Origin of the sequence: Rhizobium lusitanum (genome assembly GCF_014189535.1) — a bacterium.
In the GTDB taxonomy this organism is placed as follows: Bacteria; Pseudomonadota; Alphaproteobacteria; order Rhizobiales; family Rhizobiaceae; genus Rhizobium; species Rhizobium lusitanum_C.
In genome coordinates this window covers 2884081-2939522 of sequence record NZ_CP050308.1, presented here as the reverse complement: position 1 = coordinate 2939522, position 55442 = coordinate 2884081, and the positions used below count along the sequence as shown (strand labels likewise).

General features: G+C 61.8%; 56 protein-coding genes and 4 pseudogenes (1 of these 60 running past the window's edge). 34 read left to right on the top strand and 26 right to left on the bottom strand.

The window, feature by feature from the left end; all coding sequences use genetic code 11:
* The 4 genes in view from rph to hemW are tightly spaced (at most 19 nt apart) and all read left to right on the top strand, a layout consistent with a single transcriptional unit that may run on beyond the window.
* On the top strand, positions 1–100 hold the 3' portion of the coding sequence (gene rph / locus HB780_RS27885; RefSeq protein WP_183691020.1) for a ribonuclease PH. It extends 617 nt beyond the left edge of the window; only the last 100 of its 717 coding nucleotides appear in the window; its start codon lies beyond the left edge, outside the window; its stop codon occupies positions 98–100.
* A gap of 19 nt (positions 101–119) precedes the next feature.
* On the top strand, positions 120–533 hold the full coding sequence (locus tag HB780_RS27880; protein ID WP_183691018.1) for a VOC family protein: 414 nt from the start codon (positions 120–122) through the stop codon (positions 531–533).
* Positions 534–544: 11 nt separating this feature from the next.
* On the top strand, positions 545–1189 hold the full coding sequence (gene rdgB, locus HB780_RS27875) for an RdgB/HAM1 family non-canonical purine NTP pyrophosphatase (RefSeq protein WP_183691016.1): 645 nt from the start codon (positions 545–547) through the stop codon (positions 1187–1189).
* A 19-nt stretch (positions 1190–1208) separates the two neighbouring features.
* A complete protein-coding gene (gene hemW, locus HB780_RS27870; RefSeq protein ID WP_286203080.1) occupies positions 1209–2402 on the top strand; it encodes a radical SAM family heme chaperone HemW in 1194 nt (397 codons plus the stop codon).
* A 73-nt stretch (positions 2403–2475) separates the two neighbouring features.
* On the opposite strand, the gene HB780_RS27865 is transcribed toward hemW, so the two are convergent.
* Complete coding sequence (locus HB780_RS27865) at positions 2476–3432, bottom strand: DMT family transporter (RefSeq protein ID WP_183691015.1); 957 nt, start codon at positions 3430–3432, stop codon at positions 2476–2478.
* Between the two features lie 155 nt (positions 3433–3587).
* On the opposite strand from HB780_RS27865, the gene gcvA reads away from it, so the two are divergent.
* Positions 3588–4484 (top strand): transcriptional regulator GcvA, encoded by an 897-nt coding sequence (gcvA, locus tag HB780_RS27860; protein WP_183691013.1) that lies wholly within the window; start codon positions 3588–3590, stop codon positions 4482–4484.
* A gap of 5 nt (positions 4485–4489) precedes the next feature.
* Here gcvA and HB780_RS27855 read toward each other — a convergent pair.
* The 5 genes and pseudogenes from HB780_RS27855 to mutM form a co-directional block, all read right to left on the bottom strand.
* Positions 4490–5571: pseudogene (locus tag HB780_RS27855) on the bottom strand (saccharopine dehydrogenase C-terminal domain-containing protein).
* A gap of 141 nt (positions 5572–5712) precedes the next feature.
* Positions 5713–7263, bottom strand: coding sequence for a chromosomal replication initiator protein DnaA (gene dnaA, locus HB780_RS27850; protein WP_183691011.1), 1551 nt, complete (start codon positions 7261–7263; stop codon positions 5713–5715).
* An 873-nt stretch (positions 7264–8136) separates the two neighbouring features.
* Positions 8137–8412: a 30S ribosomal protein S20 gene (gene rpsT / locus HB780_RS27845; RefSeq protein WP_183691009.1), complete on the bottom strand. Its 276-nt coding sequence runs from the start codon at positions 8410–8412 to the stop codon at positions 8137–8139.
* Between the two features lie 192 nt (positions 8413–8604).
* On the bottom strand, positions 8605–9378 hold the full coding sequence (locus HB780_RS27840) for an enoyl-CoA hydratase (RefSeq protein ID WP_183691007.1): 774 nt from the start codon (positions 9376–9378) through the stop codon (positions 8605–8607).
* Between the two features lie 33 nt (positions 9379–9411).
* A pseudogene (gene mutM / locus HB780_RS27835) lies at positions 9412–10303 on the bottom strand (bifunctional DNA-formamidopyrimidine glycosylase/DNA-(apurinic or apyrimidinic site) lyase).
* Positions 10304–10550: 247 nt separating this feature from the next.
* Between mutM and ubiE the strand changes: the two are divergent.
* Entirely contained in the window at positions 10551–11327 is a 777-nt protein-coding gene (gene ubiE / locus HB780_RS27830) for a bifunctional demethylmenaquinone methyltransferase/2-methoxy-6-polyprenyl-1,4-benzoquinol methylase UbiE (RefSeq protein ID WP_183691005.1), read from the top strand.
* A 62-nt stretch (positions 11328–11389) separates the two neighbouring features.
* Positions 11390–12964: a 2-polyprenylphenol 6-hydroxylase gene (gene ubiB, locus HB780_RS27825; RefSeq protein ID WP_183691004.1), complete on the top strand. Its 1575-nt coding sequence runs from the start codon at positions 11390–11392 to the stop codon at positions 12962–12964.
* Positions 12965–13029: 65 nt separating this feature from the next.
* On the opposite strand, the gene HB780_RS27820 is transcribed toward ubiB, so the two are convergent.
* Positions 13030–13362: a DHCW motif cupin fold protein gene (locus HB780_RS27820; RefSeq protein WP_183691002.1), complete on the bottom strand. Its 333-nt coding sequence runs from the start codon at positions 13360–13362 to the stop codon at positions 13030–13032.
* A 223-nt stretch (positions 13363–13585) separates the two neighbouring features.
* On the opposite strand from HB780_RS27820, the gene HB780_RS27815 reads away from it, so the two are divergent.
* The 9 genes and pseudogenes from HB780_RS27815 (at position 13586) to HB780_RS27775 (ending at position 22443) form a co-directional block, all read left to right on the top strand.
* Positions 13586–15169: an aromatic amino acid lyase gene (locus HB780_RS27815; RefSeq protein ID WP_183691000.1), complete on the top strand. Its 1584-nt coding sequence runs from the start codon at positions 13586–13588 to the stop codon at positions 15167–15169.
* A 15-nt stretch (positions 15170–15184) separates the two neighbouring features.
* Positions 15185–16582, top strand: a complete 1398-nt coding sequence (locus HB780_RS27810) for a dihydroorotase (protein ID WP_183690998.1) — start codon at positions 15185–15187, stop codon at positions 16580–16582.
* Positions 16582–17856, top strand: a complete 1275-nt coding sequence (locus HB780_RS27805) for a Zn-dependent hydrolase (RefSeq protein WP_183690996.1) — start codon at positions 16582–16584, stop codon at positions 17854–17856. Before HB780_RS27810 ends, HB780_RS27805 begins: the two co-directional genes overlap by 1 nt.
* 4 nt (positions 17857–17860) lie before the next feature.
* The gene (locus HB780_RS27800) at positions 17861–18961 is read left to right on the top strand and encodes a thiohydantoin desulfurase (protein ID WP_183690994.1); all 1101 of its coding nucleotides are present in this window, start codon (positions 17861–17863) and stop codon (positions 18959–18961) included.
* Positions 18962–18976: 15 nt separating this feature from the next.
* Positions 18977–19306 carry a TfoX/Sxy family protein gene (locus tag HB780_RS27795; protein ID WP_183690992.1) on the top strand — a complete coding sequence of 110 codons (330 nt, stop codon included), beginning with the start codon at positions 18977–18979 and terminating at the stop codon, positions 19304–19306.
* Positions 19307–19329: 23 nt separating this feature from the next.
* Positions 19330–20991 (top strand): thiourocanate hydratase, encoded by a 1662-nt coding sequence (locus HB780_RS27790; protein WP_183690990.1) that lies wholly within the window; start codon positions 19330–19332, stop codon positions 20989–20991.
* Between the two features lie 70 nt (positions 20992–21061).
* Positions 21062–21740: pseudogene (locus HB780_RS27785) on the top strand (spermidine synthase).
* A 68-nt stretch (positions 21741–21808) separates the two neighbouring features.
* Positions 21809–22051 carry an antitoxin gene (locus HB780_RS27780; RefSeq protein ID WP_183690989.1) on the top strand — a complete coding sequence of 81 codons (243 nt, stop codon included), beginning with the start codon at positions 21809–21811 and terminating at the stop codon, positions 22049–22051.
* Complete coding sequence (locus tag HB780_RS27775; protein ID WP_183690987.1) at positions 22048–22443, top strand: type II toxin-antitoxin system VapC family toxin; 396 nt, start codon at positions 22048–22050, stop codon at positions 22441–22443. The genes HB780_RS27780 and HB780_RS27775 overlap by 4 nt, the downstream gene beginning before the upstream one ends.
* Here HB780_RS27775 and HB780_RS27770 read toward each other — a convergent pair.
* Both HB780_RS27770 and HB780_RS27765 read right to left on the bottom strand, forming a co-directional pair.
* Positions 22440–22841, bottom strand: coding sequence for a VOC family protein (locus tag HB780_RS27770; protein ID WP_183690985.1), 402 nt, complete (start codon positions 22839–22841; stop codon positions 22440–22442). The genes HB780_RS27775 and HB780_RS27770 overlap by 4 nt on opposite strands.
* A 23-nt stretch (positions 22842–22864) precedes the next feature.
* Positions 22865–24148, bottom strand: coding sequence for an MFS transporter (locus tag HB780_RS27765; RefSeq protein ID WP_183690983.1), 1284 nt, complete (start codon positions 24146–24148; stop codon positions 22865–22867).
* 95 nt (positions 24149–24243) lie between these two features.
* Between HB780_RS27765 and HB780_RS27760 the strand changes: the two genes are divergently transcribed.
* Positions 24244–25119, top strand: a complete 876-nt coding sequence (locus HB780_RS27760) for a LysR family transcriptional regulator (protein WP_183690981.1) — start codon at positions 24244–24246, stop codon at positions 25117–25119.
* On the opposite strand, the gene HB780_RS27755 is transcribed toward HB780_RS27760, so the two are convergent.
* Positions 25120–26025: a LysR family transcriptional regulator gene (locus HB780_RS27755; RefSeq protein WP_183690978.1), complete on the bottom strand. Its 906-nt coding sequence runs from the start codon at positions 26023–26025 to the stop codon at positions 25120–25122. It abuts the gene before it with no gap.
* Between the two features lie 119 nt (positions 26026–26144).
* On the opposite strand from HB780_RS27755, the gene HB780_RS27750 reads away from it, so the two are divergent.
* Complete coding sequence (locus HB780_RS27750; RefSeq protein WP_183690977.1) at positions 26145–26909, top strand: SDR family oxidoreductase; 765 nt, start codon at positions 26145–26147, stop codon at positions 26907–26909.
* Positions 26910–26990: 81 nt separating this feature from the next.
* Here HB780_RS27750 and HB780_RS27745 read toward each other — a convergent pair whose 3' ends face one another.
* Entirely contained in the window at positions 26991–27437 is a 447-nt protein-coding gene (locus HB780_RS27745) for a nuclear transport factor 2 family protein (protein ID WP_183697537.1), read from the bottom strand.
* 169 nt (positions 27438–27606) lie between these two features.
* On the opposite strand from HB780_RS27745, the gene coaBC reads away from it, so the two are divergent.
* Positions 27607–28818, top strand: coding sequence for a bifunctional phosphopantothenoylcysteine decarboxylase/phosphopantothenate--cysteine ligase CoaBC (gene coaBC, locus HB780_RS27740; protein WP_183690975.1), 1212 nt, complete (start codon positions 27607–27609; stop codon positions 28816–28818).
* Here the strand turns inward: coaBC and HB780_RS27735 are convergent.
* On the bottom strand, positions 28805–29620 hold the full coding sequence (locus HB780_RS27735) for a class II glutamine amidotransferase (RefSeq protein WP_183690972.1): 816 nt from the start codon (positions 29618–29620) through the stop codon (positions 28805–28807). The genes coaBC and HB780_RS27735 overlap by 14 nt on opposite strands.
* Positions 29621–30241: 621 nt before the next feature.
* Here HB780_RS27735 and otsB point away from each other — a divergent pair.
* Positions 30242–31036 carry a trehalose-phosphatase gene (gene otsB, locus HB780_RS27730; protein ID WP_183690970.1) on the top strand — a complete coding sequence of 265 codons (795 nt, stop codon included), beginning with the start codon at positions 30242–30244 and terminating at the stop codon, positions 31034–31036.
* A 46-nt stretch (positions 31037–31082) separates the two neighbouring features.
* The gene (gene otsA / locus HB780_RS27725) at positions 31083–32498 is read left to right on the top strand and encodes an alpha,alpha-trehalose-phosphate synthase (UDP-forming) (protein ID WP_183690968.1); all 1416 of its coding nucleotides are present in this window, start codon (positions 31083–31085) and stop codon (positions 32496–32498) included.
* Here the strand turns inward: otsA and HB780_RS27720 are convergent.
* Entirely contained in the window at positions 32467–33378 is a 912-nt protein-coding gene (locus tag HB780_RS27720) for a choline sulfate utilization transcriptional regulator (protein ID WP_183690966.1), read from the bottom strand. The two genes, otsA and HB780_RS27720, sit on opposite strands and share 32 nt — an antisense overlap.
* A 134-nt stretch (positions 33379–33512) precedes the next feature.
* Between HB780_RS27720 and betC the strand changes: the two genes are divergently transcribed.
* Positions 33513–35027, top strand: a complete 1515-nt coding sequence (gene betC / locus HB780_RS27715) for a choline-sulfatase (RefSeq protein WP_183690964.1) — start codon at positions 33513–33515, stop codon at positions 35025–35027.
* Positions 35028–35092: 65 nt separating this feature from the next.
* A complete protein-coding gene (locus tag HB780_RS27710) occupies positions 35093–35302 on the top strand; it encodes a TOBE domain-containing protein (RefSeq protein ID WP_183690962.1) in 210 nt (69 codons plus the stop codon).
* Here HB780_RS27710 and tsaA read toward each other — a convergent pair.
* The gene (gene tsaA, locus HB780_RS27705; protein ID WP_183690960.1) at positions 35299–35829 is read right to left on the bottom strand and encodes a tRNA (N6-threonylcarbamoyladenosine(37)-N6)-methyltransferase TrmO; all 531 of its coding nucleotides are present in this window, start codon (positions 35827–35829) and stop codon (positions 35299–35301) included. The genes HB780_RS27710 and tsaA overlap by 4 nt on opposite strands.
* Entirely contained in the window at positions 35813–36763 is a 951-nt protein-coding gene (locus HB780_RS27700; RefSeq protein ID WP_183690958.1) for a LysR family transcriptional regulator, read from the bottom strand. Before HB780_RS27700 ends, tsaA begins: the two co-directional genes overlap by 17 nt.
* A gap of 96 nt (positions 36764–36859) precedes the next feature.
* Here HB780_RS27700 and HB780_RS27695 point away from each other — a divergent pair, with 96 nt between their 5' ends.
* Positions 36860–37738, top strand: a complete 879-nt coding sequence (locus HB780_RS27695; RefSeq protein WP_183690956.1) for an aldo/keto reductase family oxidoreductase — start codon at positions 36860–36862, stop codon at positions 37736–37738.
* A gap of 33 nt (positions 37739–37771) precedes the next feature.
* Here HB780_RS27695 and HB780_RS27690 read toward each other — a convergent pair whose 3' ends face one another.
* Positions 37772–39355 carry a peptide chain release factor 3 gene (locus HB780_RS27690; protein ID WP_183690954.1) on the bottom strand — a complete coding sequence of 528 codons (1584 nt, stop codon included), beginning with the start codon at positions 39353–39355 and terminating at the stop codon, positions 37772–37774.
* 90 nt (positions 39356–39445) lie between these two features.
* On the opposite strand from HB780_RS27690, the gene dut reads away from it, so the two are divergent.
* Both dut and HB780_RS27680 read left to right on the top strand, forming a co-directional pair.
* Entirely contained in the window at positions 39446–39916 is a 471-nt protein-coding gene (dut, locus tag HB780_RS27685) for a dUTP diphosphatase (protein WP_183690952.1), read from the top strand.
* A pseudogene (locus HB780_RS27680) lies at positions 39916–40808 on the top strand (GNAT family N-acetyltransferase). Before dut ends, HB780_RS27680 begins: the two are co-directional and overlap by 1 nt.
* On the opposite strand, the gene HB780_RS27675 reads toward HB780_RS27680, so the two are convergent.
* A complete protein-coding gene (locus HB780_RS27675; protein WP_183690950.1) occupies positions 40805–41269 on the bottom strand; it encodes an Lrp/AsnC family transcriptional regulator in 465 nt (154 codons plus the stop codon). The pseudogene HB780_RS27680 and the gene HB780_RS27675 overlap by 4 nt on opposite strands.
* Before the next feature lie 108 nt (positions 41270–41377).
* On the opposite strand from HB780_RS27675, the gene HB780_RS27670 reads away from it, so the two are divergent.
* Both HB780_RS27670 and HB780_RS27665 read left to right on the top strand, forming a co-directional pair.
* Positions 41378–42292, top strand: a complete 915-nt coding sequence (locus HB780_RS27670; protein WP_183690948.1) for a DMT family transporter — start codon at positions 41378–41380, stop codon at positions 42290–42292.
* Positions 42289–42591 (top strand): NIPSNAP family protein, encoded by a 303-nt coding sequence (locus HB780_RS27665; protein WP_183690946.1) that lies wholly within the window; start codon positions 42289–42291, stop codon positions 42589–42591. Before HB780_RS27670 ends, HB780_RS27665 begins: the two co-directional genes overlap by 4 nt.
* Positions 42592–42593: 2 nt before the next feature.
* Here HB780_RS27665 and HB780_RS27660 read toward each other — a convergent pair whose 3' ends face one another.
* Genes HB780_RS27660 through HB780_RS27650 form a run of 3 tightly spaced genes read right to left on the bottom strand, consistent with a single transcriptional unit; the run spans position 42594 to position 44443 of the window.
* Entirely contained in the window at positions 42594–43229 is a 636-nt protein-coding gene (locus tag HB780_RS27660) for a hypothetical protein (RefSeq protein WP_183690944.1), read from the bottom strand.
* Positions 43229–43861, bottom strand: a complete 633-nt coding sequence (locus tag HB780_RS27655; protein WP_183690942.1) for a LysE family translocator — start codon at positions 43859–43861, stop codon at positions 43229–43231. Before HB780_RS27655 ends, HB780_RS27660 begins: the two co-directional genes overlap by 1 nt.
* A gap of 24 nt (positions 43862–43885) precedes the next feature.
* Positions 43886–44443 (bottom strand): cysteine hydrolase family protein, encoded by a 558-nt coding sequence (locus tag HB780_RS27650; protein WP_183690940.1) that lies wholly within the window; start codon positions 44441–44443, stop codon positions 43886–43888.
* A 363-nt stretch (positions 44444–44806) separates the two neighbouring features.
* Between HB780_RS27650 and cysK the strand changes: the two genes are divergently transcribed.
* On the top strand, positions 44807–45775 hold the full coding sequence (cysK, locus tag HB780_RS27645; RefSeq protein ID WP_183690938.1) for a cysteine synthase A: 969 nt from the start codon (positions 44807–44809) through the stop codon (positions 45773–45775).
* Positions 45776–45845: 70 nt separating this feature from the next.
* Here cysK and HB780_RS27640 read toward each other — a convergent pair whose 3' ends face one another.
* The 6 genes from HB780_RS27640 to rsmI all read right to left on the bottom strand — a co-directional run bounded on the left by HB780_RS27640 (position 45846) and on the right by rsmI (position 51569).
* Positions 45846–47378: a YifB family Mg chelatase-like AAA ATPase gene (locus HB780_RS27640; RefSeq protein WP_183690936.1), complete on the bottom strand. Its 1533-nt coding sequence runs from the start codon at positions 47376–47378 to the stop codon at positions 45846–45848.
* Between the two features lie 184 nt (positions 47379–47562).
* Positions 47563–48510 (bottom strand): glutathione synthase, encoded by a 948-nt coding sequence (gshB, locus tag HB780_RS27635; protein WP_183690934.1) that lies wholly within the window; start codon positions 48508–48510, stop codon positions 47563–47565.
* A 72-nt stretch (positions 48511–48582) separates the two neighbouring features.
* On the bottom strand, positions 48583–49086 hold the full coding sequence (locus HB780_RS27630; RefSeq protein ID WP_183690932.1) for a cupin domain-containing protein: 504 nt from the start codon (positions 49084–49086) through the stop codon (positions 48583–48585).
* A gap of 96 nt (positions 49087–49182) precedes the next feature.
* The gene (locus tag HB780_RS27625) at positions 49183–50178 is read right to left on the bottom strand and encodes an exonuclease/endonuclease/phosphatase family protein (RefSeq protein WP_183690930.1); all 996 of its coding nucleotides are present in this window, start codon (positions 50176–50178) and stop codon (positions 49183–49185) included.
* 104 nt (positions 50179–50282) lie between these two features.
* Positions 50283–50654: a YraN family protein gene (locus HB780_RS27620; RefSeq protein WP_183690928.1), complete on the bottom strand. Its 372-nt coding sequence runs from the start codon at positions 50652–50654 to the stop codon at positions 50283–50285.
* 6 nt (positions 50655–50660) lie between these two features.
* Positions 50661–51569: a 16S rRNA (cytidine(1402)-2'-O)-methyltransferase gene (gene rsmI, locus HB780_RS27615; RefSeq protein ID WP_183690926.1), complete on the bottom strand. Its 909-nt coding sequence runs from the start codon at positions 51567–51569 to the stop codon at positions 50661–50663.
* A gap of 262 nt (positions 51570–51831) precedes the next feature.
* On the opposite strand from rsmI, the gene dnaN reads away from it, so the two are divergent.
* The 5 genes from dnaN (at position 51832) to HB780_RS27590 (ending at position 55391) form a co-directional block, all read left to right on the top strand.
* Positions 51832–52950 carry a DNA polymerase III subunit beta gene (dnaN, locus tag HB780_RS27610; protein ID WP_183690924.1) on the top strand — a complete coding sequence of 373 codons (1119 nt, stop codon included), beginning with the start codon at positions 51832–51834 and terminating at the stop codon, positions 52948–52950.
* Between the two features lie 163 nt (positions 52951–53113).
* Entirely contained in the window at positions 53114–53707 is a 594-nt protein-coding gene (pmtA, locus tag HB780_RS27605) for a phospholipid N-methyltransferase PmtA (RefSeq protein ID WP_183690922.1), read from the top strand.
* Positions 53708–53798: 91 nt separating this feature from the next.
* Entirely contained in the window at positions 53799–54386 is a 588-nt protein-coding gene (locus HB780_RS27600; protein ID WP_183690920.1) for a histidine phosphatase family protein, read from the top strand.
* 1 nt (position 54387) lies between these two features.
* Complete coding sequence (pyrF, locus tag HB780_RS27595) at positions 54388–55080, top strand: orotidine-5'-phosphate decarboxylase (protein ID WP_183690918.1); 693 nt, start codon at positions 54388–54390, stop codon at positions 55078–55080.
* A 23-nt stretch (positions 55081–55103) separates the two neighbouring features.
* A complete protein-coding gene (locus tag HB780_RS27590; protein WP_183690916.1) occupies positions 55104–55391 on the top strand; it encodes a DUF1330 domain-containing protein in 288 nt (95 codons plus the stop codon).
* The last annotated feature ends 51 nt before the right edge of the window (positions 55392–55442 follow it).

The window sequence follows — 55442 nt, the reverse complement described above, 5'->3', positions numbered from 1 at the left end:
AGGCACGCCCTTCAGCGAAGAGGAATTCACCACGCTGATGCATCTCGCCAAGAACGGTATCGCCGAGCTGGTGGAACTGCAGAAGCAGACGATTGCCTGACGAAAGAGGCGGTCAACCGATGAACCCATCGCCGGAAGGCATTCTCGAAACCGCACTCTATGCCGATGATCTCGATGCCGCCGAAGCCTTTTATGGCGGCATACTCGGGCTTGAGAAGATCTCGCGCGGGGGCAATCGCCATGTGTTCTATCGTTGCGGGCCGGGTGTACTGTTGATCTTCAACCCGGTCGAGACGGTGACGCCGCCGGAACCGGACGCTCTGCCCGTGCCACCGCACGGCACAAAGGGCCATGGTCACGTCTGCTTTCGGCTCAGCGGTGACAATATCGAGACGATGGCGGAGAGACTGAAGGCCGCCGGCGTCACTATTGAATCCGATTTCCACTGGCCGAACGGCGGCCGCTCGATTTACTTCCGCGATCCGGCCGGCAACAGCCTGGAATGCGCCGAACCCCGGATCTGGGGCATCTGACAGGACAGGATATGCGCAAGCTCGATACCAAGACCATCGTCGTCGCCAGCCATAATGCCGGCAAGATCCGTGAAATCCAGGATCTGATCGGCCCGTTCGGCTTCACCGCCACATCGGCCGCCGATCTCAATTTCATCGAGCCGGACGAGACCGGCACGACATTCGAGGAAAATGCGACGATCAAGGCGCTGGCCTCGGCCAATGCCTCCGGCCTGCCGGCATTGTCAGACGATTCCGGCCTGGTGATCGACGCGCTTGGCGGCGATCCCGGCGTCTATACGGCAAACTGGGCGGAGACAGCTGACGGCACCCGCGATTTCGTGATGGCGATGCAGAAGGTCGAGACCGCGCTGGAAAAAGCTGGAGCCACCTCGCCGGAAAGCCGCACCGCGCACTTCGTCAGCGTGCTTTGCCTTGCCTGGCCGGACGGACATACCGAGCTTTTCCGCGGCGAGGTCGAGGGCATTGTTGCCTGGCCGCCGCGCGGCTCACAGGGCTTCGGCTACGATCCGATCTTCCAGCCCAAGGGTTACGAGACGACCTTCGGCGAGATGAGCGCCGAAGAGAAGCATGGCTGGAAGCCCGGCGAAGCGCAGGCGCTCTCGCACCGTGCCCGGGCCTTCAAGCTTTTTGTCGAAACCTGTCTGGAGGCGTAAGCTTAAGCCTGTGGACATCATGGAACCGCAAGACATGACGCGTGAGGCGCAATTGCTGCCCGATACCGGTGAACCCGGCTTCGGCGTCTATGTGCATTGGCCCTTCTGCGCGGCCAAATGCCCCTATTGCGATTTCAACAGCCATGTCCGTCATCAGCCGGTCGATCAGGAACGTTTCGTCGCCGCCTTCCTAAAAGAGATGGCATCGATGCGGACGATCGGCGGCCCGAAGACGGTGACCAGCATTTTTCTCGGCGGCGGCACGCCATCGCTGATGAAGCCCGAGACGGTCGCTGCCGTTCTCGATGGTATCGCCAAGCATTGGCATGTGCCGGATGGTATCGAGATCACCATGGAGGCCAATCCCTCCAGTGTCGAGGCCGAGCGTTTCCGCGGCTATCGCGCCGCCGGCGTCAACCGCGTGTCCATGGGCGTGCAGGCGCTGAACGACCGCGATCTGAAATTCTTAGGCCGTCTGCACGATGTCGCCGACGCGCTGAAGGCAATCAAGCTGGCGCGCGACATCTTCCCGCGTATGTCCTTCGACCTCATCTACGCCCGGCCGAACCAGACCGTCGAGGAATGGGAGCGCGAGCTGAAGGAGGCGATCTCCTATGCCGTCGATCATCTCTCGCTCTATCAGCTCACCATCGAGGAAGGCACGCCCTTCTTCGGCCTGCACAAGGCAGGCAAGCTAATCGTGCCGGATGGCGACCAGTCGGCGCTGCTCTACGAGGCGACACAGGAGATCACCGAGCGCGAGGGCATGCCGGCCTACGAAGTCTCCAACCACGCCCGCCCAGGCGCGGAGAGCCGCCACAACCTCACCTATTGGCGCTATGGCGACTATGCCGGCATCGGTCCGGGCGCCCATGGCCGCCTGACCCTCGGCCCGAAGAAACTCGCGACCGCCACCGAGAGCAAGCCGGAGGCCTGGCTGGAACTGGTCGAGCGCGATGGCCACGGCATAGCCGATCAGGAAATGCTCGGCGACGACGAACAGGCCGACGAATTGCTGCTGATGGGCCTGCGCCTGAAAGAGGGTATCGATCTCGTCCGCTGGCAGCAGCTTTCCGGCCGGGAGCCCGATCAGGCGCGCGAGCAGTTCCTGCTGGAACACGGCTTCATCGAGCGCCTTGGCAATTCCCGTCTGCGCTGCACACCGGCGGGGATGCTCATCCTCGATTCGGTGGTTGCTGATCTCGCGCGTTAATCACCTCCCCCTTGAGGGGGAGGTCGCCGCAAGGTGGCGGGTGGGGGTGATCCCTGGGGACAAGATTGATGCCTCAGCGCTTGCCGCATTCACCCCACCCCGGCACTACGTGCCGACCCTCCCCCCTCAAGGCGAGGGTAAGTAACCGCCCATCGATCGCCGCTAGGCCGACGGCGATCATCGCCATGCCGATAAAATGCTTCAGCTGCAATTGCTCGCCAAGAAACAGCGCGCCGAGCAGAATGGCGCTGACGGGGATGAGGAAGGTAACCAGCATCAGGTTGGTGGCCCCTGCCGTCGCCAGGATGCGGAAGAACAGGACATAGGCGATCGCGGTCGAGAGGATCGCCAGGCCGGTGAGCGCCATCCAGGCCTCGCTTGAAGGTATCCCCAGCGTCCACGGATGATCGACGAAGAGAGCGACCGGCAGCAGCAGGACGGTCGAAGCCGTCACCTGCCCGGCCGCGGGGATGATCGGCGCCAGACCCATGCGGCGGAAGCGACGGCCGAAAATGCCGGCCAGCGAATAGGAGAAGGCGGCGCCCAGCACGGCAAGCTGCGCCAGCACGTTCGAGCCGAGGCTGCTCAGCACGGACGGGCCGATCATCAGTGCCACGCCGGCAAAACCGACGATGACGCCGATCAGGCGATTGCCGGTCATTTTCTCATCCGCCGTCAGGAAATGCGCCACCACGACCGCAAAGAGCGGCGTCGTGGCGTTGAGGATCGAGGCGAGACCGCTGGCGATATGCGTCTGTCCCCAGACGATCAGCAGGAAGGGAATGACATTGTTGAGGAACCCCATGCCGAAGAAGGCGGCCCAGGCCTGACGGTCGCGCGGCATGGCCTGCCCGGTCATCCGGACAATGACATGCAGGGCGATCGCCGCCAATGCGACGCGGGCGGTGACGATGGTGAAGGGCGGCAGTTCACGCACCAGAATTCCGTTGAACAGAAACGAGCCGCCCCAGAGGACCGACAATCCCAGCAGCATGCCCCACTCGGCCGCGCCCATCGATTTCTGTACCATGACATTTCTCCCGTCATAAGGCTATTGAGTTATTCTCGATTGTGGCTTGCGTGTCTTTTCTTGCCAACTCTCGAAATTCATGGAACTATCTCGCGATCAGAGCGCTCTTGCAAGCGAGTCTTTCTCACTCAATAGTTTAGCTGAACTCAACCGTCATGGATCAACTGCCCTCCCTTTCGGCGCTACGCGCCTTCGAAGCTTCGGCCCGACATCTGAGCATGACGCTCGCCGCCAGGGAGCTGCATGTTACACCCGGCGCCGTCAGCCTGCAGGTGCGCGATCTCGAGACCGCGCTCGGGGTCCGGCTTTTCGAGCGCCGCGCGCGCAGCCTGGCATTGACGGCCGAGGGCGCCGATTATTTCGCGACGCTGCGCACGGCCTTCCGTCTGGTGCGCGAGGCCACGGCGGCGCTGACCATGCGGGCACGCGACACGGTGCTGACGGTCACCTGCACCGCCGGTTTCGCTACGTATTGGCTGGTGCCGCGGCTCCTGCGGTTTGAACAGGCGCATCCCGACATCGATCTGCGCATCAGCGCCTCGCACCGGATGATGGACTTCCAGCGCGACGGCATCGATATTGCCATTCGCCACGGCCTCGGCGGCTACGAGGGACTGGCGAGTGAGCGGCTGCTCGACGACCAATATGTGCCGGTGTGTACGCCCGAGATCGCCGCCACCCTTGGCCCGTCACCCGCGGCCAATGCTTTGGCCGGCCTGACCTTGATCCACGACGTCTATCGGCGTGACTGGCAGCTCTGGCTGGAGGCGGCGGGTGCGACCAGGGTCGATGCCACGCGGGGGCCTATCTTCACTGACGGCATAGGCGCGTACCACGCGATGAGGGCCGGACTTGGCATCGCATTGATGCGGCGCTCCTTCATCGAGCAGGAACTGGCCGGCGGCACGCTTGTCGCGCCCTTCCCGACCGGGCTTGCCAGCACGCTTGCCTATCATCTGGTCTATCCGCCAATGGCATTGGAGCGGCCGGCGATCGCCGCTTTCCGCGCCTGGCTGTTTTCCGAGGTTTCGCACACGACGACGCCCGTATAGGCGCATCACCCGTGATGGGTGGCGCCGCCCTTGAACAGACTGCCGGTTCGCGTTTCCAGAAAAGTGTCGAGCGGAATATGCTCCTGATGCAGGAAGCCGGTCGAGGGCAGCCGGCCAGCGCGCACCAATTCGATGACCGCGACGACGGAGGCCGAGGTGGTCCAGGAAATGGCGGTGCGGCTCTCGCCGGCAATCTCGATCGGATAATAGGCGCGAACGAACTCCTTGCGGCGCAGATTGCCATTGATCGTGCCTTCCGCCGAGACATGGACATAGACGACATCGTCCTCAACGGGCGGCTTCGCTTCGGTCAGGATCTCGCCGGCAAGCTTGCGGCGATCGCGCATCAGCAGCTCGTGGAAGAAGAAATTCATCAACTCCATGTGGCCGGGATAGCGCATGGTCTTGTAATCGAGATTTTCCACGCGGCCGAGCATGGTGGCGCACATGGTTCCAAGACCGCCCGAGGTGGTGAAGGCTTCGAGCTTGACGCCGTTGACATAAAGCGTCTCGTGCCACTCCATCGGCGAGACCAGCTTGCGCACGCCGCCTTCGATGACCTCGCAATCGTTCAGATATTCGTTGACCACGCCCTCCGGCGACCAGTTGAAGGCATAGCCCAACAATCCCGTCGGATTCTGGGGAAGCGCGCCGACGCGCATCCGGATCGAGCGGCAGCGATCAAAGCCATCGGCGAGACTCGCGCCGACTATACCGACGAAACCAGGTGCCAGGCCGCATTGCGGTGCCATCAGGCGCGGGCGCTCTTGGCGAGTTCGATAATGCCGTTTGTGGTCGGCACATCCTCTGTCAGGTCGAAATAATGGATGCCGGCGCCATGGGCCAGCTGCGCCAGCGCGGCGTTCAGATGAAACGGCAGACAAGAGAGCACCGCATCGACACGGGAAAAGAGATTGCCGATCAATGTCGGATCGGACACATCACCCGTTTCGCAGGTAAAGGGCAGAGTTTCCGCAGGCAGACGCGCATCGACGCCGGTAACGGCGAAGCCACTTTCCTGCAGCAACGTAGCGGCAAGCCGGCCGACCTTACCGAGACCGAGAACGGCAATTCTGTCAAAGCCCATCGATACCCTCCCGTCGGCGCCGTCGGCCGCCGGAAGCCGGGCGTCCGACTCAGTATTTCAGATATTTATAGAATAAAGGCCGCGCAAATGAAAACGGCCGGCGATGAAGCCGGCCGTTGATAAAATACAGAGTGCCGTGGCCTATTCGTTGATCAGGCGCTTCAGCAGCTCGATCTCATGCGACAGCTTGGTATCGCCCGAAATCAGCTCCTCGATCTTGCGCACCGCATGCAGAACCGTCGTGTGGTCACGACCGCCGAAACGACGGCCGATCTCCGGGAAGGAGCGCGGCGTCAGGGTCTTTGCCAGATACATGGCGATCTGGCGCGGCTTGACGATGACGCGGGTACGGCGATTGGAGACCAGCTCCTGGCGCGAGACGTTGTAGTGACGCGCGACGATGCGCTGGATGTCCTCGATGCGGACGCGACGCGGCTCGCCGGAGCCGACCAGATGGGCCAGCAGCTCGTCGACACGCTCGACCGTCAGGTTCGGCTCGAAAGAGCGGCGGAAGATCAGCTGGTTGAACGCGCCTTCCAGCTCACGACCGCTTGCCGTGACGTTGCGGGCGACATGCGAGAGGAGTTCGGCTGGGATTTCCAATGACGGATCTTCCAGGCGAGCAGCCTCCAGCCGGCGCTTGAGGATTTCAAGACGCATCTCGTAGTCCGGCGCCTCGACTTCGATGGCGACACCGCCCTGAAGACGCGAGCGAACGCGCGGATCGAGCGATTCCAGCTCCCAAGGCGCACGGTCGGCGGCAACGACGACCTGCTTGGCGCTGTCGAGCAGCATGTTGAGCAGATGGCAGAACTCGTGCTGGATCATCTTGCCCTGCAGGAACTGCATGTCATCGATGATCAGAAGGTCGATGTTGCGCAGCGAATCCTTCAGCGTCAGCGCATCATTGTCGCGAATGGCGGTGGCGAAGCGCCACATGAAATATTCCGCGGTCAGATAGACAACACGCAGATTGCGCGGGTTCTGCACGGCGGCATTGGCGATCGCCTGCAGGAGATGCGTCTTGCCGAGACCGACCGTCGAGTGAACGAAGAGCGGATTGAACCGCACAGCGCCGGAGCCGGCTTCAGCGATGGTCTTGGCGGCGGCAAGGCTTACCCGGTTCGAGCTGCCTTCGACATAGGTATCGAAAGTAAAACGGGAATCCAGCGGCGAACCGAACAGCGGCGAGCCCATCGTCGCCGGCCGGGCAGCGGCAGCCGCGCTCACGGCTTGGGCCATGATATGACCGGCAGGCTGGGCCGTCGTGCGACGGATCGGCGCCACGGCGGTCGAGTCGGGAACGACGACCTGCACATCCGCGCTAGGCTTTGCAGCGTGGCGGGTCGCGGTACGAACCAGAATTTCAACCTTCAGGACTTCGGCATCTTCCACCTGGAATAGGCTGGTGATGAGGTCAAGATAACGATTGTTGATCCAGGACTTCAGAAATGTTGTCGGAACAGTCAGCCTAACGACGCTCTTCGATACCGAATGCAGCTTAAGCCGTGCAAACCAACTGGCATAAACATCCGGACCGACCTGAGCCTTCAAGCGTGCACTGACACGCTCGAACAATACGTTATGCTGCATCTCCCCTTTTTCTCCCGCTTCAAGGCAAACCGCACTGAACGCCTGCGGTGCATTGTCCCCATTCACCAACGCACCCGTCGTCCTCGTATTTATTTGCATAATGCCGCCTTCCACAGTTTCTTTTTATGGGGCGGAAATTCCGCCCGCCCTTGGTCTACGCCATGGCATAGCGGTTACGCTCGTTGTTTTGAGCCTCCCCGTATGCCGGTTCATCAGCCGGGTCCAGCCAAACGGACCTGACGCAAATGCCTTGGCGAAAACGGCTGCTTGAGCAGCTTCCGCCCTGACATCTTTATCTGGAGCAGTCGTGCGGTCCTCGTATTCCGACCGGCTGCGCCAAAACGGCTGTCAATTTTTCTCCCCTCCCCTACAGTCACGCTTGGGACTTAGACTGCATAGGGCAGACAAGCTTCTTCGTTCCGCCAGCGTTGCCGCTCACGGTCTCAACTCGTCAACTGTTTGAAAAAACGAAGCTGAACCGCTCCGTCACAAGAGACAAAAACCACCCACGCCGCCTTTAGTGGCAGTGTTCGCCGAAGCCGTTGAAGGTGATGTCCGCGCCCCTTGTTGAAAGCCATTTAGGCAGGATCGTAGGAGGATATCAACGATGAATTTTACACAAAATTAAGAGGCGGCCATTGACTCGGGAGGCCGTTTTTGACTGTCACAAGCCCGTCAAAAAAGAATCGCTTTTGAATCAAGGAGATTCCAGTTCAGCGCGATTCCCTGGGGTTTAAAAACAAGAAAAATAAAAAATCCCTTGACTCACTCATGAGCCGGCAACGTATCGCGCGGATCACCCGGAGTCGAGACAACCTGCCGTAACAGACTGTTTTTAAATGTATATTTCTGTCACGTCATTGACATGGTCAGTCGGCTACATTTTAACGATACGGAGCGTTTTTGGCAGAATCCAAAAAGCCCGGCGCGAGGGCCGGGCTTAAGTCTAACGACTGAATCTTTAACGAAATATTACGCGGCGGGAGCCGAAAGCGCCTTCACACGCTTCGCGAGACGCGAAACCTTGCGGGAAGCGGTGTTGGCGTGCATGACGCCCTTGGTGGCTGCGCGAGCCAGTTCCGGCTGCGCTGCGAGGAAAGCTGCCTTCGCCAGGGTGGCGTCACCCGATGCGATTGCTTCTTCGAGCTGGCGCACGAAAGTGCGAACGCGCGAGCGACGAGCCTTGTTGACTTCGGTGCGGCGGGCGATCTTGCGGGTCGCTTTTTTCGCCGAGCTGGTATTGGCCATGTATGCCTCTCTTAGAATTCGAACATAACTCCGTCAGTGCAGCGCGGGCCCTGCGGCCACCTCATCCAGCAATGCGGGAGCAATTGCGGAAAACCAGATCGGCTTTCCAAACTGTGGCGGGCATATAGCCGGAATGCGCGACGACGTCAACGCGGATTCTTGCGGAACCCGCGCAATTCCGGATTCTCGCCTTCACCTGTTCTTGAAGACGGGTTTGCGCTTCTCGATGAAAGCCGCCATGCCTTCCTTCTGATCCTCGGTGGCAAACAGGCTGTGGAACAGCCGGCGCTCGAAGCGCAGCCCCTCTTCCAGCGTTGTCTCCAGCGCCCGGTTGACGGCCTCCTTGGCCATCAGCACCGAGGGACGCGACAGCGAGGCGATCTTGGCAGCAGTGGCGAGCGCCTCGTCGACCAGCTTGTCGGCCGGTACGATGCGGGACACCAGGCCAGAGCGCTCCGCCTCGGCCGCATCCATCATCCGCCCGGTCAGAACCATGTCCATGGCCTTGGCCTTGCCGACGGCGCGTGTCAGACGCTGGGAGCCACCCATGCCAGGGATGACGCCGAGCGTGATCTCCGGCTGGCCGAATTTGGCCGTATCGGCAGCAATGATGAAGTCGCACATCATGGCGAGTTCGCAGCCGCCGCCGAGTGCGAAGCCGCTGACAGCAGCGATGACAGGCTTGCGCGCTCTTGCAATCTCGTCCCAGCCGCCGATGAAATCGCCCATGTAGACATCGGCGAAGTCGAGCGGCTGCATCTCCTTGATGTCGGCGCCGGCGGCAAAGGCCTTTTCCGAGCCGGTGAGCACGATCGCGCCGATGGCGTCATCGGCGTGAAAGGCAGAATAGGCCTGCCTCAACTCGGCCAATACGGTCGAATTCAGCGCGTTCAGCGCCTGGGGCCGGTTCAGCCGGATAAGTCCAACTGCTCCATGCGTTTCGACGATCAGGGTTTCACAGGCCATGTTTCTCTCCTCCGTTCAGTCAGTTCTGGTCAGTCAGTTCTGGCAGGAGGCGCAATAGAAAGAAGAGCGCCCCGCCTGGACGATGCGGGTGACCGTACCGCCGCAGCCGGGCGTGCCGCAAGGCTGGGCTTCGCGGTCGTAGACGGAAAAGGAATGCTGGAAATATCCAAGTGAACCATCCGTCTGGATATGGTCGCGCAAGGACGAGCCGCCGGCCGCGATCGCATCGGCGATGACCTCGCGGATCGCCTCGACCAACCGGAGCAAATCCTCGCTCGGGGTGCCAGCCTTGGTAACCAAACTGCCTGCGGGGCGCACTGGCGACAGATGCGAGCGCCATAGCGCCTCGCACACATATATATTGCCGAGACCGGCGATGTTCTTCTGGTCGAGTAGCGCGCTCTTTAGCGGCTGCGCCTTGCCCGAGAAACGCTCGGCCAGATAGTCGGCACTCAATGTATTGCCGGTCGGCTCCGGGCCGAGATCGCGGAAGGACGGGTGGCTGGCAAGATCCGCACGCCTGGCAAGATCCATAAAGCCGAAGCGGCGGGGATCGTTATAGATGACCCGCGCGGGTCCGCTGGCGCCCGTCAGGTGAAAGACGACGTGATCGTGCTTCTCGTCCTTGGAGCGAGGATGGTGGAACTCACCCGGCGTCTCGGCAACCGCGCCGCTTTCGACGCGAAAGGAGCCGGACATGCCGAGATGCGCAATGATCGTCATGCCATCATCGAGATCAATCAGCAGATATTTCGCGCGGCGCGACAGCGACGTGATGCCGCTGGCCGGAGACGAGGCGCGAGAACTCGGCAGGAAAAGGAAAACGCAAGTCGTTGCGCCGCAGTTCCAGCGCAGCGAGTACCGCCCCTTCCATGGACGGAGCAAGCCCGCGCCTGACGGTTTCGACCTCTGGTAATTCCGGCATCTCTATCCATCTTTATGTTTCAACCGCTTATGATCTGGGCTATAGCCCAAGGGCATTGCGGCCGGTGACCTGGCTGATGAGATAGCGTGGCAAACGCCATTTCGCCATGGTCCGCCGCGGATTACTGCATAATTCCTTAAATCGGAATCGATTTGAGGATAAAATTATGCAGCAGATTTAAAGTGCTACAGCGACCTTTGCGCGTCACATGCGACGTGCGGCGCTGTAGTGTAACGGAGTTGAGCTGATGGCAGAAAGCCGCATCTCCGCCGATGGCGGCATGGAAACGTCCTATGGCTTCCGCGAGGTCGCCGATGGCGAGAAGCAGGGCCTCGTCAACGAGGTGTTCCACAAGGTTGCCAAACGCTACGACATCATGAACGACGTCATGTCCATGGGCCTCCACCGGGTCTGGAAGGATGCAATGATCTCGTCGCTCAATCCGCGCAAGGATCAGGGCTATAAGGTCCTCGATGTCGCCGGCGGCACGGGCGACATCGCCTTCCGCATCGTCGAAGCTTCCAACCGGCTGGCGCATGCGACCGTGCTCGATATCAATGGCTCGATGCTCGGTGTCGGCGCTGAGCGCGCAGCGAAGAAGAAGCTTAGCGACAACCTCACCTTCGTCGAGGCCAATGCCGAGGAACTGCCCTTCGAGCCCAACTCCTTCGACGCCTATACGATCGCCTTCGGCATCCGCAATGTGCCGCGCATCGACGTGGCGCTGAAGGAAGCCCATCGCGTGCTGAAGCGTGGCGGCCGGCTGCTCGTGCTGGAATTTTCCGAGGTCGACCTGCCGTTGCTCGACCGCGTCTACGAGGCGTGGTCCTTCAATGCCATTCCGCAATTCGGCAAGGCGATTACCGGCGACGCCGAGCCCTATCAGTACCTGGTGGAATCGATCCGTAAATTCCCGAACCAGCAAGATTTCGCGACGATGATCCGCGAAGCCGGCTTTTCGCGCGTGAACTTCACCAACTATACCGGCGGCATTGCCGCCCTGCACTCCGGCTGGAAGCTCTGACGCATGATACCGAAGAATATGACGCGGCTTTCGGTTGCCATCCTGCGAGATTTTGAGACCCGATGAGTGCTTTCAACGCATATTTCAGCCTTCTGCGGGTCGGCTGGGTGCTGGTGCGCGAAGGCGTGGTCATCTCGCTTCCTTCGGAAGGCCTGCCGCCATCCATCAGCTTTGCGAAATCCTTTGTCGGCATGTTTGCCCGCAAGCGCGCCAAGAGCCAGGCACGCAGCGACCGGCTCGCCAAGGCCGTCGAGCGGCTAGGACCTTCCTATGTGAAGATCGGCCAGTTCCTGGCAACCCGGCCCGATGTGGTCGGTGTCGATATGGCCAACGACCTGTCGCAGTTGCAGGACAGCATGGCGTTCTTTCCGCATGCGGCGGCAAAATCATCGATCGAAGGCTCACTCGGCCGCACGATCGACGAGCTTTATGTAAGCTTTGGCGAACCGATTGCGGCTGCCTCCATCGCGCAGGTACACCCGGCCGAAGTCGAGACACCAGAGGGCCGCAAGCGTGTTGCCGTCAAGGTGATCCGCCCCGGCGTTCGCCAGCGCTTCGGCAATGATATCCAGGCGATGTATCTCGTCGCCCATCTGCAGGAGCGTTTCCTGCCATCGAGCCGCCGATTGCGGCCCGTCGAGGTGACGCGGACGCTGGAGCAGACGACCAAGGTCGAGATGGATCTGCGGCTGGAGGCTGCGGCCCTTTCGGAGATCGCCGAGAACACCGAGAAGGATCCGGGCTTCCGCGTCCCCAAGGTCGATTGGGAACGTACCGGCCGCGACGTCATCACCATGGAGTGGATCGACGGCGTCAAGATGTCCGATGTCGAGGGCCTGAAGGCCGCCGGCCACGACCTCAACACGCTCGCCGACACGCTGATCCAGTCCTTCCTCCGGCATACACTGCGCGACGGCTTCTTTCATGCCGACATGCATCCCGGCAATCTCTTCGTCGACGCGACCGGCATGATCGTCGCCGTCGACATGGGCATCGTCGGGCGGCTCGGAAAAAAGGAACGCCGCTTCCTCGCGGAAATCCTCTACGGCTTCATCACCCGCGACTATATCCGCGTCGCCGAGGTGCATTTCGAGGCCGGCTACGTGCCGGCGCATCACAATACCGAGAGTTTCGCGCAGGCGATCCGCGCCATCGGCGAGCCGATCCACGGCCAGCCGGCCGAGACGATCTCCATGGGCAAGCTCTTGACACTGCTCTTTGAAGTAACCCAACTCTTCGACATGGAGACGCGGCCGGAGCTGGTCATGCTGCAAAAGACCATGGTCGTGGTCGAGGGCGTGGCGCGCATGCTCAATCCGCGCTTCAACATGTGGAAGGCGTCCGAACCGGTCGTCGGCGACTGGATCCGCACCAATCTCGGACCCAAGCGCATCGTAACCGACCTCAAGGACGGTTTAAAAGCAGCCGTGAAGCTTGCAGAGGCTCTCCCTGAAATCGCCGCCAAGACCGAGAAATTCCATCACGAGCTGCTGCATATGAGCGAAAACGGCGTACGTTTCGACCCGCAGACCGCAGAGGCGATCGGCAAGGCGGAGGCCAAGCACAGCCGGTCCGGCCGCCTGGCATTGTGGATTATCGCGCTCTCGCTTCTCTATCTGGCCTGGCATCTGAGCTAATCCGTTTCAGCGGCCCCGGATCGGGGTCGCAGCACACATCTGGCTCACGTCGAGAGGCTTCCCCGTCAGTCGACGATGAACAGCTTGGCGCCTGTCTTTGTTGACGAACGATGCGCGGCATCGCCGAAATCGGACACCTGATAGCCCGTACCCTTCGTCAGGACCGAGACTCGCCCGTCCTTCAGCTCCGAGATCAATTCTCCCTCGAGCACGTAGATAACGTGACCGCGATCGCACCAGTGGTCGGCGACATAGCCGGGCGTGTATTCGACAACCCGGATGCGGATGTCTCCGATATTCAATGTCCGCCAAAGTGCATGGCCGCTCTCGCCCTCGTGCCTGGTCGCGGGAACCTCATCCCAATTCGTTGTCGTGAAAGCGAGTTCCGGAATTTTCATCTTGATGATCTTCTGAGATTGGACGGATGCTTCGGTATGAAAACGGTCGCGCTACCTATTGGTCAATCCTGCACGCCCGCTTTCAGCTATAATGTGTCCTCGGCGGTGCCGCAGCATGTTTTGCGTGTGCTTTTTCATGCGCGGCGCGACAGGTGTTCGCTATTTGGGATATCCCATTAGAGATGATGCTCGCATAGCCTTGCGGAAAAGGAGACCAGCGAAGATGGAGCGCCAGAAATCCGGCATCGAACTCACCGGGCACCCCCTGGGGTTCAGCGATCTGGTGCGGATCGGCGCGGGCGTCGCTGTGCCCTCGGCGTCGGAAAGCGGCATGGCGCGGGTGCATGCGGCGCGCGAAGTTCTCGAAAACACCATCCAGTCCGGCATGCCCGTCTATGGTTCGACCACCGGCGTCGGGGCGATGAAGGATGTGGAGTGGTCGCCGGAAGACCTCGACACCTTCAATCTCGGCCTGGTGCGCGCCCATCACTTCGGCACCGGCTCACCCTTTTCCATGTCCGTCGTGCGCAATGCCATGGCCATCCGTGTCAATACGGCACTGACCGGCAAGGTCGGCTGCTCGCCCGGGCTGATCGACGCCTATCTCCAGCTTCTCCACACGGATGTCATCCCTGTCGTGCGCCGCACCGGCTCGATCGGCTGCGCCGATATCGGCCTGATGGGCCAGATCGGTGCGGTGCTGACCGGGGTCGGCGAGGCTGTCTATCGCGGCCGGCGCATGCAGGCGGCCGATGCCTTTACCGCAGCCGGCATCGAGCCGGTCAAGATGCTACCGCGCGACAGCCTGGCCTCGCTCAGCGTCAATGCCGTGAGCTTCGCGGCCGCTGCCGAAACCACCCGCAATGCCGCCTCCTCGATCCGGGTGCTGCTGGCAACCAGCATGATGGCGGCCGGTGCGCTCGGCGCATCGCGCGATCCCTGGTATGCCGTGCGCCATGTCGGTACCGCGCGGGAAGCCCTGATCGGCGCATGGCTCTGCAACGCCTCGGACGAATGGCCATGGCCGGTCACGACGCATGTACAGGACCCGTTGAGCCTGCGCATGATCGGCCAGGTCTACGGCGCGGTGATCGAGAATCTCCTGACCGCCGGCCACAAAATATTGGCGGCAACCGGTCGCTCAGACGACAATCCCGTCATTGTCGACGGACGCGTCATGACCTCCGGCGGCTCGCTGCCGCTCGACGTCACCATCCTGCTCGAGGCCGCCGTCATCTGCATGGCGCATGCGGCACGCAATGCCTTCAACCACTGTGTCCTGCTCGGCAACGGCCAGCGGCGCGGCCTGCCGGTCAATCTTGTGCCTGAGGGCAAGATCGCCACCGGCTTTGGCCCGATCATCAAGCTTGCCGGCGAGATCTTTTCGCGGGTGCTGTCCATGTCCAATCCGGTCTCGGCGCAGTCGCTGGTGGTTGCCGGCGGCATGGAGGACGAGGCCGCCTTCCTGCCGTTGGTCATCGAACGCTTCGATCGGCAGATGCGCGCGCTGAAACGCCTCGCCGCGCTGGAAGCCCTGCTCTCTGCACAGGCGATCGATATTCTCGGCGACAGGCCGGAAGGGGTTGCCCGCATGCTCTACGACGTCGTGCGCAAACATGCCGACTTCTACGAGGTCGACCGGCCGCTGTCAGCCGAGGTCGAAGCTATCGAGGAGGAACTGGCCTCGGAGGCCTTCGTGTCCGAGATGATCGCCCATCAACCGATCCTCGCTTATGATGATTTCTTTGCCCTCGGTTCGCTGGAACGGGTCGAAGAACGGCTTTATCGCGATACAGTGACGATCTGAACGGAGAGAATGGGTATGGCTGACTTCGATCTCGTTCTGCAGGGCACGGTGGTTCTGCCGGACCGCATCGTGGAGCAGGGCTATGTCGCCGTGCGCGACGGCAAGATCGCCGAGATCGGCATCGGCGTGCCCCCACAAGCGCATGAGCGGCATCTGCTCGGCAAGGCGCTGATCCTGCCCGGCGCTATCGACGCGCAGGTGCATTCGCTCTCCCAGAAAGATCAGGAAGATTTCATCTGGTCGACACGCTCTGCCGCCGCCGGCGGCGTCACCACCATTGTCGACATGCCCTATGACGAGGGCAATCTCGTCTGCTCGGCTGCAGCCGTGAAGAAGAAGGTTGATCATGCTTCGCCGCAGGCCCGCGTCGACTTCGCGCTCTATGGCACGGTCGATCCGGAAGAAGGGCCTGCGCGTATTCGCGAGATGGTCGAGGCCGGCGTTGCAGCCTTCAAGTTCTCGACCTTTGGCACGGATCCGAAGCGCTTCCCGCGCATCCCGCCTGCCCTGCTCGATGCCTGTTTCGCGGCCATCGCACCGACCGGACTGACGGCGGGCGTGCACAATGAGGATGACGAGGCAGTTCGCGCCTACATGGAGCAGGTGAAGGCCAGTGGCATCACAGATTATCGCGCCCATGGCCTCTCCCGTCCGCCGATCACCGAACTGCTCGCCATGCACACGATCTTCGAGACCGGCGCCAATACCGCCTGCCCGGCGCATGTGGTGCATTGCTCACTCGGACGCGGCTACGACATTGCTCGCGCCTACCGTCGCGACGGCTTCGAGGCGACGGTGGAGTGCTGCATCCACTACCTGACGCTGGACGAGGAAAACGATGTGAAGCGTCTTGGCGGCAAGGCGAAGATCAATCCGCCGATCCGCCTACGCGCCGAAGTCGAGACGTTGTGGCGCAAAGTGGCGGAGGGCAATGTCTGGCTGGTTTCGACCGACCATGTCAGCTGGTCGGAAAACCGCAAGACCAATCCGGACATGCTGGCGAATGCCTCTGGCGTGCCGGGGCTGGAAGTCATGGTGCCGCTCTTCGTCAAGGGCGCGCTGGAGCGCGGCATATCGCTCACCTGGGCGGCGAAGCTGATGGCGGAAAACCCGGCTAAGCATTTCCGTCTCGACCATATCAAGGGCGCTCTGACACCCGGCAAGGATGCCGATATCGTCGTGCTGGAACCACGCGAGACCGTCTATGACGCCGCCTCGAGCGGCAACAATATCGTCGGTTGGAGCCCCTATAACGGCATCCGTCTGCCCTGGACGGTGTCCGCCACCTATCTCAGGGGCAAGCAGATTACTGACAAAAACAAAGTGCTGGCCGAGCCGGGCAGCGGCAAATTCGTCCGCCCGCTTCCCCGACAGATTATTGCTGGCCAGAATATCGCTGGAGAGACTGCCTGATGAACCAACCGAAGCGCAACCTGCCCGTCAACGCCGATCGCATCGCCGAGGATATCGACGCGCTGGCCAAGATCACCGAACCGGATCACCCCTGGACCCGCCGTGCTTTCTCGCCGCTATTTCTGGACGGACGCGCCTACATCGACGCACGGATGAAGGCGGCGGGACTGGAAACCCGCATGGACGCCGCCGGCAATCTGATCGGCCGGCGCGCTGGCGCAAAGCCCGGCCTCGGCACGATCCTGGTCGGCTCGCATTCCGACACCGTGCCCGATGGCGGCCGCTTCGACGGCATTGCCGGTACGATCGCGGCGCTGGAAGTCGCTCGTTCCCTCAAGGATCAGGATATTCAGCTGGATCACGATCTGGAGATCGTCGATTTCCTCGCCGAGGAAGTCAGCATCTTCGGTGTCTCCTGCATCGGCAGTCGCGGGATGACCGGGCAATTGCCGGAGGCTTGGCTGACGCGCATGAGCGGCGACCGCAATCTCGCGCAGGGCATTGCCGAGGTCGGCGGTGACCCGGCGACGCTGCTCGCGCAGAAGCGTCCCGATCTTGCCGGCTTTCTCGAACTGCATATCGAGCAAGGACCGGTGCTTGAAGCCGAAAACAGGGATATCGGCATCGTCACCGCCATTGCCGGCATCACCCGCATCGAGATCACTGTCGAGGGCCGCGCCGACCATGCCGGCACCACGCCGATGGGCCGGCGCGCCGATGCACTGGTGGCCGCCTCGCAACTAGTGCTCGATATCCGGAGCCAAGCGACAGAGCAGGCAAAGACGCCGGGCCATTTCGCGGCCACGGTGGGCGAATTCCGCATCGAGCCGAACGCCGCCAATGTCGTGCCGTCCAAGGTTGTGCTTTTGATCGACGGTCGCGCCGAGATCCGGGGGGACATGGAACAGTTCCTGGCCTGGATCGACGGCGCGGTACAAAAGATAGCCACGGCTTACGGCGTGACCATCAAGCCGCCTGTCCGCGTCTCCGACAATTTCCCGACGCCGGGCGATGCCGGCCTGCTCGAAACGCTGGAGCGCGCCTGCGAGACGGTCGGAGCCAAGCACCGTCGCATGGCATCCGGTGCCGGCCACGATACCGCCTGGGTTGCCAAGGTGGCGCCGGCGGCCATGATCTTCGTGCCCTGCAAGGATGGCCGCAGCCATTGCGCCGACGAATGGGCCGAGAATGACGATATCGCCATGGGTGCCGCCGTGCTGTTCGAAGCCGTGCGCGACATGGACAAGAACCTGCAAAAAACCAGCCAGGAGTAGTCGGATGGGACGCATACTCGTAGCCAAGGATGTCGAAGCAGCCGTCAAGGGCGGCTCCGTTTATGCCGCCGGTGGCGGTGGCTGGGCCGATCATGGCCGCATGCTGGGCTATGCCGCCGTCAATGTCGGCAAGCCGGAACTGGTGTCAATCGACGAGCTCAATGATACCGACTGGATCGCGACGGCAGCGGCCATCGGCGCGCCGGCCTCCACGACCCCCTGGGAAATGCAGGGTATCGATTACGTGAAGGCCGTGCAGCTGCTGCAGGATGAGCTTGGCGAAAAGCTTTCAGGCCTGATCATCGGCCAGAATGGCAAGTCCTCGACGCTGAACGGCTGGCTACCTTCCGCCATCCTCGGCACCAAGGTCGTGGACGCAGTGGGCGATATCCGCGCGCATCCGACCGGCGACATGGGCTCGATCGGCATGGCCGGTTCGCCCGAACAGATGATCCAGACCGCCGTTGGTGGCAACCGCGCCGAAAACCGCTATATCGAGCTGGTAGTCAAAGGCGCAACGGCGAAGATCTCTCCGATCCTGCGCGCCGCCTCCGATCAGTCCGGCGGCTTCATCGCCTCCTGCCGCAATCCGCTACGGGCCTCCTATGTCCGCACCCATGCAGCACTCGGCGGGATCTCCATGGCGCTAGCGCTTGGCGAAGCGATCATCGACGCCGAAAAGAAGGGCAGCAGCGCCGTCATCGACGCGATCTGCAAGACGACCGGCGGGCATATCCTTGCCGAAGGCATCATCGCCAAGAAGGATGTCGTCTACACCAAGGAAGCCTTCGATATCGGCACCATCACGGTCGGCAGCGGCGACAAGGCTGTGACCATGCATGTGATGAACGAATACATGGCCGTCGAGGATAGCGATGGTAAGCGCCTGGCGACATTCCCCTCGGTCATCACCACACTGTCACCGGAAGGCGAACCTCTGAGTGTCGGACAGCTGCATGAGGGCATGCATGTCTTCATCCTGCATGTGCCGATGGACATTATCCCGCTCTCAGCCAGTGTGCTTGATCCGACGGTCTATCCCTCGGTCGAAAAGGCGATGGGGATCGAGATCGCCAAATATGCGCTCGCCGGCAAGAAAGGCTGAAATCAGGAGGCGCAGATGGCCCGCGACGCTGGTCTTGAGGAACTGCTGAGAGAGGATCTTGGGCAAAGGCCCGGGCTCAGCGAAAAAGCAATGTTCGGCGGTTGGGGCTTTCTGCTGAATGGCCATCTGCTTTGCGGCGCGCGCGAAGACGGGATGCTGGTGCGCCTTGGCAAGGGCAAAGATGCCTGGGCACTGGCGCTGCCTGATATCAAACGAATGCTGTCGCGCGAGCGGGAAATGCAAGGCTGGGTGCGCGCCGGACCGGAGGCCTATGGCAACGACATGCTGCGCAAGCGGCTGCTGATCGCCGCGCTGGACTTCGTTGAAGGCCTACCGCCGAAATAACAATAATCAGGGAAGGGAATTCCATGCCGAAAGCCAATCCACGTCATCCAAAATTCCCCATTCCGGGCGGCCCGGTGCTGCGCGCCAAGGGCTGGCGGCAGGAAGCGCTGCTGCGGCTGCTGGAAAACGTGCTCTCCGTCGGCGAGGACCCGGACAATCTCATTGTCTATGCCGCACTCGGCAAGGCGGCGCGCAACTGGGCGGCACACAAAGGCATCGTCAAGGCGCTGACCGAGATGGAGGAGGATCAGACGCTGCTGATCCAGTCTGGCAAGCCGATCGGCCTCGTCCGCACCCATGCGAAGGCGCCGCTGGTGATCATGGCCAATTGCAACATCGTCGGACAATGGGCGAAGGCGGAAGTCTTCTACGAATTACAGCGCAAGGGCCTGATCTGCTGGGGCGGGCTGACGGCCGGTGCCTGGCAATATATCGGCAGCCAGGGCGTCATCCAGGGCACCTACGAGATCTTCATGCGCATCGCCGAACGCCGCTTCGGCGGCGACCTCCTCGGCCGTTTCGTGCTGACCGCCGGGCTGGGCGGCATGGGCGGCGCGCAGCCGCTGGCCGGCCGCATGGCGGGCGCTGCCATTCTCTGCGTCGACATCGATGCGGAGCGGGCGAAAAAGCGCCAGGAGATCGGTTATCTCCAGGAGATTGCGCCGGACCTCGATTCGGCACTGGCGATGATCGACGCGGCGGTGAAGGAGAAGCGGGCGCTTTCGGTCGGTCTCGTCGGCAATGCGGCGGAGATCTATCCCGAGATCGCGCGGCGCGGCATCGTGCCGGATATCGTCACCGACCAGACCTCGGCGCATGATCTGGTCTACGGCTATGTGCCGAAGGGCATGAGCCTTGCCCAGGTCAAGGATCTGCGCGATGACGGCCAGGGCCAGTTGATGGCCGCAAGCCGCGCCTCGATCGTCGAACATGTCAAAGCCATGCTCGATTTCCAGAGACAAGGCTCTGAGGTCTTCGACAATGGCAACCTGATCCGCACCCAGGCGAAGGAAGGCGGCGTCACCAATGCCTTCGATATCCCGATCTTCACCGAAGCCTATCTCAGGCCTCTCTTCGCCCGCGCCATCGGCCCCTTCCGCTGGATGGCGCTTTCGGGCGAGGAAAGCGATATCGCGCGCATCGACGATCTGCTGCTCGAAATGTTTCCCGACAACAAGATCATCACCAACTGGATCAGGCTTGCCCGGGAGCATGTGCCGTTCGAGGGCCTGCCGGCGCGGATCGCCTGGCTCGGGCACGGCGAACGCACGGACCTCGCACGCCGGGTCAACGAGCTGGTGGCGAGCGGCGAACTCAAAGGCCCGGTCGCCTTCTCGCGTGACCATCTCGACGCCGGCGCCATGGCGCATCCTAACATCATGACCGAGCGAATGAAGGACGGCTCCGACGCCATTGCCGACTGGCCGCTGATCGACGCGATGATGCTCTGCGCTTCCATGGCCGACCTCGTCGTCGTCCACTCCGGCGGCGGCGGCTATGCCGGCTATATGACGAGCTGCGGCGTTACCGTCGTTGCCGATGGCACAGCCGAAGCCGACGAGCGGCTCGACCATGCGCTCACCAACGACACCGCGCTCGGCGTCATGCGCTATGCCGATGCCGGCTACGAAGAGGCGCTGGACGAAGTGGAGAAGAAAGATGTGCCCTATATCCGTCTCGGATAGGGACGGCTATTTTTCAACATTCCGACAGTTTATGGTCCGGGGCAATTCGAAATGACCTTGAGAGTTGCCCGTGATCCCCTGGACCCTGCTTGATACCGCGAAAATCCCCGATGGCGGCGGTGAGCTGCGCCTGAAGCAGCGCGGCCAGGAGTTTTCGATCATGCTCGGCGCCAATGAGCTGATGAACAGCCGCCTCAGCGGCTCGGAGCGGGCGCTTGCCACGCTTTCCTGCGAGAAGATCCAAGGTCGGGCCGCACCGCATATCCTGATCGGCGGGCTTGGCATGGGCTTTACCCTGCGGGCCGCCCTCGGTGAATTGAGCGGGGATGCCAAGGTCACCGTTGCGGAGCTGGTTCCGGCCGTCGTTGCCTGGGCGCGCGGGCCGATGGCCGCCGTCTTCGACAATTGCCTCGACGATCCGCGCGTCGCCATCCACGAGGGCGATGTCCGTCCACTAATACGCGCCAGCAAGGCGGCCTACGACGCCATCCTGCTCGATGTCGACAACGGCCCCGATGGCATTACCCACGAGGCCAATGACGGCCTCTACGACTTCAAGGGCCTGAAGGCCGCCCACGACGCGCTGCGCCCCGGCGGCGTCCTCGCCGTCTGGTCATCCGGCCCTGACCGGGATTTCACCCGGCGACTGCGCGACACCGGCTTTACCGCCGAAGAGATCAACACCCGCGCCAACGGCAAGAGGCGGTGCGCGGCATGTCATCTGGCTGGCGGCGAAGGCGGGGCGGTAGAAACCGCGACATTGAAATGATCGCTCAATTGCTATATATCAATGTCATATCTCAAGAGGAGTTATGGCATGGACACTGCAAAAATCTTCTGGTCCGGCCGCTCGCAGGCCGTGCGTTTGCCGAAGGAATTCCGGTTCGATACGGACGCGGTACGCATTCGGCGACAGGGACAAGCGATCATCCTGGAGCCGATTGTCGAGGATTGGAATTGGCTGGAAGCGGTCACGGGTCCCGTCGATCAGGATTTTGCTGAGGCGGCGACCGAGCAGCCGGTCGAGCAGGAGCGCCCCGAGCTGGATATTTTCAAGTGAAATACCTGCTCGATAGCAACGCCGTCATCGCTCTGATGAAAAGCCATTCCGGCTTCGTAGCCGAGATCCGCAAACACAAACCCCAGGATTTCGCTATTCCGGCAATCGTTGCGCACGAGTTGTTTTACGGCGCCTACAAAGGCCAGCGCGTTGTCGACAATCTCGCGCGCGTCGACGCCTTACAATTTGAAACGCTGGATTTCGACAGGGAGGATGCGCGCAAGGCCGGAGAAATTCGGGCGGCGCTTGCCATCATCGGCACACCGATCGGCGCCTATGACGTCCTGATCGCGGGCCAGGCGGTGGCTCGAGATCTGATCCTGATAACCCATAATGTACGGGAATTTCAGCGCGTCAAAAATCTGCGCTTCGAGGATTGGGAGACGGCTTAGAACCCGTCGCCCGCAGCGAGATAATTGGAAACCTCGATTAGATTATCGTCCGGATCACGAAAATAGACCGAGAGAATGGGGCCGGTTGCGCCGGTGCGGCGGACCGGGCCTTCTCCAATGGCGATACCCTCTGATGTCAGATGGGCGATGACATCGCTCAGCGGCGTCTCGCTGATAAAGCAGAGATCGGCGGAGCCCGGCGTCGGGCGCTTGGCCTTCGGCTCGAACTCGTGTCCCGCGCGATGCAGGTTGATCTTCTGGTTGCCGAAGGTCAGTGCCTTGCGGCCCTCGCCGAAGGTTTCCACACCCATGCCAAGGATGCGGGCGTAGAAGGTGCAGCTTTCCTCGATACTGGCGACCGTCAGCACCAGATGATCGAGATGGTCGATGCGGATCATGGTGAACCTCCAAACCCTGTTCTCTAGCGGCGAGCCAGTCTTGCCACCGCAAAGGCGCTGACAAGGCATGCGGCCAGCATGGCGAGGATGAACGCAACCACGGCCGACCAGCCATCGGCGAGCCAAAAATACCCGCCGACCGACCCGGCAATGCTGGAGCCAAGATAGTAGGCCAGCAGATAGAGCGACGATGCATGTCCTTTGGCCCCACTTGCAAGCCGGCCGACCAGCGCACTGGCCACGGAATGGGTGACGAAGAAGCCGATGGTCACCAGGATAATGCCGAGAATGACCAGCGGCAGCGGCGTGGCGAGCGTGACGGCAGCGCCAAGCGCAGTCACCAGTACGCCGGCGGGCAGAACGACGAAATGGCCGATGCGATCGCCGAGGATACCCGCCGCCCAGGAGGCAACGATGCCGAAGAGGTAGGCAGTGAAGATCAGGCCGAGTTCGGTCTGGTTGAGATCATAGGGATCGGCGACCAGCCGGAAACCGGCATAATTATAGACCGTGACGAAGGAACCCATGATCAGAAAGCCGATGGCAAAGAGCAACGGCAGCGCCGGATTGCGGAAGTGCCCGGCCCAGGCCCGGATATGGAAAGCGGCGTCGAAACCCCTACGCGGCGTGAAATTGCGCGACGGCGGCAGCAGGAACAGGAAACCGGTGGCTGCGATCAGCCCAAGCACGCCGACTGCGGCAAGCGCCGGACGCCAGGTGAAGAGTTCGGCGATCGTACCCGTGACCACGCGGCCAGCCATGCCGCCGAAGGCATTACCAGCAATATAGAGGCCCATGGCGCCGCCAAGGCCGCGCGGATCGATCTCTTCGGCGAGATAGGTCATGGCGACCGCAGGCACGCCGCCGAGGAGGAAGCCCTCCAGCGCGCGGAACACCAGCAAGGTCTGCCAGTTCGGCGCGACGGCGCAAGCAATGGTGCAAAGGGCGGCACCCAGCAACGAAATGAACATCAGACTGCGGCGGCCGAGGCTTTCGGAAACGGCGGCGGCGCAGAAGATCGCAAAGGCGAGGAAACCGGTCGAGAGCGATAGCGACAACGAGCTTGCCGCCGGCGTCACCCCAAAATCCTCGGCGAAGATCGGCATCAGCGGCTGCACGCAATAGAGCAGCGAGAATGTCGCGAAACCGGAGAGAAACAGAGCGATGGTCGCACGCCTGAATGCGGGCGTGCCACGCGTCAGGAATTGCCGGGCCTCGGAGTGCAGCTCGGTATCGACAAGTTTCAATTCGGGACGGGAGGGGACTTCGGAGATGACAAGATCTTCCGTTTGGACGGCGCGAGACATGAGGGCACAACCTTTCGTGACCTCAAACCTAGTCAAGCGGACATCATTAGTCCAATATATGGAACAGACGATTTCAATAGCTTTTGGAGATAGCGATGGAGCTGCGTCATATTCGCTATTTTCTGGCGCTGGCGGATGAGGGAAATTTCACCCGCGCCGCCGCCAAGCTCGGCATCGGCCAGCCGCCGCTCAGCCAGCAGATCCGCGATCTCGAAAACGAGGTCGGCGCGGCGCTATTTCACCGTGTTCCGCATGGTGCGGAGCTGACGGCGGCGGGCGAGGCTTTTCAGGTCGAGGCCAAGCTGGCCGTGGATGCGGCGGAGAAGGCCAAGCTTGCTGCCCAGCGCGCCAATCGCGGCGAGATCGGCCGCCTGTCGCTCGGCTTTACCGCATCGTCCGCCTTCAACACCATCGTCACCTCGACCATCCGCGAGTTCCGCAATCGCTGGCCGCAGGTGCGCCTGTCGCTGACGGAGATGAACACCAATGCCCTGACGGAGCGGCTGATGCGCGGCGAGATCGATGCCGCCTTCATCCGCCCCGGCCTGGAAGATCCGCGCAACGTCCGGCTCAAGCGCTTTGACGACGAGCCGATGCTGATCGCCTTGCCCGCCCATCATCCGCTTGCCGAGAAGGACCGCGTGCCGATCGCGGCGCTTGCGCACGAGCCCTTCATCCTGTTCCCGCGCATGGTGGGCCTGAGCCTCTATGACGATATCGCCGCCGCTTGTCGTGATGCCGGTTTCGAATTGCTGGTGACGCAGGAAGCGCCGCAGATCCCCTCGGTCGTCAATCTCGTTGCCGCCAATCTCGGCGTCTCCATCGTTCCCGCCTCGATCGCCCAGATCAAGCTAGACGGCGTGACCTACCGCCCGATCGACGGACCGCCGCTGGTGGCGCGGCTCGGGCTTGCCGTGTTGAAGGCGCAACGCTCGCCGGTCGCGGCCAATCTGATGAGCCTGATTGCCTGACTATCCCAAGGGATCCCAATAGGGTGGATCGCCGAATGCCTTTTTCAAATGATCGGCAATGGCGCGCAGCTTTGCGGAGGGATTGCGTCCCTCCGGATGCGCCATGAAGACGAATTCGGGTTCCGGCCGGCAACCGACATCGATTTCGACAAGTAGGCCCTCGTTGACGGACGGACCGGCGATGAAGGCCGGCAGCATCGCGATGCCCAGTCCCGCGATCGCCGCATCGCGGGAGACATCGCCATTGTTGATGCCCAGCGCCAGCTTTCCCCTGACGATGACGGCACCCTCCGGCCCCTGGAAACGCCAGTCGGCGACACCACGATTGGTGTAGAAAATTCCCCGGTGGTTCTCGAGATCGGACGGCGAGGCAGGCATACCGTGCCGTGCCAAATAGTCCGGCGAAGCGACGAGAAGCCGGCGACTGCGGGCAAGCGGCCAGGCGACGAGACGGGAATCGGCAATCAGCCCATGGCGAATGATCGCATCGTATCCATCGGAAGCAGCATCGACGCGGCGGTCATCGAGTTCGAGCGTCAGTTCGATTTCGGGATGGGCGGCCAGAAAAGGATAGAGCGCCGGGCCGAGATGCATACGACCGAAGGTGACCGGAGCGGCAATCCGCAACGGTCCGGCAAGTGTCCCACGCCTCTCAGCGAGATCGGCAGCGGCCTCACGCATTTCACGCACGATCCGCGTTGCCCGCTCCAGGAAGACGGTGCCGTCCTCTGTCAGCGTCAATTTACGCGTCGTGCGATGTAGCAGCGTGGCACCCAGCGTCTTCTCCATCTCCGCCAGTCGCTCGCTGACCACGGATTTCGACAGGCGCAACCGACGTGCGGCCTCGCTGATCGATCCCGCCTCGGCGACCGTTACAAAAGCAGTAAGCCCTTCAATCTTGAGCATCGTTCGGCAATTCCGAATTCGAGTTCCATGATTTGAAGACTAATCCGAACAATCGAAAAAGACCATCTTCTGTGCATCGGACGAAACAACGAACACGTCCTCACACAGGAGATGGAACAATGAACCGCTTGAATGGAAAAGTCGCGATAGTCACCGGCGCCAGCTCCGGCATCGGCCGCGCCACCGCAAAGCTCTTCGCCGCCGAAGGCGCCAAAGTGATCGTCGGCGCTCGTCGCGGCGCGGAACTGGAAAGCCTTGTCGCGGATATCAAGGCCGCAGGCGGTGATGCAGCCGCATTGGCCGGCGATGTGCGCTCGGAAGATTATCACAAGGCGCTGGTCGCGCTTGCGGTCGAGCGCTACGGCAGGCTCGACATCGCCTTCAACAATGCCGGCACACTCGGCGAAGCCGGCCCCAGCACCGAGGTTTCAGAGGCAGGCTTTGCCGATGCACTGGCGATCAACCTCACCGCATCGTTCCTGGCCGCCAAGCACCAGATCGGCGAAATGATCAAGCACGGTGGTGGCTCGGTGATCTTCACCTCGACCTTTGTCGGTCATACCGTCGGCTTCCCGGGCGTTGCTGCCTATGCCGCCAGCAAATCCGGCCTGATCGGCCTGACGCAGACACTCGCCGCCGAATTCGGCCCGCAGAATGTGCGCGTCAATGCCATATTGCCGGGCGCGGTCGACACGGACATGTATCGCGAGATGAACGACACACCCGACAAGCAGGCTTTCGTCACCAATCTGCATGCGCTGAAGCGGGTCTCTCGCCCCGAAGAGATTGCCCGCTCGGTCCTCTATCTCGCCTCCGACGATGCAAGCTTCGTCACCGGCACCGCCTCCCTGGTCGATGGCGGCGTGTCGATCACCCGCACCTGACCGCGGCTTCTACGGCGCGATGATCCGTTGCTGCAGGAATACATAAAGACAGGCCGCGGATCATTCTCGCGGCCTTTCCGTTCAGAACATCGTATTCGTGTTCGCCGACTTCTCCGGGATCGGCTGCACCGAGTCCCAATGCTCCTCGATCTTGTTGTTCTCGACACGGAAAATATCGACGATGGCGCTGCCCCTGTCGCCGGGTTCGCGAATGGCGTGCACCCTCAGGATTACATAATTGCCGTCGACCATTACCCGGGTAATTTCGCTCTTCGAATGCGGGTAGGTTTTCTTCAGGAACTCGATGAAACCGCGCAAGCCCTCGGGACCATCGGCCGCCAGCGGGTTGTGCTGAATATATTTGCCGAGATATTTGGAGGCGGCCTCGAAATCCTTGTCGTTCAACGCCTTCTGATAGAAATCCAGAACGATTTCCTTGTTCTTCTGCTCTTCCGGCGAATAGGCGCGCTCGGCCAGGGCAGGCATGGCGGCGGCCAGAATCGGGAGGGCGATCATCACGACCTTCATCAGTTTCAAGGCTTTACTCCTTTGGCGAACAATCTCTCCATGCTCGCCGACCCGGCGAAGCGTCGCAAGTGACAAAGCCGTGATTTCCGGCTGACCACGACTGGCGATTGCCTATTGTCTGCCAAAGGCTTAGGCTCACTGCCATAAAAACAAGCGACGGGTTCGAGCCATGGTTCTCGCGGGAAAACGCATTCTTCTGATCATTTCCGGTGGTATCGCGGCCTATAAGAGCCTCGATCTCATCCGGCGGCTGCGCGAGCGCGGCGCGAGCGTCCGCCCGGTCATGACCGAAGGCGCCCAGCAATTCGTCACGCCGCTTGCCGTCGGTGCGCTGGCGGCCGACCATGTTTTTACCGATCTATTCTCGCGGCAGGACGAGCAGGATATCGGCCATATCCGGCTGGCGAGGGATTGCGACCTGGTGCTGATCGCACCGGCAACCGCCGATCTGCTGGCGAAGATGGCAAACGGGCTGGCAGACGATCTTGCCTCGACAATCCTGCTCGCAACCGACCGGCCCGTGCTGGTGGCGCCGGCGATGAACCCGAAGATGTGGGCGCATGCCGCGACGAGGCGCAATGTCGAGATATTGCGCGGCGACGGCATTCGCTTTGTCGGCCCGATGGTCGGAGAAATGGCTGAGAGCAAGGAAAATGGCGCCGGCCGCATGGCCGAGCCGCTGGAGATCGTCGCCGCCGTCGAGATGCGGCTGGATAATGGCGCAAGGCCGCTTGCCGGCCGCAAGGCCGTGGTTACCTCGGGTCCGACGCATGAGCCGATCGACCCCGTACGTTATATCGCCAACCGCTCGTCCGGCCGGCAGGGCCATGCCATCGCCTCGGCGCTCGCAGCCCTTGGCGCCGATGTCACCCTCGTTTCCGGCCCCGTCTCCATCCCCGATCCAACCGGCATGCATGTCGTCCATGTCGAGCGCGCAGACGAGATGCGCGATGCCGTGCTCTCGGCCCTTCCGGCCGATATCGCCGTGATGGTCGCCGCCGTTGCCGACTGGAAGGTCGCTTCCGCCTCCGATCAGAAAATCAAGAAGCATCCGGGCGAATCTATTCCCACGCTGGCGCTCACCGAAAATCCCGACATACTGAAAACCGTGGGACATCACACGCAGCGGCCGAAGCTCGTCATCGGCTTTGCTGCCGAAACACAGGATGTCGAGAACAACGCCAAGGCGAAGCTGGAGCGCAAGGGCGCCGACATGATCGTCGCCAACGATGTCTCACCCTCCACCGGCATCATGGGTGGCACGCGCAACCGCGTGAAACTCGTCCGCCATGATGGCGTCGAGCAATGGCCAGACCTCGACAAGGACGAGGTGGCGGCACGGCTGGCGGCGCTGATTGCCGAACACTTCAGGCAGGGATAGCAGCAGCCGTCCTGGGCTCGGCAGAAGTACGCTTTTCCGGCTGGAAGGGCGTGACATGCACACCCATATCGTCGATCAGCACGGCGCTTCCGTCCGGAATTTCCGTCCAGGCATCGACATCATCGTTCAGCGGCTCGGACACCAGGCAATAGCCTGACCCGACAGGCGAGGCATAAAGCGTCGGTGCCTTGCGGTCGGTGGCGTAGCGCACCGCATGCAGCGATTTTCCATCGGAAAAGGCGGCCGTGAAGCGCACCAGCGCCGAACCGGTCAGGTGGACCGACAGGCCCTCGACGAAGCTGATGGTCTCGGAGATTGCCGCGACCGGGTTAGACATGAGGCCGAATTGCAGCGCCAGCAGGAACATCAGCTCGGAATCGGTGGTGCCGCTGCGCGCCTGAAACAGGTGATCGTCGAGCATGGCTTCCATCGGCCGGCGCAGACGGTCGAAATTGGAAATCTGGCCGTTGTGCTGGAAAGCCCAGTTCTCATGCACGAAGGGGTGGCAATTGTCGCGCCGAGTGCCGCCGCCGGTCGCGGCGCGGACATGGGCGAGGAAGAGCGGCGAGCGGATCTGCCGCGCCAGGCTTTTGAGATTGCAGTCGGACCAGGCCGGAAGGATATCGCGGTAGCGGCCCGGTTCCGGCCGGTCGCCATACCAGGCGATGCCGAAGCCATCGCCGTTGGTCGCCGTCTTGGCGCGCGTGGCACAATGGGATTGTTCGATCAGGGAGTGAGCGGGCGAAGACACCAGCTCCTCCAGATAGAGGGGGTCTCCACGATAGGCTGCCCAACGACACATATGTCTTTTGCTCCAATTCCCGCTGGCTTCCTGTCTCGCGGGACGATGTCAAATCTAAGGACGATTGTTCAGCGGAATGGGTAATAAACTGTTAATTTCCGACTGCTTCGACCATCAAGATGACAGATATTTGACGCGTCGTCCGATCACACTTTTGCGTCGCAGCATTTTTCTTTTGTGAACGGCGTTCTCCGGAAGGTCGCGCTTGCCTGACGTAAAAGCCGAATGAGGTCGTTGCGTTTCACTGCGAAAAGAAGCGTGAAATGCTTCTTCCACCCGCCCTCTTGCATCCGATGAAATTTGAGCTACCTTAAGATCATTATCAACGTAACGAAAGGAAGGTGATCCAATGTCTAGTGAGATTTCGGTCCTCGTATCAGGCATGGAAATGGTTGTGAGCGTAGCGGGGCAGCCCTCGCTCTGATCAGAGCCTTCCGGAAGCGGTCTACGCTTCAGGCCAGTTACGGGCCAAAACTCATGAAAGGGTCGCTTCGTGCGGCCCTTTTTTGCGTCTGGTGATTGCCGATATCGCGGCATTCGGGACTGCCGTTTTCCAAGATAAGCCATGTCGCGGGCGTTTTTTTACTTGCCGAATGGGAAGAGCGCCTTAGCTAACCCTGTATGACTTACCAGGAACAGCCCGAACAGGGCGAAGCCAAACCGGCGCCGTCGAACGAACCGGCGCTTACTGCACTCTCAATGTATCCTGATCAATGGGCACTGTTTCTCGACATCGATGGAACCCTGCTCGATCTTGCGGAGACACCGGAAGCGATTGTCGTTCCTCTGTCCCTACCCTTCGCGCTTCACGCCCTCTCTCGCAAGCTCGGTGGCGCTTTGGCGCTGGTGACGGGTCGCTCGGTTGCCTTTGTCGATCCCCTGTTTGCTCCTTTCCGCTTTCCGGTCGCAGGCCTTCACGGTGCTGAACGGCGCGATGCGGCGGGACGATTGCGGCGTGCGTTGATCCCGCCTGCCTTTCAGGAAATGAAGAGTGCGATCGCACGGGAGGCGGAAGCCTGGCCCGGCGCGCTTGTCGAGGATAAGGGCGCCGCGATCGCGGTTCACTACCGGCAGGCGCCGGAGCGTGAGGCCGACATTGCCGAAGCGATGCAGCGCTATCTCGATGAGGCCGGCTCGGATTGGGCCCTGCAGCGTGGCAAGTCGGTCGTCGAGATCTGCCCGGCGCGCGCCGGCAAGGGTCATGCTATCGAAGCCTTTCTTGGCGAAGAACCATTTATCGGGCGGAAGCCGCTTACGATCGGTGACGACGTCACCGACGAAACCATGTTCGCCGCCGCCAACCGCCTCGGCGGCCAGTCCGTGCGCATCGGCCCGCCAAACGACAAAACACTGGCGCGTGCATCCATTTTCTCGCCTGCGCGTTTAAGAGACATACTCGCGTCCCTCGCGGCATAGGCAGCTTTGCTGCCACCCTGCCGTATTAGATTTGAAAGGACCGCCCGTGAGCCGTCTCATCGTGATTTCCAATCGTGTCTCCGTTCCAGATAAGAAAGGCACCGCCGCCGGCGGTCTGGCCGTGGCCCTGCGAGCCGCACTTGAAGAACATGGCGGCATCTGGATGGGCTGGTCCGGCAATTCCAGTGGTGACAAGGAGCCGGAACCGCTGGTGATGACCGACCACGGCAACATCACCTATGCCCTGACCGATCTCACCCAGACCGATGTCGAGGAATATTACCATGGCTTCGCCAACCGCGTGTTGTGGCCGATCTGCCATTACCGGCTGGATCTTGCCGAATATGGCCGCAAGGAGATGGACGGCTATTTTCGCGTCAACCGCTTCTTTGCCCATCGCCTCGCGCCGCTGATCAAGCCGGACGACGTCATCTGGGTGCATGATTATCATCTCATTCCGCTGGCCGCCGAGCTCAGGCAGATGGGCCTGAAGAACCGCATCGGCTTCTTCCTGCACATTCCATGGCCGCCGGCTGATGTGCTTGCCATCATGCCCGTGCACCAGGAGATCATGCGCAGTCTCTCCGCCTACGATCTTCTCGGCTTTCAGACGGATCACGATCTCGAAAACTTCGCCAGTTGCCTCAAGCGCGAGGAAATCGGCGACGAAATCGGCCCCGGCCTCTTTAGTGCCCATGGCCGGACGTTCCGCGGCGGGGCCTATTCGATCGGCATCGAGACCGCCGCCTTCGCAGACTTCGCCCGCAAGGCAGCGAGCCACAGCATGGTGCGCAAGGCCCGGCAGAGCATCGAGGGCCGCGACCTGATCATCGGCGTCGACCGGCTCGACTACTCCAAGGGGATCACCCAGCGCATTGAGGCTTTCGAGCGTTTCCTCGGCGACAATCCGGCCTATCAGCGCCGCGTCACCTATCTGCAGGTCACGCCGAAATCACGCTCCGAGGTGCCGGAATACGAAGCGATGCAACAGGCCGTCGCGGAACAAGCCGGTCGGGTCAACGGCGCGATCGGCACGGTCGACTGGGTGCCAATCCGCTATATCAACCGCTCGATCAGCCGCCCGGTGCTGGCCGGCCTCTATCGGCTGGGCAAGATCGGCCTGGTGACGCCGCTGCGCGACGGCATGAACCTGGTTGCCAAGGAGTACGTGGCCGCACAGGACCCGGACGATCCTGGCGTGCTGGTGCTATCACGTTTCGCAGGCGCCGCCCGCGAGCTGAAAGGCGCGCTGCTCGTCAATCCCTACGACATCGAGGGAACCGCCAACGCCATAGCGCGGGGGCTCACCATGCCGCTGGAGGAGCGGCAGCGGCGCTGGCAGAGCATGATGGATCATCTGCTGGAATATGATGTCGTGCGCTGGTGCAACGATTTTCTGAAGGACCTGACGGAAGAGATTGCACCGCCGGTCAATCAGGTGACATTGCGGCTAGTTCCGTGACCAGCCAGTCCGTTAGCCGGGCAGTATGCATGCCCGGCGACTTCGGCGGCAGAAGCCAGTAGCCACGATCCGGTGTCTCCAGCATCGGACCGGCGGTTACCAACATGCGCCCAGCCAGCAACTGATCCACCAGGCCCATCCAGCCGAGCGCCAGCCCCTGCTCGCCGATCGCCGCCTGCACCACCAGAGAATAGGTGTTGAACCGCAGATCACCATGGCCGGCATAGGTGTCCCTAATGATGCCAAGTTCGGCGAAATAACTCTTCCAGTCGAACCAGGGCGATGGCGCTTCCGTGTCCAGATGTATGAGCGTTGCCCGCACCAGATGACCTGGATCGTTGAAAGGGCCGTATTTGTCGACAAAGCCTTGCGTACAGACCGGCCCTACCTTTTCAGGCAACAACAATACTGCCTCCTGCCCAAACTCCTGGCGCGTACCGAAAACGACGGCGACATCGCTGCTATAGGATTGGCCAGGCTCGTGTCGCTGCGTGGCGACGATCTGAATATCCAGCTCCGGATAGGCCGAGCGAAACCGATGCATGCGCGGGATCAGCCAGAGTGCTGAAAAGGCGTAATCGGTCCGGAGCCGCACCACCGGGCGTTCGGCTTCGGCGCGAAAGCTGTGCACCAGAGAATCCACACCACCGACCGCCTTTTCGGCGATCTCCAACAGGCGGCGGCCTTCCGGCGACAGTTCGACACCGCGATGCTGGCGATGGAAAAGGGCGACACCCATCTGCTCCTCGATCCGCCGGATCTGATAGCTGACCGCCGGCTGCGTCAGTCCGAGGCTCGTCGCTGCCGATGACAGGCTGCCCGCGCGGCCCACCTCGACAAAAATCCGCAACCATCCGAGATCCACCGGCCGTTCAGCCATAAAATTTCCTTTTGGCATCTATCGAAAAAAGCAAGCTTTACAGGCTCGATGCTACTGATGTTCAATAAAATCAGCAAATAGTAAGAGAGAACCGTATCTCTTTCGGCCTCCCATCCCGCCCAAGGAATTCCAACATGGCGCGTCCGAACATTCTCATCCTGATGGTCGATCAGTTCAACGGAACCCTGTTTCCCGATGGCCCAGCCGATTTTCTCCATGCGCCCGTGCTGAAAGCGCTGGCGGAACGCTCCGTCCGCTTCGCCAACAGCTACACGGCAAGCCCACTCTGCGCCCCGGCGCGGGCCTCCTTCATGTCCGGGCAATTGCCGAGCCGCACCCGCGTCTATGACAATGCCGCCGAATTTGCCTCTGATATCCCGACTTTTGCCCATCATCTGCGCGCTGCCGGTTATCAGACGGCGCTTTCGGGCAAGATGCACTTCGTCGGACCGGACCAGATGCACGGCTTCGAGGAACGGCTGACCACGGATATCTATCCCGCCGATTTCGGCTGGACGCCGGATTATACCAAGCCCGGCGAGCGCATCGACTGGTGGTATCACAATCTCGGCTCGGTGACCGGCGCCGGCGTCGCCGAGATCACCAACCAGATGGAGTATGACGACGAGGTCGCCTATCACGCCACCCGCAAGCTGCTCGACCTGTCGCGAGGGCAGGATGAGCGGCCCTGGTGCCTGACCGTCAGCTTCACCCATCCGCACGACCCCTATGTCGCCCGCCGCCGCTTCTGGGATCTTTATGAGGATTGCCCGGCGCTCGACCCCGAGGTCGGCGACATCCCCTTCGATCAACAGGACCAACATTCGCAGCGCTTGATGAAAGCGAGCGATCACGAGGCCTTCGACATCACGCCGGAACAGGTCCGCCGGGCGCGGCGCGGCTATTTCGCCAACATCTCCTATGTCGACGAGAAGATCGGCGAAATCCTCGACGCGCTGGAGCGCGGCCGCATGGCCGACAATACCATTGTGCTGTTCGTCTCCGACCATGGCGACATGCTTGGAGAGCGCGGGCTGTGGTTCAAGATGAACTTCTTCGAAGGTTCGGCCCGCGTACCGCTGATGATCGCAGCACCCAGCTGGAAAGCCCGTCGCATCGACCAGCCGGTATCGACGCTCGACGTGACGCCGACGCTGGCCGGTCTCGCCGGCATCGATATCGGCTCGCTCCGCCAATGGACCGATGGCGAGGACCTGGCTCCCCTCGCCCTCGGCACGGGAAGCCGTGGACCGGTGCCGATGGAATATGCGGCGGAAGGCTCTGAAGCGCCGCTCGTCGGCCTGCGCGATGGCCATTACAAGCTGGTGCTCTGCGACAAGGACCCGCCCATGCTCTTCAATCTCGAAGCCGATCCGAAAGAACTGACCAATCTCGCCGACGATCCCGCCCATGCGGAGGTCCTGGCGCGGCTGACCGCGCAGGCGATGCAGCGCTGGAATCTGGCCACCTTCGACGCCGCCGTGCGCGAAAGCCAGGCGCGGCGATGGGTGGTCTATGCGGCGCTGCGCAACGGCGCCTATTATCCCTGGGACTATCAGCCACTGCAGAAGGCCTCCGAGCGCTACATGCGCAATCATATGGACCTGAATGTGCTGGAGGAGAACCAGCGTTTTCCACGCGGGGAGTAAGGTTTCCTGTGGCCGGGCTTTGCCGGAGACGATATGGTCCGGCCAACATCAGGGAGAAAAGATCCATGAAAATCAGCGCACGCAACCGCCTCAAGGGCAAGGTCGTCGAAGTCACCAAGGGTGCGACGACCGCCCACATCCGCATCGACATCGGCAACGGCTCGATCGTCACCTCCTCGATCACCAACGAGGCGGTCGACGAACTGGGCCTGACGGTTGGCGCTGACGCCTATGCCGTCATCAAGGCGTCGGACGTCATGGTCGCCGTCGATTAAGTTTCACGCTTCTGACAATAGTGCGCCGTTCCCTCGTCGTCGGTGTGGAAATCACCAGGCTGCGGCGGCGCGATCGGTTTGAATAACGTCCGGTCCGGCTTCAAATCCAGAAGCGGCGTGCCGTCGAGGCAATCGAGGCCGCGCACGAGCAGGACAGCCCCCTCCACCGCTTCCAGCTTGACGATGGAGGTGCCGATCGGGTTTGGCCGTACCGGCGAGCGTAGCGAAAACGTGCCGTGCACCTTGCCGCTGCTGGCTGGGCTTTGCAGGACGAGATCGCGGCGTGAACGATCCAGCCAATAGAGAATTTCCAACCGCTCGAAAGCCTCGACGCCCTTCAGCGCTGGCCCCCAGGGCTCGAATATCTCAATACGGCAAAGCGGTCCGTCATGCCGCCCCTGACGCGGCGTCTCCATGCGGGAAGTCCATGGCGTCGAGATGCGGCCGATGAAGACAAGACCGGCATCGGTCGCGGCCGGCGGTTCGACCGCCACCTCGTTTTCGCGGATCTCATTTTCGCGGACCATGATTATCCCCTTCCGGAGCAAGAATGTTCGGCGGCTTGGCCAATATGGTTATGAAATCGATGAATGCCCTGAGCGGAGCGGGCACAAGGCGCCGCCCGGGATAATAGAGAAACGGCCCCGAGAAGGACTGCCACCACGATTCGAGCACGGGCTCGAGCGCGCCGCTGTCGAGATGCGGGCGCAGCCATTCCTCGAAAAGATAGACGATGCCGGTGCCTGCGATCGCGGCGTCCACGACAAGATCGGTCGCGCCGCCAATGCTGACGATGAGCGGGCCTGTGGGCGTGATCCGCACCACTTCGCCGTCACGCTCGAACTCGCAGGGCGGCATCAGGCCGCTGGAGAAACGACCACGAAGACAGGCGTGATTGATCAGCTCGCTCGGATGCTCCGGCCTGCCATGAAGGTCAAGGTACGAAGGTGAAGCGGCGGTGGCGAAGCGCTGGGTGCGAGGCCCGATCGGTATGGCGATCATGTCCTGCTCCAGCCGCTCGTCATAGCGGATGCCGGCATCGCAGCCGGCTGCGAGGACATCGACAAAGCTGTCCTCGGCGATGATCTCCAGCTGGATGTCGGGATAGGCGGCGAGAAAGGGCGGGACGATGGCAGGCAGCACAAGCCGCGCCGCGCTGATCGGCACGTTCAGCCGCAATGTTCCCGCCGGCCTGTCGCGGAAACCGTTGACCACGTCGAAGGCCGCCTCCATCTCCGACAGTGCGGGGCCGAGCCTTTCCAGCAATCGCTCTCCCGCCTCGGTCGGCACGACGCTGCGGGTTGTCCGATTAAGCAATCGCACACCAAGCTCGGCCTCAAGGCGGCGGACCGCCTCGCTCAAGCCCGAAGGGCTTTTGCCGCTCAGGCGCGCGCCCTCGCGAAAGCCCTTGGCACGCGCCACGGCGACGAATGCGCTCATGTCCAGCAGATCGATCTTCACTGTTCGCCACTCCGCACAGCCTGTGCGGATTGTACCGGATTATCACGCAAGGCAACAACGCCTATTTCTGGATGGACGTTAAAAAGGAGATATCCCATGTCCAGCATCGACCACTCCGGAACATTCACCCTTGGCGATCGCACCGTGAAGCGGCTCGGCTATGGCGCCATGCAGCTTGCCGGGCCTGGCGTGTTCGGGCCGCCCAGGGATCGCGACGCGGCGGTGGCCGTCCTTCGGGAAGCCGTTGCCAACGGCGTGAACCATATCGACACCAGCGACTTTTACGGCCCGCACGTCACCAATGAAATCATCCGCGAGGCGCTCCACCCATATCCCGACGATCTTGTCATCGTCACCAAGATCAGCGCTCGCCGCGGAACGGACGGCTCGTGGATCCCGGCGATGTCGCGCGAAGAACTGACGCAGGCCGTGCATGATAATCTGCGCAATCTCGGTCTCGATGTGCTCGATGTGGTCAATCTTCGCAGCATGCTCGATGTGTATGGTCCGGTCGAAGGGTCGCTGGAAGCGCCTCTGACGGTGCTCGCCGAACTGCAGCAACAGGGATTGGTACGCCATATAGGGCTCAGCAATGTCACGCCGACGCAAATCGCGGATGGCCGTAAAATCTGCGAGATCGTCTGCGTGCAGAACTTCTATAATCTGGCGCATCGCCATGACGACGCCCTAATCGACGCGCTTGCACGAGAAGGCACTGCCTATGTGCCGTTCTTCCCGCTCGGCGGGTTCAGCCCGTTGCAGTCGTCGACCCTCTCCGACGTTGCCGAACGCCTCGGTGCCACCCCCATGCAGGTCGCGCTCGCCTGGTTGCTTCGCCGCGCACCCAACATCCTGCTCATCCCGGGCACCTCCTCCGTCGCCCATCTGCGGGAGAATCTGAAAGCGCCCGAGATCAGCCTGCCGGACGACGCACTGGCGCAACTCGAGAGCGTGGCAAAGGCCAGCGCGACCTGAGAGCCGGAAGCTCCCGTTCCATGATCCCCAATATCACGCCGCCTTGAAGGCGTGATATTCCTTGATGGCAACCATTTTGATAGCCGGGTAACGTTCTGCTTCGTAGCGCAGCGAGAAGCCGTCCTGGGCGAGGAAGACCGGGTCGCCGTCGAGGTCGCGGGCGATATCGCCGCGCCGCGCGGTGAGGAACTTGTCGAGGTCGGCAGGCTGGTCGGCCGAGATCCAGCGGCAGACGGAGAAGCGCGACATTTCGAAGGAGACCGGCAGGCCGTATTCGGACATCAGCCGCTCCTTCAAGACGTCAAGCTGCAGCGCACCGACGACACCGACGATAGCGGGCGAGCCGTCTTCCGGCGAGAATAGCTGCACAACGCCCTCTTCCGCCATCTGCTGAAGGGCTTCCTTCAACTTCTTCGCCTTCATCGCATCTTCAAGACGCACACGACGCAGGATTTCCGGTGAGAAATTCGGCACGCCCTGGAAGACGAGAGACTCGCCTTCGGTCAGCGTATCGCCGATACGGAGCGTCCCGTGGTTCGGAATGCCGACCACGTCGCCGGCATAGGCGGTGTCGGCAAGCTGGCGCTGCGAGGCAAAGAAGAATTGCGGCGCGGTCAGGCCAAGCTGCTTGCCGGTGCGCGACAGGCGCGCCTTCATGCCGCGCTCCAGCTTGCCGGAGCAGATGCGGGCAAAGGCGATGCGGTCGCGATGGTTCGGGTCCATGTTGGCCTGGATCTTGAAGACGAAGGCCGTCATCTTGTCGTCGGTGGCGTGAACCGTCCTGATATCGGCGACCTGGTCGCGCGGCGGCGGCGCGAATTCGCCGAGCGCGTTGATGAGATCGCGGACACCGAAGTTGCGCAGCGCCGAGCCGAAGAAAACCGGCGTCATATGACCTTCCAAGAAGGACGCCCGGTCGAAGGGACGGCAGGCTTCGATGGCGAGCTCCGTCTCATCGATGAAGGCCTGCCGTTCGTTTTCCGGCAGCCTGTCGGCCACGGCTCGCGGGCCGTTGACGGGGGTCGCCGCCACTTGGGTGTCGGCGGCGCGAACGGTATTGTCAGCCAGATGATAGGAGCCGCAGAAGCTCTTCGCCCGGCCGATCGGCCAGGTGATCGGCGCCGTATCCAGCGCCAGCTTCTCTTCCACTTCATCGAGAATCTCGAAAGGATCGCGGCTTTCGCGGTCCATTTTGTTGATAAAGGTGATGATCGGAATGTCGCGCATGCGGCAGACTTCGAACAGCTTCAGTGTCCGGGGCTCGATACCCTTGGCGGCGTCGATGACCATGACCGCGGCGTCGACGGCCGTCAGCGTGCGATAGGTGTCGTCGGCAAAGTCCTCGTGACCGGGCGTATCGAGAATGTTGAAGACATTGCCTTCATATTCGAAGGTCATGACCGAGGTCACGACCGAGATACCGCGTTCACGCTCGATCTTCATCCAGTCGGAGCGCGTCTGGATGCGGTCCTTCTTCGCCTTGACCTCGCCGGCAAGCTGAATGGCGCCGCCGAACAGCAGCAGCTTTTCGGTGAGCGTCGTCTTGCCCGCGTCCGGGTGGGCAATAATAGCGAATGTGCGGCGGCGGGAGACCGCCTCGGCGAGACTTTCGGCCATGCGTGTGAATCCTGTGAATTGCGGCGTATCTAACGTTTCAGAGGCCGGATTGCAATTGACCTTGGACGCTCACGCGCAAACTAATGCCGCATGACCATACACACCGATACGCGCCCGACGCTGAACCTCATCCGCCTTGCCCATGGCCAGAGCCTCGATCTGCCCGCCTACGAGACCAAGGGGGCTGCCGGCATGGACCTGCGCGCGGCCGTCGAGGACAGCGCGACGCTGACCATCGCACCCGGCAAACGGGCGCTGGTGCCATCAGGCTTCATCTTCGAGATCCCCGAGGGTTTCGAGGCGCAGATCCGCCCACGCTCCGGTCTCGCCTTCAAGCACGGCATCACCTGCCTCAACACGCCCGGCACGATTGACAGCGACTATCGCGGCGAAGTGAAGGTGCTTTTGATCAACCTCGGCGAAGAACCGTTCGAAATCACCCGCGGCATGCGCATCGCCCAGATGGTGATCGCGCCGGTGACCCAGGTGCGCGTTGCCGAGATTGCGGAGATCAGCGAAACCACGCGCGGCACCGGCGGTTTCGGCTCGACCGGCGTGTGATGGCAGATCTCGGGCAGCAATTCGGGCTGACCCTCCGGCAGGATTGTTTTGCCGATCCGGTTGCCTGGACCGGCCTCGTCGATCTGCTGCGCGACACCTTCTCCATCGACATCAGCCTACAGGATCAATTCAGCGGCCCGGATCCGTCCAGCATGCCGTTCGGCTATTTCGACGCCAATAGCTGCTGCGTTGCCAATTTCAGTGCCTTTTCCATGCCGATGATCATCAATGGCCGTGCGGTCAAGGCGGCAGGTTACCAGTCCGGCGCGGTCCGTCCCGAGTGGCGCGGGCGGGGACTTTACCGCGACCTCATGCAGCGGGCCTTTGAGCGAACCCAGGCCGAGGGCTTCGAACTCGATATCCTGCTGACGGACAAGCCGGTCCTTTACGAGCACTGCGGTTTCAAGACTGTCCCGCAACGCATCTTCGCCGGCCGACCGCCGAAAATGACCGGGCGGTTCCCACGCGCAAGACCGCTCTCCCTGGAGGATGCGGGAGACCGCGATCTCCTGAAGACGCTGCTGCAAAGCCGCGTCCCCGTTTCGCACCACTTTGCCGTGGCCGGCCAGATGGAGATGTTTTACCTGAATGCGTGCTTCGATCCGGATATCCGGCTGACACTGGTTGAGTATACCACCGTTGTCGCCTGGAAATTCGATGGCCGTACTCCCCGGATTCTCGATGTGGTCGGCGCCGCCATTCCCTCTCTGGCCACGATCCAGTCCGCCCTCGGTATTCCTTCCATGCGGATCGAGGTTTGCTTCCCCCGGACCAATTGGACTGGCAGGGTATGGCCGAATCCTATCAGGCTCATACCTCGCTGATGATGCGCGGCGCGGCCGCCGATGATATCGACGGGCCGATCATGCTGTCGCCAATGGCGGAATTTTAGCGCGAAAGCGGTGGTAGCCGTCGTTTGACCGGGGTTGCCTTGATCATCGACGTATTCGTTTCGGCGCGTTCGGTGATCTTGTCGAGGATACCGTCGAGGTCGCCCATCGAGCGGACCACAAGCCGGCCGATGAAACAGTCTTCGCCAGTGACCTTGTCGCATTCGATGAATTCCGGCGTCTCCTGAATCAGGCGCTGGACCACATGCAACTGGCCGGGCAAAGGCCGGATACGCACGATAGCTTGCAGGAAATATCCGATCGCCTCTGGCGCGATATCCAAGGTGAACGCCGCGATGACACCGCGCTCCTCCAGCCGGCGCAGCCGCTCGGCGGCACTCGGCGAGGACAAGCCCGCCACTTCCGCCAACTCCTTCAGCGAAATCCGGGCATTGCGCGCCAGCGCCTCCAGCATCCGCTGGTCGATCGCATCGAGCTCTATAGCCGCATTAGGTACACCCATATCCTCGCCTCATATAATTAGGCACATAGCCCATTACTCTTTATTCAAAATATATCATATGCGCACTGATAGCAATATTATCAGGCTCAGCAAACGGGAGCCCTGGCAATGAGCGAGATAAGACGCGGTACAGTGGAAATGACGGCGGCAATGCTGATTTCAGGGACAATCGGCTGGTTTGTTCTGATATCGGGGCAGTCTGTCAGCGGCGTGGTTTTCTGGCGCTGCCTGTTTGGCGCGCTCACGCTTCTTGTCATCTGCGGAGCCATGGGCCTGTTGCGTCCCGGCATCCTCAATCTGCGGACCTTCGCGATTGCGGTTGGCGGCGGCATCGCCATCGTCCTCAATTGGCTGCTGCTTTTCTCGGCCTATTCGCATGCCTCCATCTCGATCGCCACCACTGTCTACAACACCCAGCCCTTCATGCTGCTCGGCCTCGGCGCGCTGTTTCTCGGGGAGAAGATCACGTTTACCAAGCTTTTCTGGCTGGGCCTCGCCTTTGCCGGCATGGCGGTCATCGTCGAGGGCAAGCCGACGGAGACAACGGGCTCCGGCAGCTATGCCATCGGCATCCTGCTCTCGCTGAGTGCCGCTTTCTTCTATGCGCTGGCCGCCATCGCCGCCAAATGGCTGAAGGGTACGCCGCCGCATCTGATCGCGCTGATTCAGGTCTCGACCGGCATCCTGATGCTCGCTCCCTTCACGGATTTCTCCGCCTCGCCGCAAAGTGCCGGCGGGTGGTCGATCCTGGTGACGATGGGCATTGTCCATACCGGCCTGATGTATGTGTTGCTCTATGGCGCGATCCAGAAGCTGCCGACGCATCTGACCGGCGCGCTGTCCTTCATCTATCCGATCGCCGCCATCGTCGTCGACCGCTTCGCCTTCGGCCATGTGCTCGGGATCGCTCAGATCGTCGGCGCGGTGATCATCCTGGCGGCAGCGGCAGGCATGAACCTCGGCTGGACGATCCCGCTGCCGCGTCCTAAAAGCGGTCATCTCCCAAAGGAAGCCGCCGAATGATCACCTGTTATCTCCGCTATACGATCGATCCCTACAAGCTTGCGGAATTCGAGCACTACGCCAAGCTCTGGATCCCGCTCGTCAACCGCCTGGGCGGAACGCATCACGGCTATTTCCTGCCGCATGAAGGCGCCAACAATATCGCACTGGCGCTCTTCAGCTTCCCAAGCCTCGCCGACTATGAGACCTACAGACAGAGAATGGCAGAGGATGCCGAATGCCAAGCCGCCTTTGCCTATGCGGAAGAGACGCGCTGCATTCTAAGCTATGAGCGCAGCTTCATGCGGCCGGTTTTCTGATGTTACTTCGCTGGGATAGGGCAGCTTTCCGATTGCCCATCTAGGCCTTCGGTCAGCCGCTCGAAGGCGGCACTTGGCGATGAGCCGTTGCGCGTGATGCGCAGGACATAGAGAGCATCGAAATCCTTGCCGTGCCACTTCGGCACCGCCTTGGCATCACCGCCATTATCGGTCATCATCTGGCGGGCTAGATCGACGATCAGCTTGTGTTCCCAGGCGACGAAGACGAGCTTTCCGCTATAATCCGGCTTTTCCAGCGCCGTCTTCAGGCCATCGACATCATCATAGCCAAAGCTGGTGTCGACCGGCAGGCCAAGCGCAATGGCGGTCGGCTCGATGGTCGCGAGCGGCCGGACATAATCATAGGAAACGCCGGAATCGTCCTTTCGCTTCGACGGATCGGGCGCGAAGATCGCCGCCGGCTTGCCGAAGAGGCGGGTGAGCACCGGCGGCAGTGCCAGCGCGCGATTGAGCCCCTGGCAACTGAGCTGGCCGAGACCGGCCTCCGGTTTTTCACCGTGGCGCAGGAAAACGATCGTCTGCGTCGCCCCGTCTGCCGCCATAGCCATCGACGCGGAACCGCAGAAAGAGGCGAGGCAAAGCAGCCCCACTACGAGTTTCTGCGGAACCGTCCGCATTACCGCTGCGCCTCGACTGCCATGCGGACGGCGAGGCCGGCCAGCACCGTGCCCATCAGCCAGCGCTGCATCAGCATGAAGGCCGGACGCTGGGCGAAGAACATCGCGATGGAGCCAGCCGTCAGCGCAAATATGGCGTTGAATGTCAGGCTGATAACGATCTGCGTGAAACCGAGGGCGAGAGACTGGGTGAAGACGCTGCCGGCGGCTGGGTCGATGAATTGCGGCAGAAGCGACAGGTAGAGGATTGCCACTTTCGGGTTCAACAGGCTGGTCACCAAGCCCATGGTGAAGAGCCGGCGTTTGCTGTCCTTCGGCAGTTCGCGCACCTGAAAGGCGGAACGCCCGCCGGGCTTCAGCGCATTCCAGGCGAGCCAGACGAGATAGACAGCGCCTGCAAGACGCAACGCGTCATAGGCGAAGGGTACGGCGAAGACGAAGGCGGTGATGCCCAGCGCTGCGGACAACATGTAGAAAACGAAGCCGCAGGCGACACCGCCAAGCGAGATCAGCCCGGCCGCCGGCCCCTGCGAGATCGATCGCGACACCAGATAGATCATGTTCGGCCCCGGCGTCAGCACCATGCCAAGAGCGATCAGGGAAAAGGCAATCATGCTGGTCAGATGCGGCATCGGGGCCTCCGGCTGGGGATCTTGTCAGAAGGCGATTTGGGCTGTCGGAACAAGCTTGATTTCATGCGTCCCGGCGTCGAAGCCGTCAAGCAGCATATTGTGATGGGAGACAATCGCCTCGAACGACAGCTTGCCCATATCGGCGGTCGTATGGCCGTCGCTAATCAGCGTCACGTCGAAGCCGAGCGAGACGGCACGCCGGGCCGTGGTATCGACGCAAAATTGCGTCATGCAGCCACCGACAACGAGATGGGTGATACCACGGGCGCGCAGGCGCGCCTCAAGATCGGTGTCGAAGAAGGAATCGCTACTCGCCTTATGGACCACGACATCGCCCGCCTCCGGCGCGATTTCCCGACGCAACTGCCAGCCCTCGCCGCGCTTCGCCAGCCGATGGGCGCCATGGCCGTCATGCTGGATGATGAAGGAGGGAATGCCGGCGGTGCGAGCCTCCCGCTTCAATGCCGCGAGCTTGGAGACGACCGTCTCAAGGGCAGCATCAATCGCCGGCTGGCGTTCTGGCGTGCCAAGGCCGGTCAAAATAGCGTTCTGAAGGTCGATCAGGAGCAATGCGGAGGACATGGCGGCCTTTGCAGCATGGTTTCGACAACGTGGTTCGGCAGGCGGTTAAGCCTTTGGTAGTGTATTCGCACCGCCGGCACAACCGCTTGAAAAGGCCGAAATGCTGCGATAGAGCAACCACATACCTTCGGAGGAAGATCACCATGACGCTGGCAGCCTTGCTCATCCATAGCGGCGCGCTTTTCATTGCCGGCACGGCAGCTCTCAGGGCCGCCCGCGCAGCCTAAAAAAACCTTCCCCAATGATGCCATTTGGGAGAATCATTTCCCAAGTGGCGCCGGAGCCCAGGGTGGGATCACTCTGGTTTCCGCCGCCGTTTGATCCTATTGTGCCTTCACAATTCCAATAAAGGGAGAGTTACCCATGTCCGACACCCGCAAACCAGGCCGCGGCCGCGTCTATGCCTCGATCACCGAGACCATCGGCGACACGCCGCTCGTGCGTCTCGACAAGCTGGCCAAGGAGAAGGGCGTCAAGGCCAACCTCTTGGCAAAGCTCGAATTCTTCAACCCGATCGGCTCGGTCAAGGATCGTATCGGCGTCGCCATGATCGAGAGCCTGGAAGCCCAGGGCAAGATTACCCCCGGCAGGAGCGTGCTGATCGAGCCGACTTCCGGCAATACCGGCATTGCGCTCGCCTTCGCCGCCGCCGCCAAGGGTTACAAGCTGATCCTCACCATGCCGGAAACCATGTCGATCGAGCGCCGCAAGATGCTGGCGCTGCTCGGCGCCGAACTGGTGCTGACCGAAGGGGCGAAGGGCATGAAGGGCGCGATCGCCAAGGCCGAGGAACTGGCCTCGACCCTGCCGGACGCCGTCATTCCGCAGCAGTTCGAAAACCCGGCCAACCCGGAAATCCATCGCAAGACGACGGCCGAGGAAATCTGGAACGACACCAACGGCAAGGTCGACATCTTCGTCTCCGGCATCGGCACCGGCGGCACGATCACCGGCGTCGGCCAGGTGCTGAAGGCCCGCAATCCCGACATCAAGGTCATCGCCGTCGAGCCGGCCGATTCACCGGTTCTGTCCGGCGGCAATCCCGGCCCGCACAAGATCCAGGGCATCGGCGCCGGCTTCGCCCCGAAGATCCTCGATACGCATGTCTATGATGAAGTCGTCACCGTCACCAACGACGAAGCCTTCCAGCAGGCCCGTCTCGTCGCCAAGCTCGAAGGCGTGCCGGTCGGCATCTCCTCCGGTGCTGCGCTGACGGCTGCGATCAAGGTCGGCCAGCGCCCGGAAAACGAAGGTAAGACCATCGTCGTCATCATCCCGTCCTTTGCAGAACGTTATCTTTCGACGGTGCTGTTCGAGGGGCTGGGCGGCTAAGGCAGTCTGCCTCAATCATCAAATACCCAAAGGGCGCTGCGGCGCCCTTTGTCGTTTCAGCCTTTCGCGTTCACGCTGCCGCCGTCAGGCGTTCGCCGGCGATGCGGTAGGAAATAGCCTCGGCGAGATGGATGCGTCCGACCATTTGCTTGTCGTCGAGATCGGCGAGCGTGCGCGCCACTTTCAGCACGCGATGATAGCCGCGGGCGGAAAACTTCATCTTCTCGGCTGCGTCGCGCAGCAATTGCAGGCCGGCCGCGTCCGGCTCGGCGATGATCTCGATCATCGATGTCGAGCAGCCGGCGTTGGTGGAAATACCCTTCAAGCCGGCCGCCTCGAAGCGTTCGCGCTGCCGTTCGCGGGCGCGGGCGACGCGCAGGGCGACATCGGCGCTCTTTTCCGCCGTTGCCGGCCGGATGAGATCGGCGGCCGAGACGGCAGGCACGTCGATGCGGATATCGATACGGTCGAGCAGCGGCCCGGAAATCCGGCCCTGATAATCGGAGACGCAACGCGGGCCTCGGGCGCAGGTGTGGCCCGGCTCGCCGGCCATGCCACAGCGGCAGGGGTTCATCGCCGCGATAAGCTGGATGTTGGCGGGATAGGAAACGCGATGATTGGCGCGGGCGATGATGCATTCGCCCGTTTCCAATGGCTGGCGTAGCGCATCCAGCGCCTGCGGCGAAAACTCCGGAAGCTCGTCGAGGAAGAGAACGCCGTGATGGGCAAGCGAGGCTTCGCCAGGCCTGGCGCGGTGGCCGCCGCCGACCAATGCGGCCATAGTGGCGGAATGATGCGGCGTGCGATAGGGCCGGCGATCGGAGAGCTTGCCGCCGGAAAGCTGACCGGCGACCGAATGGATCATCGATACTTCGAGCAGCTCCGCCGTCGACAATGGCGGCAATATCGACGGCAGGCGCGAGGCCAGCATCGACTTGCCGGAGCCGGGCGGCCCGACAAAAAGCAGATTATGCCCACCGGCCGCTGCCACCTCCAGCGCCCGCTTGGCGCTCTCCTGCCCTTTGATATCGGCAAGATCGGGGAAATTGGCGGGCGCGGCGCGGATGGCGGGCTCGGGGCGCGACAAGACCTGGGTGCCGCGAAAATGATTGGCAAGTGCGATCAGGCTGCGCGGGGCAAGGATATCGATCTCGGCGCCGGCCCAGGCGGCTTCGGGACCACTTTCGGCCGGGCAGATCAGGCCCTTGCCCATGGCATTGGCGGCGATCGCAGCCGGTAGCGCACCGGCGACGGGTGCGATCGTGCCGTCGAGATTGAGTTCGCCGAGGACGGCATAGGCGGACAGCGCATCCGCGGGAATGGCGCCCAGCGCCGCCATCAGCCCGAGCGCGATCGGAAGATCGAAGTGACTGCCCTCTTTCGGCAGATCTGCGGGCGCGAGATTGACCGTCACCTTCTTAGGCGGCAGTGCCAGACCGGAAGCGTGGAGTGCGGCCTGCACACGCTCGCGACTTTCTGCCACGGCCTTGTCCGGCAGGCCGACGATGTGCATCTGCACCTTGCCGGGCGCGATCATCACCTGCACTTCGACGGGAACGCCCTCAATGCCCTGAAACGCCACTGTGCTGACGCGCGCCACCATGCTCTATCCTCTGTGCCGCAAGCTTTTTACGCTAGCAACCCAATCCCCTTAGCGGGTTGCAAGCCATCATCTTGCACGGAAAAAGAAATAAAACAAGAACAATAAGCGAACAAACATACTGTCGCGCGAAATGTTACGACAGCAAGTTGTAATATAAGAACAAAGCGTGACGAGAAACCTGAAATCAGGCGCGCTTGGCCTCGATCGCGTCCCACAACAGGTTGGCGATATCGGCGCCGCCGAAGCGCTTGACCTCGCGGATGCCGGTCGGCGATGTCACGTTGATCTCGGTCATATAGTCGCCGATGACATCGATGCCGACGAGGAGGAAGCCACGAGCCTTGAGCGATGGGCCGATGCGGGCGCAAATTTCCTGTTCGCGTGCCGTCAGCTCCGTTGCCTCGGCGCGGCCGCCGACATGCATGTTGGAACGGCTGTCATGTTCGGCCGGAACGCGATTGATGGCGCCGACCGGCTCGCCGTCAATGAGGATGATGCGCTTGTCGCCCTTGCGGACATCCGGGAGATATTGCTGGGCGATGAAGGGCTCGCGGAAGAGCTGGCCGAACATTTCCAGCAGCGAAGACAGGTTGCGGTCGTCGCGGGTCGAATGGAAGACCCCAGCGCCGCCATTGCCGTAAAGCGGCTTCAGGATGATGTCGCCCATCTCCTCGCGGAAACGGCGGATCTCGCCGGCATCGCGGGTGATCAGCGTTTTCGGCATCAGGTCGGCGAATTCGGTGACGAAAATCTTTTCCGGCGAGTTGCGCACCCAGGCCGGATCGTTGACGACGAGCGTCTTCGGATGGATACGCTCGAGCAGATGCGTCGAGGTGATGTATGCCATGTCGAACGGCGGATCCTGGCGCAGCAGCACGACATCCATGGTCGAGAGATCGACGCGCTCGGCTTCGCCGAGTTCGAAATGGTCACCCTTGACGTCGCGCAGGATCATCGGCTCGACGGAGGCATAGACCGTGCCGTCGCGCATGCTGAGGCGCTCGGGCGTGTAGTGAAAGAGCTTGTAGCCGCGGTTCTGGGCCTCCATGCTCATGGCGAAAGTCGAGTCGCCCGCGATGTTGATGCCCTGCACATGGTCCATCTGGACCGCAACATTCTTGATCTTCGCCATGATTTGCCCTCGCTCGAATTCGCCGACAGATTTAGGTCGGCCGGCGTTCAAACGCAACGGCTATTGAAGGCATCAGGCGGCGATACCTTGCGCGCCGCCCTGCCGCACCAAGTTGCGCAGTCGATAGGCCATGGTCAGCGGCTTCGGGAAAGGCTTGCGGCAGAAGGCGACCTTGCGCACATAGCGGTCGATGCGCCATGTCGCCCATGTGCCCCCGGCAAAATAGGCGACGTCACCGGCGCAAAGCAGGCGTTCGACGCCGTCCTCGGTGGTGATGTGCACCTCGCCTTCGAGGATCATCACCGTTTCGTCCCAGCCAAAATGCCAGTGAAACTCACCCGCCGTGCAATCCCACAATGCCGTCAGCGCGGCGTCGTCCTGCCCGCGAGAGTGCTCGGCAAGGCGGGCGACAGGCGCGCCGGCCACGACCCAGGACGGCTCGATCGGCGAAGGCTTCATGTCCATCTCGCCGGCGGCACCGGCGACGAAGTTTTTCGACTGCGGCAATGCCGCGACAAGCGGGGCAGCGCGGGTGGCAAAGGCCGCCATGCTCGCCAACATCAATTTCAAAACCATGCAATCCCCCAATTCCATGCGCGTCTCAGTCTTCATGGCATGAAAGAGGTAACGGCGTGGTTCAGGAAAACCGGCGCATTTTAACGGTTGCGAGACTTAGGCCGCAAAACCTTCGATGGTGCAGACGATCATATCGTGATCGGAGAGCGGCTTGCCGTCCGAGTTGAGCGAAGAGACGAGATGGCTATCGCCGATCTTCAGGCCACGGCTCAAGAACCAGTCGAGCTTCATGGTGCGCTCCGGAAAGCGGGTGATGAGGCTCGGGCGCGTGGTCGTCTGATCGAGAGGGCCGCCATGGCATTCGAAACTGCGCTGCTCTGCCATGGCGAAAAGAGTATCCGTCCTGAAATCGCCGCCGGTATGATTGCCGGTATTGAGATCGCCGCCGATCAGGATCGGCAGGCCGGGGGCGTAGGCCTCGACGGCGGTGATCAGCGCCGCCATCTGGCGCTCACGATAGGCGACAGTGGCGACACTTTCGAGATGCACGGAAACGGCAACGAAAGGACCGGCTTCGGTCTCGACGACAGCGCCAATGGCGCAGCGCTCGCCGACGCGCGGTTGCTCGTTGCTGTCCTTGAACCAGACGGCCTCGCCCGGCAGGCGGAACAGGAAGACGTCTTTCAGCGCGGTCGAGGCCATCAGCGCGTTGCCATGAAAGCCGTTCTCGTTGACATCGTCCTTGCAGAAGGAACGCTCGATCTCGGAGCCGAGACTGAGTTCGAGGAATTCGACGCCATAGGCGTAATTCATGCCCAGTTCGCCGGCGATGGTAGCCGTGGGGTCGCCCTGCCCAGTGCGTGCCATGCCTTCATCCATCTCCGAGAGCAGCACCAGTGGCGCATTGGTCGCCTCCAGCTTGGCGGCGGATTCGATCGGGAAAAGGCAGCGCTCCAGATTCCAGGCAGCCACGGTGAAGGGGAAAGCAAGCGGCCGTCCCTGGCCAGCCGCGCCGCCGACGCGCACCGTGTTCATGCAGGCAAGCGACGCCAGTGTCGCGGCGTGGATGGCGGGGGTCTTTTCCAGCGCAATGAAGTTTTCACGCTCCTCCTGCGAGGGAACGGTGAAGGCGGAAACGGTGCTGCGGATCATGACGAGACCTGTCGAGATGGGATAGAGCGCCTATGCCTTGGAGCAGCACGGGCGCGGATCGTCCGGCAATAGGCGCGTTTTATGACGGCTCCATGATGGCCGAGTTAGAAAGCATCTTTAAAATGCCGGGGCCAGCAGCCGGGCAGGATGGCGACGATATCGTAGCGTTGCGATAACAGAGCGAAATCCGACTGGCGGGCAAGCCAGAGGTCGCTTGCGGCGCGGATGCGCTTTTGCGCGGAAAAGGAGACGGCGTCGATCGCCTCCTGCTCGCCACGCCGGGCCTTGACCTCGACGAAGACGGCGAGATCGCCCTTGCGGGCGATGATGTCGATCTCGCCAAGCTTGGTACGGTGGCGGATGGCGAGGATGCGGTAGCCTTTGAGCCGTAAGAATGCAGCGGCGAGATATTCGGAGATATGGCCACGTCGCCATGCCTTTTGCCGCTTCAGCTTTCCGCCGGTCTCACCGCTCATATTGTTTCACTCGGGCCGCCCCTTCATGTCGAGCAGGCGCTGATAGAGATCCTTGCGTGGCAGGCCGGTCAAGCGCGCGGCTTCCGCCGCCGCCTTGGCGGTCGGCAAGGTCTTGGAGAGATCACGGAGCATGGCCTCGATATCGGCCTCCGGCGTGACGCGTTCCTGTGGCGGGCCGACCAACCAGACGATCTCGCCCTTGACGTTGTCGACCGTGTCATAAAAGGCCGCCAGTTCAGCCAGCGTGCCGCGGCGGAATTCTTCGAAGGTCTTGGTCAGTTCGCGGCCGACGGCGCCACGGCGCTCTGCACCTAGTACATCGGAGGCGGCGGCCAGCGTCGCGGCGATGCGGTGCGGGGATTCAAAGAAGATCAGCGTGGCGGGGACGGCGGCGAGCTCCGCCAGCCGGTCGCGCTTGCCCTTGTCCTTGGTGGGCAGGAAGCCGGCGAAGAGGAAGGCGTCATTGGGCAGGCCGGAGCCGACGAGTGCTGCCAGCGGCGCCGAAGCGCCGGGAATGGGCACGACGCGGTATCCGGCCTCGATCGCCTGTTGCGCCAGCCGGTAGCCTGGATCGGAGACCAGCGGCGTGCCGGCATCGGAGACCAGCGCCACCGAGCGGCCGGATTCCAGCGCCTGCAACAGTCGCGGCCCGACCTCGTCAGCATTGTGCTCATGATAGGCATAGGGCCGGTTCTGGATGCCGTAGCGATCGAGCAGCACGCGGGTGACGCGGGTGTCCTCGCAGGCGAGAACATCGGCGCCCGCCAAGGTTTCCAGCGCTCTCAACGTAATATCGCCGAGATTGCCGATCGGCGTGGCAACAAGATAGAGCGCCGGCTCGAGTGGACGGGCGGGAACCGTATGGTTGTGCAAGCGGAAGCTGCGCGCTCCGCCGCTGGAATGTTCTTCGTTCATGCCTGTCCTGAATTAGCCTCGGATTCATCGCCTTTATGGGCGAGGCGTCGTCTGACGGCAAGTGCACAGCAAATCCTGTGAGCTTTGCCCATCATTTACTGAAATGACGTGCAGCATATCCCGATGCCTCTTGCATTCGCATGCTGAGTTCTGTCATTTTGCCCGTCCAATCTTCGGGGCGATCCCTTCGGGGCCGCTCGGAACCATATCCTTCGGGCGCTTCGGACCGCCCGGGCAGTCACGGTCGAAAGCGGTAGCATCCATGCGTATTACAATTGAGCGGTCGAACCTCCTGAAGTCGCTGAACCACGTCCACCGCGTGGTCGAGCGTCGCAATACGATCCCGATCCTGTCCAACGTGTTGCTCAAGGCCGAGGGCGCCAACCTCGACATGAAGGCGACCGACCTCGATCTGGAAATCACCGAGGCAACTCCCGCCAATGTCGAGCAGGCCGGCGCCACCACCGTTCCGGCGCATCTGCTCTATGATATCGTGCGCAAGCTGCCGGACGGTTCGGAAGTGCTTCTTGCCACCAATCCCGACGGCGGCTCGATGACGGTTGCCTCCGGGCGCTCGAAATTCTCGCTGCAATGCCTGCCGGAATCCGATTTTCCGGATCTGACCGCCGGCAGCTTCAGCCATTCCTTCAAGCTGAAGGCATCGGATTTGAAGATGCTGATCGACCGGACGCAATTCGCGATCTCCACCGAAGAGACGCGCTATTATCTGAACGGCATCTTCTTCCACACGATCGAAAGCGAAGGCGACCTGAAGCTCAGGTCGGTCGCAACCGACGGCCATCGTCTCGCGCGCGCCGATGTCAGCGCGCCCTCGGGTTCGGAAGGCATGCCGGGCATCATCATTCCGCGCAAGACGGTCGGCGAATTGCAGAAGCTGGTCGATAGCCCCGATGTCATCGTCACCGTCGAAGTGTCGGACGCCAAGATCCGCACCACGATCGGCTCGATCGTCATGACCTCGAAGCTGATCGACGGCACCTTCCCCGATTATCAGCGCGTCATTCCGACGAACAATGACAAGGAAATGCGGGTCGATTGCCAGTCCTTTGCGCAGGCTGTCGACCGCGTCTCCACCATCTCGTCGGAACGTGGCCGCGCCGTGAAGCTGGCGCTGTCGGACGGCCAGCTGCTCTTGACGGTCAACAACCCGGACTCCGGAAGTGCGACGGAAGAAGTCGCTGTCAGCTATGATACCGATGCGATGGAAATCGGCTTCAACGCCAAATATCTGCTCGACATCACCGCACAACTGTCCGGCGACGCCGCGATCTTCCTGCTTGCCGATGCCGGCTCGCCGACGCTCATCCGCGACACGGCCGGCGACGACGCCCTTTATGTCTTGATGCCGATGCGCGTCTAGCGAAACCAAAGCGTCCTTCCCGCGTTCTCATGGACACGGGAAGGGCGCTTTTATTTTAACGCGCGTTGATTGCGACATTTTCTTTTGTTATTGCGTCATTGCATTGCAAGATTAGACACAAGCGATATGTAAGTCGCAACTGTAGAAAATGGTGGGGGAGAGCATGGCGCTGCGTCTCAAGGAACGGCTTGGCAAGAAATTCGATGAGGAGATCCGTTTCTTCAAGGGGATGATGCAGGGTCCGAAAACGGTCGGCTCCATCGCCCCGACGTCGTCGATCACCGCCCGCAAAATGGCGAGCGTCGTCAATATCCAATCCGGTCTGCCGGTGCTGGAACTCGGTCCCGGAACAGGCGCGATCACCAAGGCAATCCTGGCGCGCGGCGTCGAGCCGCAGAACCTTGTCGCCATCGAATATTCCACCGACTTCTACAATCACCTCGTTCGCCGTTATGCCGGCGTCAACTTCATCAATGGCGACGCCTTCGATCTCGACACGACGCTCGGCGTGCTGCGCGGCCAGACCTTCGATTCCGTCATTTCCGGCATTCCACTGCTGAATTTCCCGATGAAAGCGCGCGTCGCCCTGCTCGAGAGCCTGCTGGACCGCATGCCGCCCGGCCGCCCGGTCGTGCAGATTTCCTACGGTCCGGTTTCGCCGATCATCGCCCGGCCGGATCGCTACCACATCCAGCATTTCGACTTCATCGTCCGCAACATCCCGCCGGCGCAGCTCTGGATTTATCGGCGCGGCTGAGTTCGGCTCCGAAGAGTCATCTTGCCGTCATCATTCGATAGGAAATATTTCGGCTCCGAAGCTCCTTCCGCAAAACAGGATCCCGCCGCCGATGTTCGCTCTCTATATCACCCATCCGCAGGTGCGCATCGATCCCACAATTCCCGTGCCGGAATGGGGACTGTCCGAAATCGGCGCGGCGCGGGCGCAGCTGACGGCGACCCTACCCTGGGCTCAGCAGCTTGGCCTGATCATTTCCAGCGCCGAGCGCAAGGCGATCGAGACTGCCGAGGCGCTGGCAACGGCAAGCGGCGCGGCGGTCAAGATCATCGAAGGCACACATGAGAACGACCGCAGCGCCACCGGCTTCCTGGCTCCGCCGGAATTCGAGAAGGCGGCGGACTGGTTCTTTGCTCATCCGCACGAAAGCTTCAAAGGCTGGGAGCGCGCCATCGACGCACAGACCCGGATCGTTTCCCAGGTGGAGGCCGTTCTTGCGCGGCATGATCCGCTGATACCTATCGCCTTTGTCGGCCATGGTGGCGTGGGCACACTGCTGAAATGTCACTTCGAAGGCAAGCCGATCGCGCGCCAGGGCGATCAACCGCCGGGCGGCGGCAATCTTTTCGCATTCGATCTTGCGAAGCGCGTCGTCTCATGCGACTGGACGCCTATGGAAAATTGGCAGGGATGGGTTTGATATGACCGCGCGCGACCGCTTGATCGTTGGACTGGATGTTCCAAACCTTCAGGAGGCCGAAAAGGTCGTCAGCGCTCTCGGCGACGATATTCTCTATTACAAGATCGGCTATCAACTGGCCTTTGCTGGCGGGCTGGAATTTGCCCGCGACCTCGCCGCTGACGGCAAGAAGATCTTCCTCGACATGAAGCTGCTCGATATCGACAACACCGTCGCCTCCGGCGTCGAGAACATCGTCAAGATGGGCATGTCGATGCTGACGCTGCACGCCTATCCGAAAGCGATGAAGGCAGCTGTCGCCGCTGCCAAGGGCTCCGATCTCTGCCTGCTCGGCGTCACCGTGCTGACCTCGATGGACGAGGAGGACCTGATCGCCGCCGGATACGAATACGACCCGCATACGCTGGTACTGCGCCGCGCCGAACAGGCGCTTCTCGCCGGCATGGGTGGCATCGTCTGCTCGGCCGAGGAAGCCTCGGCCGTGCGCAAGATCATCGGCCCGGACATGGCGCTGGTCACCCCCGGCATCCGCCCAGCGGGCAGCGACAAGGGCGACCAGAAGCGCGTGATGACACCGGCTGAGGGCATCAAGGCCGGATCGAGCCATCTCGTGGTGGCACGGCCGATCGTCAAGGCGGCCGATCCGAAAGAGGCCGCCCGCGCCATCCTCGCGGAAATGGATGCCGCACTCTAATTTCAAGATACAGGGAGGCCGACATGGTAAAGGGATACTGGATCGCTCGCGTCGATGTTCGCGACCTCGAGCGCTACAAGGATTACGTTGCCGCCGCCAAGCCGGCTTTCGAGCGGTACGGCGCGAATTTTCTTGCCCGGGGCGGTGCTTTCACACCGCTGGAAGGCCAGGCGCGCAGCCGCAATGTCGTCATCGAATTCCCGTCGCTGCAACATGCCGTCGATTGCTACAACTCGCCGGAATACCAGATCGCCGCCAAAATCCGCCAGGAAGTGGCGGACGCGGAAATGGTTGTCGTCGAAGGCGTCTGACGCTTTCAAAAAGCGGCTAGACGATGCGGCGCGATGGCACTTCACCTCGGC

What these genes read in the sequence shown, in the direction of transcription:
- betC (WP_183690964.1), top strand. Translation starts at nt 33,513, where the DNA reads ATGGCGCGTCCGAACATTCTCATCCTGATGGTCGATCAGTTCAACGGA.
- pyrF (WP_183690918.1), top strand. Translation starts at nt 54,388, where the DNA reads ATGACCGCGCGCGACCGCTTGATCGTTGGACTGGATGTTCCAAACCTT.
- HB780_RS27745 (WP_183697537.1), bottom strand. Translation starts at nt 27,437, where the DNA reads ATGAAGGTCGTGATGATCGCCCTCCCGATTCTGGCCGCCGCCATGCCT.
- HB780_RS27720 (WP_183690966.1), bottom strand. Translation starts at nt 33,378, where the DNA reads ATGGCTGAACGGCCGGTGGATCTCGGATGGTTGCGGATTTTTGTCGAG.
- HB780_RS27765 (WP_183690983.1), bottom strand. Translation starts at nt 24,148, where the DNA reads ATGTCTCGCGCCGTCCAAACGGAAGATCTTGTCATCTCCGAAGTCCCC.
- HB780_RS27620 (WP_183690928.1), bottom strand. Translation starts at nt 50,654, where the DNA reads ATGAGCGGTGAGACCGGCGGAAAGCTGAAGCGGCAAAAGGCATGGCGA.
- HB780_RS27625 (WP_183690930.1), bottom strand. Translation starts at nt 50,178, where the DNA reads ATGATCCGCAGCACCGTTTCCGCCTTCACCGTTCCCTCGCAGGAGGAG.
- HB780_RS27690 (WP_183690954.1), bottom strand. Translation starts at nt 39,355, where the DNA reads ATGGCCGAAAGTCTCGCCGAGGCGGTCTCCCGCCGCCGCACATTCGCT.
- HB780_RS27750 (WP_183690977.1), top strand. Translation starts at nt 26,145, where the DNA reads ATGAACCGCTTGAATGGAAAAGTCGCGATAGTCACCGGCGCCAGCTCC.
- HB780_RS27640 (WP_183690936.1), bottom strand. Translation starts at nt 47,378, where the DNA reads ATGGTGGCGCGCGTCAGCACAGTGGCGTTTCAGGGCATTGAGGGCGTT.
- HB780_RS27675 (WP_183690950.1), bottom strand. Translation starts at nt 41,269, where the DNA reads ATGGGTGTACCTAATGCGGCTATAGAGCTCGATGCGATCGACCAGCGG.
- pmtA (WP_183690922.1), top strand. Translation starts at nt 53,114, where the DNA reads ATGGCGCTGCGTCTCAAGGAACGGCTTGGCAAGAAATTCGATGAGGAG.
- HB780_RS27840 (WP_183691007.1), bottom strand. Translation starts at nt 9,378, where the DNA reads ATGGCCTGTGAAACCCTGATCGTCGAAACGCATGGAGCAGTTGGACTT.
- HB780_RS27670 (WP_183690948.1), top strand. Translation starts at nt 41,378, where the DNA reads ATGAGCGAGATAAGACGCGGTACAGTGGAAATGACGGCGGCAATGCTG.
- dut (WP_183690952.1), top strand. Translation starts at nt 39,446, where the DNA reads ATGACCATACACACCGATACGCGCCCGACGCTGAACCTCATCCGCCTT.
- HB780_RS27710 (WP_183690962.1), top strand. Translation starts at nt 35,093, where the DNA reads ATGAAAATCAGCGCACGCAACCGCCTCAAGGGCAAGGTCGTCGAAGTC.
- HB780_RS27795 (WP_183690992.1), top strand. Translation starts at nt 18,977, where the DNA reads ATGGCCCGCGACGCTGGTCTTGAGGAACTGCTGAGAGAGGATCTTGGG.
- HB780_RS27590 (WP_183690916.1), top strand. Translation starts at nt 55,104, where the DNA reads ATGGTAAAGGGATACTGGATCGCTCGCGTCGATGTTCGCGACCTCGAG.
- HB780_RS27755 (WP_183690978.1), bottom strand. Translation starts at nt 26,025, where the DNA reads ATGCTCAAGATTGAAGGGCTTACTGCTTTTGTAACGGTCGCCGAGGCG.
- HB780_RS27865 (WP_183691015.1), bottom strand. Translation starts at nt 3,432, where the DNA reads ATGGTACAGAAATCGATGGGCGCGGCCGAGTGGGGCATGCTGCTGGGA.
- HB780_RS27695 (WP_183690956.1), top strand. Translation starts at nt 36,860, where the DNA reads ATGTCCAGCATCGACCACTCCGGAACATTCACCCTTGGCGATCGCACC.
- HB780_RS27630 (WP_183690932.1), bottom strand. Translation starts at nt 49,086, where the DNA reads ATGGTTTTGAAATTGATGTTGGCGAGCATGGCGGCCTTTGCCACCCGC.
- HB780_RS27780 (WP_183690989.1), top strand. Translation starts at nt 21,809, where the DNA reads ATGGACACTGCAAAAATCTTCTGGTCCGGCCGCTCGCAGGCCGTGCGT.
- HB780_RS27800 (WP_183690994.1), top strand. Translation starts at nt 17,861, where the DNA reads ATGGGACGCATACTCGTAGCCAAGGATGTCGAAGCAGCCGTCAAGGGC.
- HB780_RS27665 (WP_183690946.1), top strand. Translation starts at nt 42,289, where the DNA reads ATGATCACCTGTTATCTCCGCTATACGATCGATCCCTACAAGCTTGCG.
- HB780_RS27735 (WP_183690972.1), bottom strand. Translation starts at nt 29,620, where the DNA reads ATGTGTCGTTGGGCAGCCTATCGTGGAGACCCCCTCTATCTGGAGGAG.
- HB780_RS27790 (WP_183690990.1), top strand. Translation starts at nt 19,330, where the DNA reads ATGCCGAAAGCCAATCCACGTCATCCAAAATTCCCCATTCCGGGCGGC.
- gshB (WP_183690934.1), bottom strand. Translation starts at nt 48,510, where the DNA reads ATGGCGAAGATCAAGAATGTTGCGGTCCAGATGGACCATGTGCAGGGC.
- HB780_RS27660 (WP_183690944.1), bottom strand. Translation starts at nt 43,229, where the DNA reads ATGCGGACGGTTCCGCAGAAACTCGTAGTGGGGCTGCTTTGCCTCGCC.
- HB780_RS27805 (WP_183690996.1), top strand. Translation starts at nt 16,582, where the DNA reads ATGAACCAACCGAAGCGCAACCTGCCCGTCAACGCCGATCGCATCGCC.
- dnaN (WP_183690924.1), top strand. Translation starts at nt 51,832, where the DNA reads ATGCGTATTACAATTGAGCGGTCGAACCTCCTGAAGTCGCTGAACCAC.
- HB780_RS27650 (WP_183690940.1), bottom strand. Translation starts at nt 44,443, where the DNA reads ATGTCCTCCGCATTGCTCCTGATCGACCTTCAGAACGCTATTTTGACC.
- HB780_RS27820 (WP_183691002.1), bottom strand. Translation starts at nt 13,362, where the DNA reads ATGAAAATTCCGGAACTCGCTTTCACGACAACGAATTGGGATGAGGTT.
- HB780_RS27600 (WP_183690920.1), top strand. Translation starts at nt 53,799, where the DNA reads ATGTTCGCTCTCTATATCACCCATCCGCAGGTGCGCATCGATCCCACA.
- ubiB (WP_183691004.1), top strand. Translation starts at nt 11,390, where the DNA reads ATGAGTGCTTTCAACGCATATTTCAGCCTTCTGCGGGTCGGCTGGGTG.
- HB780_RS27760 (WP_183690981.1), top strand. Translation starts at nt 24,244, where the DNA reads ATGGAGCTGCGTCATATTCGCTATTTTCTGGCGCTGGCGGATGAGGGA.
- HB780_RS27655 (WP_183690942.1), bottom strand. Translation starts at nt 43,861, where the DNA reads ATGCCGCATCTGACCAGCATGATTGCCTTTTCCCTGATCGCTCTTGGC.
- hemW (WP_286203080.1), top strand. Translation starts at nt 1,209, where the DNA reads ATGGAACCGCAAGACATGACGCGTGAGGCGCAATTGCTGCCCGATACC.
- ubiE (WP_183691005.1), top strand. Translation starts at nt 10,551, where the DNA reads ATGGCAGAAAGCCGCATCTCCGCCGATGGCGGCATGGAAACGTCCTAT.
- rpsT (WP_183691009.1), bottom strand. Translation starts at nt 8,412, where the DNA reads ATGGCCAATACCAGCTCGGCGAAAAAAGCGACCCGCAAGATCGCCCGC.
- rsmI (WP_183690926.1), bottom strand. Translation starts at nt 51,569, where the DNA reads ATGAACGAAGAACATTCCAGCGGCGGAGCGCGCAGCTTCCGCTTGCAC.
- HB780_RS27815 (WP_183691000.1), top strand. Translation starts at nt 13,586, where the DNA reads ATGGAGCGCCAGAAATCCGGCATCGAACTCACCGGGCACCCCCTGGGG.
- gcvA (WP_183691013.1), top strand. Translation starts at nt 3,588, where the DNA reads ATGGATCAACTGCCCTCCCTTTCGGCGCTACGCGCCTTCGAAGCTTCG.
- otsB (WP_183690970.1), top strand. Translation starts at nt 30,242, where the DNA reads ATGACTTACCAGGAACAGCCCGAACAGGGCGAAGCCAAACCGGCGCCG.
- rdgB (WP_183691016.1), top strand. Translation starts at nt 545, where the DNA reads ATGCGCAAGCTCGATACCAAGACCATCGTCGTCGCCAGCCATAATGCC.
- HB780_RS27880 (WP_183691018.1), top strand. Translation starts at nt 120, where the DNA reads ATGAACCCATCGCCGGAAGGCATTCTCGAAACCGCACTCTATGCCGAT.
- coaBC (WP_183690975.1), top strand. Translation starts at nt 27,607, where the DNA reads ATGGTTCTCGCGGGAAAACGCATTCTTCTGATCATTTCCGGTGGTATC.
- HB780_RS27810 (WP_183690998.1), top strand. Translation starts at nt 15,185, where the DNA reads ATGGCTGACTTCGATCTCGTTCTGCAGGGCACGGTGGTTCTGCCGGAC.
- cysK (WP_183690938.1), top strand. Translation starts at nt 44,807, where the DNA reads ATGTCCGACACCCGCAAACCAGGCCGCGGCCGCGTCTATGCCTCGATC.
- tsaA (WP_183690960.1), bottom strand. Translation starts at nt 35,829, where the DNA reads ATGGTCCGCGAAAATGAGATCCGCGAAAACGAGGTGGCGGTCGAACCG.
- dnaA (WP_183691011.1), bottom strand. Translation starts at nt 7,263, where the DNA reads ATGCAAATAAATACGAGGACGACGGGTGCGTTGGTGAATGGGGACAAT.
- HB780_RS27770 (WP_183690985.1), bottom strand. Translation starts at nt 22,841, where the DNA reads ATGATCCGCATCGACCATCTCGATCATCTGGTGCTGACGGTCGCCAGT.